The sequence below is a fragment of the Streptomyces sp. NPDC001549 genome, from assembly GCF_042894025.1.
Classification (GTDB): domain Bacteria; phylum Actinomycetota; class Actinomycetes; order Streptomycetales; family Streptomycetaceae; genus Streptomyces; species Streptomyces kutzneri.
The window spans coordinates 165328-220886 of the sequence record NZ_JBIAVJ010000010.1 but is presented as its reverse complement, the minus strand read 5'-3'; the positions used below and the strand labels follow the sequence as shown (position 1 = coordinate 220886).

The 55559-nt window shown below is 73.4% G+C and carries 42 protein-coding genes and 1 pseudogene (1 of these 43 running past the window's edge); 22 read left to right on the top strand and 21 right to left on the bottom strand.

Annotation, left to right across the window (positions count from 1 at the left end; translation table 11 throughout):
• Positions 1 to 163: 163 nt before the first annotated feature.
• The 4 genes from ACFY04_RS19135 to ACFY04_RS19120 form a co-directional block, all read right to left on the bottom strand.
• Positions 164 to 1945 carry an ABC transporter ATP-binding protein gene (locus tag ACFY04_RS19135; RefSeq protein ID WP_389118101.1) on the bottom strand — a complete coding sequence of 594 codons (1782 nt, stop codon included), beginning with the start codon at positions 1943 to 1945 and terminating at the stop codon, positions 164 to 166.
• A complete protein-coding gene (locus tag ACFY04_RS19130) occupies positions 1942 to 3837 on the bottom strand; it encodes an ABC transporter ATP-binding protein (RefSeq protein WP_389118099.1) in 1896 nt (631 codons plus the stop codon). The genes ACFY04_RS19135 and ACFY04_RS19130 overlap by 4 nt, the downstream gene beginning before the upstream one ends.
• Before the next feature lie 160 nt (positions 3838 to 3997).
• Positions 3998 to 6934, bottom strand: a complete 2937-nt coding sequence (locus ACFY04_RS19125; protein ID WP_389118097.1) for an FAD-binding and (Fe-S)-binding domain-containing protein — start codon at positions 6932 to 6934, stop codon at positions 3998 to 4000.
• 39 nt (positions 6935 to 6973) lie between these two features.
• Positions 6974 to 7432: a MarR family winged helix-turn-helix transcriptional regulator gene (locus ACFY04_RS19120; protein WP_389118096.1), complete on the bottom strand. Its 459-nt coding sequence runs from the start codon at positions 7430 to 7432 to the stop codon at positions 6974 to 6976.
• A 132-nt stretch (positions 7433 to 7564) separates the two neighbouring features.
• Between ACFY04_RS19120 and ACFY04_RS19115 the strand changes: the two genes are divergently transcribed.
• The 3 genes from ACFY04_RS19115 (at position 7565) to ACFY04_RS19105 (ending at position 11368) form a co-directional block, all read left to right on the top strand.
• On the top strand, positions 7565 to 9427 hold the full coding sequence (locus ACFY04_RS19115; RefSeq protein ID WP_389118095.1) for an ABC transporter ATP-binding protein: 1863 nt from the start codon (positions 7565 to 7567) through the stop codon (positions 9425 to 9427).
• A gap of 63 nt (positions 9428 to 9490) precedes the next feature.
• Positions 9491 to 10354: an endolytic transglycosylase MltG gene (gene mltG, locus ACFY04_RS19110; protein ID WP_389118094.1), complete on the top strand. Its 864-nt coding sequence runs from the start codon at positions 9491 to 9493 to the stop codon at positions 10352 to 10354.
• Positions 10355 to 10423: 69 nt separating this feature from the next.
• A complete protein-coding gene (locus ACFY04_RS19105) occupies positions 10424 to 11368 on the top strand; it encodes a hypothetical protein (protein WP_389118092.1) in 945 nt (314 codons plus the stop codon).
• Positions 11369 to 11383: 15 nt separating this feature from the next.
• On the opposite strand, the gene ACFY04_RS19100 is transcribed toward ACFY04_RS19105, so the two are convergent.
• The 7 genes and pseudogenes from ACFY04_RS19100 to ACFY04_RS19070 all read right to left on the bottom strand — a co-directional run bounded on the left by ACFY04_RS19100 (position 11384) and on the right by ACFY04_RS19070 (position 18080).
• Complete coding sequence (locus tag ACFY04_RS19100) at positions 11384 to 12499, bottom strand: FAD-dependent oxidoreductase (RefSeq protein ID WP_389118091.1); 1116 nt, start codon at positions 12497 to 12499, stop codon at positions 11384 to 11386.
• A gap of 48 nt (positions 12500 to 12547) precedes the next feature.
• On the bottom strand, positions 12548 to 13642 hold the full coding sequence (locus tag ACFY04_RS19095) for an LLM class flavin-dependent oxidoreductase (protein WP_389118089.1): 1095 nt from the start codon (positions 13640 to 13642) through the stop codon (positions 12548 to 12550).
• Positions 13642 to 14685 (bottom strand): ABC transporter substrate-binding protein, encoded by a 1044-nt coding sequence (locus ACFY04_RS19090; protein WP_389118087.1) that lies wholly within the window; start codon positions 14683 to 14685, stop codon positions 13642 to 13644. Before ACFY04_RS19090 ends, ACFY04_RS19095 begins: the two co-directional genes overlap by 1 nt.
• A gap of 37 nt (positions 14686 to 14722) precedes the next feature.
• Positions 14723 to 15448, bottom strand: a complete 726-nt coding sequence (locus tag ACFY04_RS19085) for an ABC transporter ATP-binding protein (RefSeq protein ID WP_389118086.1) — start codon at positions 15446 to 15448, stop codon at positions 14723 to 14725.
• Positions 15421 to 16298 (bottom strand): annotated as a pseudogene (locus ACFY04_RS19080) (ABC transporter permease). The gene ACFY04_RS19085 and the pseudogene ACFY04_RS19080 overlap by 28 nt, the downstream one beginning before the upstream one ends.
• A 167-nt stretch (positions 16299 to 16465) precedes the next feature.
• Complete coding sequence (locus ACFY04_RS19075) at positions 16466 to 16534, bottom strand: putative leader peptide (RefSeq protein ID WP_351286961.1); 69 nt, start codon at positions 16532 to 16534, stop codon at positions 16466 to 16468.
• A gap of 166 nt (positions 16535 to 16700) precedes the next feature.
• Positions 16701 to 18080, bottom strand: a complete 1380-nt coding sequence (locus ACFY04_RS19070) for a cytochrome P450 (protein WP_389118085.1) — start codon at positions 18078 to 18080, stop codon at positions 16701 to 16703.
• Between the two features lie 139 nt (positions 18081 to 18219).
• Here ACFY04_RS19070 and ACFY04_RS19065 point away from each other — a divergent pair, with 139 nt between their 5' ends.
• Positions 18220 to 18636, top strand: coding sequence for an SRPBCC family protein (locus tag ACFY04_RS19065; RefSeq protein ID WP_389118084.1), 417 nt, complete (start codon positions 18220 to 18222; stop codon positions 18634 to 18636).
• Positions 18636 to 19064 carry a MarR family winged helix-turn-helix transcriptional regulator gene (locus ACFY04_RS19060; protein WP_389118083.1) on the top strand — a complete coding sequence of 143 codons (429 nt, stop codon included), beginning with the start codon at positions 18636 to 18638 and terminating at the stop codon, positions 19062 to 19064. The genes ACFY04_RS19065 and ACFY04_RS19060 overlap by 1 nt, the downstream gene beginning before the upstream one ends.
• A 62-nt stretch (positions 19065 to 19126) precedes the next feature.
• On the opposite strand, the gene ACFY04_RS19055 is transcribed toward ACFY04_RS19060, so the two are convergent.
• The 3 genes from ACFY04_RS19055 to ACFY04_RS19045 are packed head-to-tail and all read right to left on the bottom strand — an operon-like array spanning position 19127 to position 21116.
• Entirely contained in the window at positions 19127 to 19804 is a 678-nt protein-coding gene (locus ACFY04_RS19055) for an HAD family hydrolase (protein WP_389118081.1), read from the bottom strand.
• A gap of 45 nt (positions 19805 to 19849) precedes the next feature.
• Positions 19850 to 20329, bottom strand: coding sequence for an Lrp/AsnC family transcriptional regulator (locus ACFY04_RS19050; RefSeq protein WP_389118079.1), 480 nt, complete (start codon positions 20327 to 20329; stop codon positions 19850 to 19852).
• A 37-nt stretch (positions 20330 to 20366) separates the two neighbouring features.
• Complete coding sequence (locus ACFY04_RS19045; protein WP_389118078.1) at positions 20367 to 21116, bottom strand: YoaK family protein; 750 nt, start codon at positions 21114 to 21116, stop codon at positions 20367 to 20369.
• A 70-nt stretch (positions 21117 to 21186) separates the two neighbouring features.
• On the opposite strand from ACFY04_RS19045, the gene ACFY04_RS19040 reads away from it, so the two are divergent.
• From ACFY04_RS19040 to ACFY04_RS19030, 3 genes are all read left to right on the top strand, one after another.
• Positions 21187 to 21780 (top strand): histidine phosphatase family protein, encoded by a 594-nt coding sequence (locus ACFY04_RS19040; RefSeq protein WP_389118076.1) that lies wholly within the window; start codon positions 21187 to 21189, stop codon positions 21778 to 21780.
• Between the two features lie 117 nt (positions 21781 to 21897).
• Positions 21898 to 23430, top strand: coding sequence for an APC family permease (locus ACFY04_RS19035; protein WP_389118074.1), 1533 nt, complete (start codon positions 21898 to 21900; stop codon positions 23428 to 23430).
• Between the two features lie 10 nt (positions 23431 to 23440).
• On the top strand, positions 23441 to 23866 hold the full coding sequence (locus ACFY04_RS19030) for a universal stress protein (protein ID WP_373042161.1): 426 nt from the start codon (positions 23441 to 23443) through the stop codon (positions 23864 to 23866).
• Positions 23867 to 23915: 49 nt separating this feature from the next.
• On the opposite strand, the gene ACFY04_RS19025 is transcribed toward ACFY04_RS19030, so the two are convergent.
• The 3 genes from ACFY04_RS19025 to ACFY04_RS19015 all read right to left on the bottom strand — a co-directional run bounded on the left by ACFY04_RS19025 (position 23916) and on the right by ACFY04_RS19015 (position 27501).
• Entirely contained in the window at positions 23916 to 25196 is a 1281-nt protein-coding gene (locus tag ACFY04_RS19025; RefSeq protein ID WP_389118072.1) for a cation:proton antiporter, read from the bottom strand.
• On the bottom strand, positions 25183 to 25815 hold the full coding sequence (locus ACFY04_RS19020) for a flavin reductase family protein (RefSeq protein ID WP_389118070.1): 633 nt from the start codon (positions 25813 to 25815) through the stop codon (positions 25183 to 25185). Before ACFY04_RS19020 ends, ACFY04_RS19025 begins: the two co-directional genes overlap by 14 nt.
• A gap of 84 nt (positions 25816 to 25899) precedes the next feature.
• Complete coding sequence (locus ACFY04_RS19015) at positions 25900 to 27501, bottom strand: tryptophan halogenase family protein (protein ID WP_389118069.1); 1602 nt, start codon at positions 27499 to 27501, stop codon at positions 25900 to 25902.
• Positions 27502 to 27675: 174 nt separating this feature from the next.
• On the opposite strand from ACFY04_RS19015, the gene ACFY04_RS19010 reads away from it, so the two are divergent.
• The 14 genes from ACFY04_RS19010 (at position 27676) to ACFY04_RS18945 (ending at position 52406) form a co-directional block, all read left to right on the top strand.
• Positions 27676 to 28686 carry a BTAD domain-containing putative transcriptional regulator gene (locus tag ACFY04_RS19010; RefSeq protein ID WP_389118067.1) on the top strand — a complete coding sequence of 337 codons (1011 nt, stop codon included), beginning with the start codon at positions 27676 to 27678 and terminating at the stop codon, positions 28684 to 28686.
• A 119-nt stretch (positions 28687 to 28805) separates the two neighbouring features.
• Positions 28806 to 30317, top strand: a complete 1512-nt coding sequence (locus tag ACFY04_RS19005; RefSeq protein ID WP_389118159.1) for an aldehyde dehydrogenase family protein — start codon at positions 28806 to 28808, stop codon at positions 30315 to 30317.
• A complete protein-coding gene (locus tag ACFY04_RS19000) occupies positions 30314 to 32233 on the top strand; it encodes a non-ribosomal peptide synthetase (protein ID WP_389118066.1) in 1920 nt (639 codons plus the stop codon). The genes ACFY04_RS19005 and ACFY04_RS19000 overlap by 4 nt, the downstream gene beginning before the upstream one ends.
• A gap of 3 nt (positions 32234 to 32236) precedes the next feature.
• The gene (locus tag ACFY04_RS18995) at positions 32237 to 33004 is read left to right on the top strand and encodes a thioesterase II family protein (RefSeq protein WP_389118064.1); all 768 of its coding nucleotides are present in this window, start codon (positions 32237 to 32239) and stop codon (positions 33002 to 33004) included.
• Positions 32967 to 33224 carry an MbtH family protein gene (locus tag ACFY04_RS18990; protein ID WP_389118158.1) on the top strand — a complete coding sequence of 86 codons (258 nt, stop codon included), beginning with the start codon at positions 32967 to 32969 and terminating at the stop codon, positions 33222 to 33224. Before ACFY04_RS18995 ends, ACFY04_RS18990 begins: the two co-directional genes overlap by 38 nt.
• A 1-nt stretch (position 33225) precedes the next feature.
• The gene (locus tag ACFY04_RS18985) at positions 33226 to 34440 is read left to right on the top strand and encodes a cytochrome P450 (protein WP_389118063.1); all 1215 of its coding nucleotides are present in this window, start codon (positions 33226 to 33228) and stop codon (positions 34438 to 34440) included.
• 15 nt (positions 34441 to 34455) lie between these two features.
• The gene (locus ACFY04_RS18980; RefSeq protein ID WP_389118062.1) at positions 34456 to 38394 is read left to right on the top strand and encodes an amino acid adenylation domain-containing protein; all 3939 of its coding nucleotides are present in this window, start codon (positions 34456 to 34458) and stop codon (positions 38392 to 38394) included.
• A 142-nt stretch (positions 38395 to 38536) separates the two neighbouring features.
• The gene (locus ACFY04_RS18975) at positions 38537 to 39613 is read left to right on the top strand and encodes a winged helix DNA-binding domain-containing protein (protein ID WP_389118060.1); all 1077 of its coding nucleotides are present in this window, start codon (positions 38537 to 38539) and stop codon (positions 39611 to 39613) included.
• 74 nt (positions 39614 to 39687) lie between these two features.
• A complete protein-coding gene (locus ACFY04_RS18970; protein ID WP_389118058.1) occupies positions 39688 to 40965 on the top strand; it encodes an MFS transporter in 1278 nt (425 codons plus the stop codon).
• Positions 40966 to 41225: 260 nt separating this feature from the next.
• Positions 41226 to 45305 carry an amino acid adenylation domain-containing protein gene (locus ACFY04_RS18965; RefSeq protein WP_389118056.1) on the top strand — a complete coding sequence of 1360 codons (4080 nt, stop codon included), beginning with the start codon at positions 41226 to 41228 and terminating at the stop codon, positions 45303 to 45305.
• Positions 45298 to 48654, top strand: a complete 3357-nt coding sequence (locus ACFY04_RS18960) for an amino acid adenylation domain-containing protein (protein ID WP_389118054.1) — start codon at positions 45298 to 45300, stop codon at positions 48652 to 48654. Before ACFY04_RS18965 ends, ACFY04_RS18960 begins: the two co-directional genes overlap by 8 nt.
• On the top strand, positions 48654 to 50060 hold the full coding sequence (locus tag ACFY04_RS18955) for a condensation domain-containing protein (protein ID WP_389118051.1): 1407 nt from the start codon (positions 48654 to 48656) through the stop codon (positions 50058 to 50060). Before ACFY04_RS18960 ends, ACFY04_RS18955 begins: the two co-directional genes overlap by 1 nt.
• Before the next feature lie 10 nt (positions 50061 to 50070).
• Positions 50071 to 51261 carry an acyl-CoA dehydrogenase family protein gene (locus ACFY04_RS18950; protein ID WP_389118049.1) on the top strand — a complete coding sequence of 397 codons (1191 nt, stop codon included), beginning with the start codon at positions 50071 to 50073 and terminating at the stop codon, positions 51259 to 51261.
• A complete protein-coding gene (locus tag ACFY04_RS18945; protein ID WP_389118046.1) occupies positions 51258 to 52406 on the top strand; it encodes an acyl-CoA dehydrogenase family protein in 1149 nt (382 codons plus the stop codon). Before ACFY04_RS18950 ends, ACFY04_RS18945 begins: the two co-directional genes overlap by 4 nt.
• A 64-nt stretch (positions 52407 to 52470) precedes the next feature.
• Here the strand turns inward: ACFY04_RS18945 and ACFY04_RS18940 are convergent, their stop codons facing one another.
• The 4 genes in view from ACFY04_RS18940 to glyA are tightly spaced (at most 26 nt apart) and all read right to left on the bottom strand, a layout consistent with a single transcriptional unit that may run on beyond the window.
• A complete protein-coding gene (locus tag ACFY04_RS18940) occupies positions 52471 to 53052 on the bottom strand; it encodes a GNAT family N-acetyltransferase (protein WP_389118044.1) in 582 nt (193 codons plus the stop codon).
• A 26-nt stretch (positions 53053 to 53078) separates the two neighbouring features.
• Positions 53079 to 54149 carry a threonine aldolase family protein gene (locus ACFY04_RS18935; RefSeq protein ID WP_389118043.1) on the bottom strand — a complete coding sequence of 357 codons (1071 nt, stop codon included), beginning with the start codon at positions 54147 to 54149 and terminating at the stop codon, positions 53079 to 53081.
• Positions 54146 to 54835, bottom strand: a complete 690-nt coding sequence (locus ACFY04_RS18930; protein ID WP_389118041.1) for a DUF2461 domain-containing protein — start codon at positions 54833 to 54835, stop codon at positions 54146 to 54148. The genes ACFY04_RS18935 and ACFY04_RS18930 overlap by 4 nt, the downstream gene beginning before the upstream one ends.
• On the bottom strand, positions 54832 to 55559 hold the 3' portion of the coding sequence (gene glyA / locus ACFY04_RS18925; RefSeq protein WP_389118038.1) for a serine hydroxymethyltransferase. The gene runs 673 nt beyond the window's last position; the window shows 728 of its 1401 coding nt (coding positions 674–1401); its start codon lies off the right edge, out of view; the stop codon is at positions 54832 to 54834. The genes ACFY04_RS18930 and glyA overlap by 4 nt, the downstream gene beginning before the upstream one ends.

The window sequence follows — 55559 nt, the reverse complement described above, 5'->3', positions numbered from 1 at the left end:
TTTCACGTGCCGGGGCGGGGCCCCCCCCCCGGGGCCGGGGGGCCCCCCCCCCCCCGGGGGGGGGGTGGGGGGGCCCCCCCCCCCCGGCGGGCGGGGGGGGGGGGGGGGCCCCGGCCCCCCCCCCCCGCCCCTCGCCCGGTGCTCCCGGACACGCGCTCCCGGATCAGCCGTGCCAGGACCGCCACAGGGCCGCGTACGCCCCGTCGGCCGCGACCAGCTCGTCGTGCGAGCCGAGTTCGCTGATCCGGCCGCCCTCGACCACCGCGATCACGTCCGCGTCGTGCGCGGTGTGCAGCCGGTGGGCGATGGCGATGACCGTACGGCCGTCCAGCACCCGGGCCAGCGAGCGCTCCAAGTGCCGTGCCGCGCGCGGGTCCAGCAGCGAGGTCGCCTCGTCCAGCACCAGGGTGTGCGGGTCGGCCAGCACCAGCCGGGCGAGCGCGACCTGCTGCGCCTGCGCCGGGGTCAGCGCCGTGCTGCCGGAACCGACCTCGGTGTCCAGACCGGCCTCCATGGCCCGCGCCCAGCCGTCGGCGTCCACCGCCGCCAGCGCCGCCCACAACTCGGTGTCACCGGCGCCCGCCCGCGCGAGGAGGAGATTGTCCCGCAGCGTGCCCACGAACACGTGGTGCTCCTGGTTGACCAGGGCCACGTGCTCGCGCACGCGCTCCGCGGGCATCTGCGACAGCCGCGCCCCGCCGAGGGTGACCTCGCCGGTCCGGGGCGCGTAGATGCCCGCGAGCAGCCGTCCCAGGGTGGACTTGCCCGCCCCCGAGGGGCCGACCAGCGCCATCCGGGTGCCCGGCGGCACGGACATCGACACCTGGTGCAGGACGTCCACACCCTCCCGGTAGCCGAAGTGGACCTCCTGGGCCCGCACGTCCCTGCCTTCGGGCGCCACCTTCGCGTCCCCCGCGTCCGGTTCGATCTCCCGTACGCCCACCAGGCGGCCGAGCGAGACCTGGGCGACCTGCAACTCGTCGTACCAGCGCAGGATCAGACCGATCGGATCGACCAGCATCTGCGCCAGGAGCGCGCCCGTGGTCAGCTGCCCGACCGACATCCAGCCCCGCATCACGCAGTAGCCGCCGATCAGCAGCACCGAGCCGAGGATCGTCACGAAGGTGACATTGATGACGGGGAAGAGGACCGTCCGCAGGAACAGCGTGTACCGCTCCCATGCGACCCACTGCGAGATCCGCCGCTCCGACAGCGCGATCCGCTCCGGCCCGAGGCGGTGCGCCTCGACCGTGCGTCCCGCGTCCACCGTCTCGGTGAGCACGGCCGAGACCGCCGCGTAGCCGGCTGCCTCCGAGCGGTACGCCGACGGCGCCCGCCGGAAGTACCAGCGGCAGCCGATCACCAGAACCGGCAGCGCCACCAGCGCGGCCAGCGCCAGCGGCGGCGCGGTCACCGCGAGCGCCCCGAACAGCAGCCCCGCCCACACCACACCGATGGCCAGCTGCGGTACGGCCTCGCGCATGGCGTTCGCGAGCCGGTCGATGTCGGTGGTGATCCGCGACAGCAGATCACCGGTACCGGCCCGCTCCAGCACGCCCGGCGGCAGACCCACCGACCGCACCAGGAAGTCCTCGCGCAGATCGGCCAGCATCTCCTCGCCGAGCATCGCCCCGCGCAGCCGGACCAACCGGGTGAAGAACGTCTGGACCGCCAGCGCCAGCGCGAACAGCAGCGCCACACGCTCCAGATGCAGCTCGCGCGCCCCTGCCGAGAGGTCGTCCACGATCCGGCCCAGCAGGTACGGGCCGACCATGGAGGCGATCACCGCGGCCGCGTTCACGCCCACCAGCGCCACGAAGGCCCGCCGGTGGCGCCGGAACAGGCCGCGCACATAGCCCCGTACGGTCGCAGACGTGCCCACGGGCAGGGTCGCGGCCGACTCGGGGGCCGCCGGATCGTATTCCGGCGGCGCCACGCCGATCATGCGGATTCCTCGATCTCTGTGAGTGCTTCTTCCAGCTCTGTCAGTTCCAGCCCGCCGAGCCGCTGCTCCTCGTCGGTCTCGCGGGTGACGACCGCCCGGTAGCGCGGCTCGCGCTGCAGCAGCTCGCGGTGGGTACCGACGGCCGCCACGGTGCCGCCGTCGATGAGCACGACCCGGTCCGCGCGGTCCAGCAGCAGCGGCGAGGACGCCAGTACCACCGTGGTCCGCCCGGCGCGCAGGGCCGCGATCCCGTCCGCGATGCGCGCCTCGGTGTGCGAGTCGACCGCGGAGGTCGGCTCGTCGAGCACGAGCACCTCCGGGTCGGTGGCCAGGGACCGCGCCAGCGCGAGCCGCTGGCGCTGGCCGCCCGACAGGGACCGGCCGCGCTCGGTGATCCGGGCGTCCATCGGGTCCTCGACCCCGTCCGGCGCCGACTGCAGCAGCGCGTCCAGGACGTCCGCGCACTGGGCCGCGCCCAGAGCCGCACCGGACTCGACCGCTCCGGAGGCCGGTACGTCGAACAGCTCCCGCAGGGTCCCGGACAGCAGCACCGGATCCTTGTCCTGTACGAGGACCAGGGCGCGCGCGGTGTCCAGTTCGAGCTCGTCCAGCGCGACTCCGCCGAGGAGCACGGACGGCGCCCCGGCCGCGTCGGCCCCGGAACCGGCCTCCTCGTCGGCCCCCGCGTCGGCGCGGGTGTCCGACGCCGGAGCCTCGTCCATGGGGTGGCCGCCCAGGCGTTCGGCGAGCCGCCCGGCCAGGTCCGGGTCCCCGCACACGACGGCGGTGAACCGCCCCGCGGGGGCCAGCAGCCCGGTCCGCGGGTCGTACAGGTCTCCGCCCGCGGCCGGTGCCTTCACCGGCTCGGTGCGCGCGGGACGCGAGGCGGCGGCGTCCGTCCGGGTCAGTGACAGCACCCGGGCGGCCCGCTGGGCGGAGGGACGCGAGAAGGAGTACGCCATGGCGATCTCCTGGAAGTGCCGCAGCGGGTAGAGCAGGGTCGCCACCGCGCTGAACGCGGCGACGAGCTCACCGACCGCGATGTGCCCGTCCGAGACGAGCGTGGCGCCGTACCAGACCACCGTGATCATCAGCGCACCCGGGAGGACCACCTGGATCGCGGAGATCAGCGCCCACATCCGGGCGCTGCGCACGGCTGCCTTGCGGACTTCCTGCGAGGCCTCGCGGTAGCGGCCGAGGAACAGCTCCTCACCGCCGATTCCGCGCAGCACGCGCAGGCCCGCGACGGTGTCGGAGGCCAGCTCGGTGGCCTTGCCCGCCTTCTCCCGCTGGATGTCGGCGCGCTTGGTGGCGCGCGGCAGCAGCGGCAGCGAGGCCAGGGCGATCAGCGGCACGCCGATGGCCACGACCACGCCGAGCTCGGGGGAGTAGAACAGCAGGCCGATGCAGACGAGGACGACGGAGAAGACGGCCGCGAGGAAACGCGAGACCGCCTCGACGAACCATCCGATCTTCTCCACGTCGCCCGTGGACACCGAGACCACTTCACCCGCGGCGACCCGCCGGGTGAGGGCGGAGCCCAGCTCGGCCGTCTTGCGCGCCAGGAGCTGCTGCACCCGTGCCGCGGCGGTGATCCAGTTGGTGACGGCCGTGCGGTGGAGCATGGCGTCGCCGACCGAGATGGCGCCGCCGATGACCAGGAGCAGCGCGCCGACGGGCAGCAGTCCGTTCGGCTCACGGCCGACGACCGCGTCGACGCCGAAGCCGACGGCGTACGGCAGCGCGGCGACACCGGTGAAGTGCAGCATCCCCCAGCACAGGCTCTTGAGCTGTCCGCCGAGTTGACCGCGCCCCAGCCACAGCAGGAACCGGGGGCCGGAACGAGCGTCGGGTACCCCTGGATCCGGATACGGAAGATCGCTGATCTGCATGACGCCCCATGACTGGTCGAGTGGTTCAAACCGTGCAAGGTTCGCCTTCAGGACCAGCGGCGGGCAATCGATTTTACGCGGGACGCAGGCTGCGGCCAGCAGGTTTACGGCCGCGGGCGACGACGTGACGCCTGGTCAAGGGGGTCGCACGCCCCGGCGCTCACGGGCGGGTGGCGTGCTCCAGTTCGAGCAGCGCCGAATAGTAGCTCCGCCCCGTTGCCCGGTCCATGCCCACCTCGCACATCCGGTTCGCCGACAGGTGCGCGTCGAAGGCCCGCGCGGTCACCTCCGCCGCCTCGCGCGCCGTCGCCGCGGCCGTCAGTTCCGGGTGCAGCATTCCCCGGTCGCCCGCGAAGGCGCAGCAGCCCGCGTCGTCGGGGACCACCACCTCCTCGGCGCACGCCTCGGCGACCGCCCGCAGCCGGTCCTCGTCGCCCAAGTGCCGCATCGAGCAGGTGGGGTGGAGTACGGCCGATCCCACCCTGCGCCGGACCTCCAGACGCGGCAGCAGCTCCTCGGCGGCCCACACGATCGAGTCGAGGATCCGCAGCTCCGCGTGGAGGGCCCGGTTCTCCGGCGTCAGGTACGGGACCACCTCGCGCGCGATGCCCAGGGTGCAGGAGGAGGCGTCCACGACCAGCGGCAGCAGTCCGCCGGCCGTCCAGCCCCAGGCCGCCTCGACGATCCGGTTGGCCATCACCCGGGTGCCGGCCTCGTAGCCCTTGGAGTGCCAGATCGTCGCGCAGCAGGTGCCGCCGACGTCGCCGGGGATCCAGACGGGCCGCCCGGCCCGCTCCGACACGGCCACGACGGCCTGGGGCAGGGAGGGTCCGGGCCGGCCCTCCGGGCCGCCGAAGATCCGGTTGACGCAGGCCGGGTAGTACACGGCCGCGGCGCCCACCCGCCCGGTCGGCGGCAGTCGCCGAGCGGTGGCGCCGGGGATCTGCGGTAGCCACCGCGGAACCAGGTCCGGACGTACGGCCTTGCGCGCGGCCCCGGTGACCGCCCCCAGCAGCCGGTCGCGGGCCCCGGAGGGCATCCGGCCGGCGGCGGCCACCGTCAGCCGGGCGGCGGACTCGGCGGCCCCGAACCGCCGGGCGGCCAGCGCGGCGGCGGCCTCCTCGCGCGGGCCGTGCCAGCGGTGGCGGAAGTCCTTCATCAGTGCCCCGGTGTCGATGCCCACCGGGCAGGCGAGCTTGCAGGTGGAGTCGCCCGCGCAGGTGTCCACCGCGTCGTAGCCGTAGGCGGCGAGCAGGCCGTCCAGCACGGGGGAGCCGGGCTGCTGGCGCATCATCTCGCGGCGCAGCACGATCCGCTGGCGCGGAGTGGTCGTCAGGTCCCCGCTGGGGCAGGTCGGTTCGCAGAATCCGCACTCGATACAGGGGTCGACCACCGCCTCCACCTGCGGAATGGTCTTCAGGCCGCGCAGATGGGCCCGTGGGTCGCGGTCGAGGAGGATGCGCGGGGCGAGCACCCACTCCGGGTCGACGAGCCGCTTGGTGCGCCACATCAGGGCGGCGGCCACCGGGCCCCATTCCAGCTCCAGGAAGGGGGCCATGTTGCGGCCCGTGGAGTGCTCGGCCTTCAGGGAACCGTCGAACCGCTCCACGGTGAGCCGGCAGAAGGCCTCCATGAAGGCCCCGTACCGCTCGACGTCGGCGGGGTCGGCGGCATCGAAGGCGAGCATGAAGTGCAGGTTGCCGTGGGCCGCGTGACCGGCGACGGCCGCGTCGAAACCGTGCTCCGCCTGGAGCGCGAGGAGCGCCTCGCAAGCCTCGGCCAGCCGGGACGGCGGCACCGCGAAGTCCTCGGTGATCAAGGTGGTGCCCCGGGCGCGGGCCCCGCCGACGGCGGTGACGAAGGCCCTGCGGGCCTGCCAGTAGCCGCCCACGGTCCTCGGGTCGCTGGTGAAGGCGTTGGTGACCGACGCCGCCGGGGCGACCAGACCGAGGCCGTCGAGGATGCGGGCGGCCCGCTGCGCGCAGGCGTCCCGGCCGGCCTTGTCCGGAGCCCGGAACTCAACGAGCAGGGCCGTCGTCTCCCGGGGCAGGTCCGCCCAGTCGGCGGGCACCCCCGCGACGCTGACGGAGGCGCGCAGGGTGTTGCCGTCCATCAGCTCGACGGCGACGGCGCCCGCCTCGTTGAACAGCGGCACGGCCGCGGCCGCCGCGGGCAGCGAGGGAAAGAACAGCAGGGCGGAGCAGAGTTCGCGGTCCAGCGGGAGGGTGTCGAAGACAACCTCGGAGATGAAGCCGAGGGTGCCCTCCGAGCCGACCATGAGCCCCCGCAGGATCTCGACGGGGGTGGTGCCGTCCAGGTAGGCGTCGAGGCGGTACCCGGTGGTGTTCTTGATCTCGTACTTGGCGCGGATCCGGGCGACGAGCGCGGGATCGGCCTCGATCTCCCGCTTGATCTCCATCAGCCCGTGGCACAGGGCCGGTTCGGCGCGTGACAGCTCCTCGTCGGCCAGCGGGTCGGCGGTGTCCACGACGGTGCCGCCGGGCAGGACGAAGGTGAGGGAGGAGAGCGTGCGGTAGGAGTTGCGGGTGGTACCCGCCGTCATGCCGGACGCGTTGTTGGCGACGACCCCGCCGAGGGTGCAGGCGACGGCGCTGGCCGGGTCGGGGCCGAGGATCCGGCCGTGCCGGGCGAGGGCCGCGTTCGCCCGGGCCACGGTGGTGCCGGGCCGGATCCGGGCCCGCCGGCCCTCCTCCAGCACCTCGATCCCGGCCCAGTGGCGGCGTACGTCGACCAGGATGTCCTCGCCCTGGGCCTGGCCGTTGAGCGAGGTCCCGGCGGCGCGGAAGACGACCTCGCGCTGCCGGCCGTGGGCGTACGAGAGCACCGCCGAGACGTCGTCGATGTCCTCGGCGATCACCACGACCTGGGGAACGAAGCGGTAGGGGGAGGCGTCGGAGGCGTAGCGGACCAGGTCGGAGACCTTCCACAGCACCTTCTCGGGGCCGAGCAGCTCGGTCAGCTCGGTGCGCAGCGGCTCGGGCGTGCCGCCGGCCCGGTGCCCGGGGAGCCGGTCGGGGGCGGGGCCGCTGATGCTGCGGGGGCGCAGAGCCCCCGGCCTCGGTTCCAGCAGCGGCATCTGCGACCCCTCGCGTCCTCGAGGCCACGGGTGGCCTAGTCAGCAGGTGCGCTCCGCCGGGGCGTCCGACAGGGCGTTCAGCAGACCGCCGAGCACTTCGCGCTGGTCGGCGGTCAATGGAGCCAGGATCTCCTCCGCCGCGTCGGTTCGCGCGTTGCGCAGACGGCGCAGCGTGGCGCGGCCGGTGTCGGTGAGCTCGATCCGGATGACGCGGCGGTTCGCGGGGTCGGGCGCGCGCCGTACGCACTCGGCCGCCTCCAGGCCGTCCACGAGGGTGGTCACCGCGCGCGGCACGACTTCCAGGCGGGCGGCGAGATCCGCCATCCGGGGTGCCTGCTCGCCCTCGTAGTGCGAGACGAGGCGCAGCAAACGACTCTGGGCGGGAGTGATCCCGAGCGGCACCATGTGGCGCTTCTGGATCCGGTGCAGCCTGCGCGTCAGGCGCAGGAGCTGTTCGGCGAGGAGGCGATCGGTGTCGGAGGCGGAGGCGGAGCTCATGCGGGAACGATATCAGGATGCCGTTCATTGTGAGTATAGGTAACAATGACCTATGCTCCAATGAGCCCGACTTCGCCGAAGGGGACGTCGCGAAGACCTTGACCCTGACTCCTGACCCCCGAGAGGGTGCCCATGCCGCACGACGAACCGAAGTGGATCCCATCGAAAGACCCCCTCGACCCCGCCCGTCCCGCCCCGGCGGAGCAGCCGCGTGAGCTGCGCCGCATCGTGGGGCTGTTCCGGCCCTACCGTGGCCGGCTCGCCGTCGTCGGCCTGCTGGTCGGCGCCTCCTCGCTGGTCGGCGTCGCCTCGCCTTTCATGCTCCGGGAGATACTCGACGTCGCGATCCCGCAGGGCCGCACCGGGCTGCTCAGCCTGCTCGCGCTCGGCATGATCCTCACCGCCGTCGTCACCAGCGTCTTCGGCGTGCTCCAGACCCTGATCTCCACCACCGTCGGCCAGCGCGTCATGCACGACCTGCGCGCCGCCGTATACGCGCAGCTCCAGCGGATGCCGCTGGCCTTCTTCACCCGGACCCGCACCGGAGAGGTGCAGTCCCGCATCGCCAACGACATCGGCGGTATGCAGGCGACCGTCACCTCCACCGCGACCTCGCTCGTTTCGAACCTGACGGCCGTGATCGCCTCCGTGGTCGCCATGCTCGCGCTCGACTGGCGGCTCACCCTCGTCTCGCTCCTCCTGCTCCCCGTCTTCGTGTGGATCAGCCGGCGGGTCGGCCGGGAGCGCAAGAAGATCACCATGAAGCGGCAGAAGCAGATGGCCGCCATGGCCGCGACGGTCACCGAGTCGCTCTCGGTGAGCGGCATTCTGCTCGGCCGCACCATGGGCCGCTCCGAGTCCCTCACCTCCGCCTTCTCCGCCGAGTCCGAGAAGCTCGTCGGCCTGGAGGTGCGCTCCAGCATGGCCGGGCGCTGGCGGATGTCCACCATCGGCATCGTTATGGCCGCGATGCCCGCCCTCATCTACTGGGCGGCCGGCATAGCCCTCCAGACGGGCGCCCCCTCGCTCTCCGTCGGCACCCTCGTCGCCTTCGTCACGCTCCAGCAGGGCCTGTTCCGGCCCGCCGTGAGCCTGCTGTCGACCGGCGTGCAGATACAGACCTCGCTCGCGCTGTTCGCCCGCATCTTCGAGTACCTCGACCTGCCGGTGGACATCACCGAGCGCGCGGACGCGGTGCGGCTGGACCGGGCCAAGGGCGAGGTCACCCTGGAGGACGTGCACTTCACGTACGACACCAAGAACGGTCCGACCCTCTCGGGGATCGACATCACCGTTCCGGCCGGTGGCTCCCTGGCCGTCGTCGGTCCGACCGGCTCCGGCAAGAGCACGCTCAGCTATCTGGTGCCCCGGCTCTACGACGTCACCGGCGGACGCGTCGCCCTCGACGGGGTGGACGTGCGCGACCTCGACTTCGACTCGCTGGCCCGCTCGATCGGCGTGGTCTCCCAGGAGACCTACCTCTTCCACGCCTCGGTCGCCGACAACCTGCGCTTCGCCAAACCGGACGCCACCGACGAGGAGATCGCCGAGGCGGCCCGCGCGGCCCAGATCCACGACCACATCGCCTCCCTGCCCGACGGGTACGACACCCTGGTCGGCGAGCGCGGCTACCGGTTCTCCGGTGGTGAGAAGCAGCGTCTGGCCATCGCCCGCACCATCCTGCGGGACCCGCCGGTGCTGATCCTCGACGAGGCCACCAGCGCCCTGGACACCCGTACCGAGCACGCCGTCCAGCGGGCCATCGACAATCTCTCCGCGGGTCGTACGACCATCACCATCGCGCACCGCCTCTCCACCGTCCGCGACGCCGACCAGATCGTGGTCCTGGACTCCGGGCGCATCGCCGAGCGCGGCACCCATGAGGAGCTGCTGAAGGCGGACGGCCGGTACGCGGCCCTGGTCCGCCGGGACCGGGACGCCGCGCTGGCGCCCGAGCCGCCCGAGGGCGTCCAGCTGGCTCCGGTAAATGTGTGACCGTATGACCGGCACACGGGCCGGGTGCCGGAAATGCCACGAATCGCGGGTTAGCGTTCCCGTATGCGCCATGAGTACCGGCCGCCGCAGCGCCGTTCCCGGCTGACCCGCCGGGGCCGGCTGGCGCTCTTCCTCGGCACACTGTTCGCCCTCGGCGCGGCAGTCCTGATCCCGATACTGCGCGGTGGCGAAGTGCCGGAGACGCCACGCCGGCTGCTGATCCCCGAGGGCTGGCGGGCCCCGCAGGTGTACGCCGCGGTCGACCGCGAGCTGAAGCTCCCGCCGGGCTCCACGAAGGCGGCGGTGGCCACCGCCGGGCTGGCCCTGCCCGCGGAGGCCAAGGGCAATCCGGAGGGCTACCTCTTCCCGGCGACGTACCCGGTGACCTCGAAGTCCACCCCGGCCACCCTCCTCACGCACATGGTGCGGACGGCGAACCAGAAGCTCGCCACCCAGGCCGTCGCCGACGGCGGCAAGGCCCACGGGATGACCCCGTACCAGACGGCCACCCTGGCCAGCATCATCGAGGCCGAGGCCGAGGGCCGCCCCGACATGGGCAAGGTCGCACGGGTGGTGCACAACCGGCTGGCGAAGTCGATGCCGCTCCAGATGGACTCCACCATCAACTACGCGCTGAACCGCAGCACCGTGGACACCAAGCTCGGCGACACCCGGATCGACAGCCCCTTCAACACCTACGTACGCCAGGGACTGCCACCCACGCCGATCGACAGCCCGGGACTGGAGGCGATGGCGGCCGCGGTCGCCCCGACGCCCGGCGACTGGCTGTTCTTCGTCACCGTCAAGCCGGGCGACACCCGCTTCTCGGCGACGTACGAGGAACACCGGAAGCACGTCGCGGAGTTCAACCGGATCCGCGCGGGCGCCGGCTCCCGCACAGGTCAGGCCGGTCCCGCCGGGAAATGAGGGGCGGTGGACCTCGCGACGGATCTACCATCGGCGGCCTGCCGAGTGCGTGGACCGAGGGGGCGAACCGTGCAATGGCCATGGAGAGCGAAGACGAAGACGAAGACTGAGGCGAAGGCCGAAGAGGGCGCGGAAGCGATCGACGGGCCGGCCTTCGACGCGGAGTCGATGGGCAAGCGCATCCAGGCGCGCAGGGACGCGGACGCGAGGGCCGCTGCGGCCGCCGAGCAGGCAGGGTACGAGCGGATGGTCGGACGCTGGGGCAGCAGAGTGGTCGAGTGGCGAGGCTGGCTGGCCCGTTCCCCCGTCGGAGTGGACCTGCTGCACTGGTGGTACGACGAGGCGGAACTGACCGCCCTGGTCGGTGAGGAACGGTACGTGGAACGCCTGGGAGAGCTGCTCTCGCAGGCATCGGCGCGCGACATCGCGGCGATGGGGCTCGGCTGCACCCGGCGTGTCGACCGGGCCTGCCGCTTCGCCGAGACCTGCAGCCAGGATCCCGTCGTACCGCCGGGCGGGAAACTCGCGAGCTATCGGCACGGGGGGATACCCGGGGCGTGCAGCGGCTTCATCGACTGCTGGTCCAAGCACGAGATCGACGTGACCTTCACCGACGGCGACGACCACCGGTCGGTGCTCCTGTTCCGCGACCATCCGGGCAAGGCCCGGCTCTGGGTGGACGGCGTGCGCGTGGGTGAGGACGAATGGCTGGACAAGGGCGGCATCTGGGTGGGGGAGCGCTTCTTCACCATCCAGATCGAGGGCCCGAAGGACCACCCGGAGCAGGGGCCCGGCGACATCGGCCGCCAGCTCTACAACATCGTGTCGCTTCTCATCCACGACGCGGGGCGGGGCACCACGCGCATCCTCGTCCCGGAAGCCACCGAGAGCTGGACCGATCCCGCTCTGGACGTGCGGGACGGGACGGGCCGGGTGTACCCGACCTGGGAGGCCCGCACGGCCGGCGGCACCCCGGACCGGATCATCCCCCTCGACGAACCGGACGCCGGCTGAGGGGCGCCGACGGGCTCAGGCCGCGGGGGCCGGGACCGGGACCGGGGCGCCGGCCCGTTCGCGGGTCAGGAGCCGGCGGATCTCGCGGACCGCGGCACCGCCCGCGCGGTTGGCGCCGATGGTCGACGCCGACGGGCCGTAGCCCACCAGGTGGATCCGCTCGTTGCGCACGGCCCGGGTCCCCTCGACCCGGATGCCTCCGCCCGGCTCGCGCAGGCGCAGCGGGGCGAGGTGGTCGACGGCCGCCCGGAAGCCGGTGGCCCACAGGATCACATCGGCGTCCACATGGCTCCCGTCGGCCCAGACGGCGCCCGTGGCGGTGATCCGGTCGAAGACGGGCCGCCGGGCCAGCACGCCCGAGGCCAGACCGGCCCGGACGGCGTCGTTCAGCGGGAGTCCCGTCACGCTGACCACGCTCTGCGGCGGCAGTCCCCGGCGCACGCGCTCGTTCACCAGGGCCACCGCGGCCCGGCCCTCGGCCTCGCCGAAGCTCCTGTCGCGGAAGACCGGGGGCCGCCGGGTCACCCAGGTGGTCCCCGCCGCCACCTCCGCGATCTCCAGCAGGTGCTGCACCGCCGAGGTGCCGCCGCCGACGACGATCACCCGCGCCCCCGCGAACTCCTGCGGCCCCGGATAGTTCGCGGTGTGCAGCTGCCGGCCGCGGAAGGCCTCCTGGCCCGGGTAGCGCGGCCAGAACGGCCGGTCCCAGGTGCCGGTGGCGTTGACCAGGGCCCGGGCCGACCAGATGCCGGCCGAGGTCTCCACGCGCAGCCGCCCCGCGTCCCCTTCGCGTACGGCGGACACGTCCACGGGTCGGCGTACGCACAGGTCGAAGCGGTCCTCGTAGGCGGCGAAGTACTCCCCGATGACCTGCGACGACGGCCGCAGAGGGTCGGCGCCCGTCAGCTCCATGCCCGGCAGGGCGTGCATGCCGTGGACCTTGCCGTACGTGAGCGAGGGCCAGCGGAACTGCCAGGCGCCGCCCGGGCGGGGCGCGTGGTCGAGGACCACGTGGCCGAGCCCCGCACGCGTCAGGTGGTAGGCGCTGGACAGGCCTGCCTGCCCGGCGCCGATGACCACCACGTCCACGTCGACCGGCCCGTCGACCGGTACGTCCACGCCCCGCGTCATGTTGTTCACGGTTCTACCAACTCGCGGCGGGCGCCGGATCTTCCCCGGCTACGGCGCCAGCAGGCCGCGCGCGGCCAGCTCCGGGGTCACCCCCTCGCCGAACCAGTACGCCTCCTCCAGGTGCGGGTAGCCCGACAGGACGAAGTTCTCGATCCCGAGCGCGTGGTACTCCTCGATCCGGTCCGCCACATCGCCGTGACTGCCGACCAGGGCCGTACCGGCACCGCCGCGGACCAGCCCGACCCCCGCCCACAGGTTCGGCGAGATCTCCAGCCCGTCCCGGGAGCCGCCGTGCAGAGCCAGCATCCGCTGCTGGCCCACCGACTCGCTCGTGCCCAGCAGGGACTGCGCGCGGGCGATGTCCGCGTCCGACAGGTCCCCGAGCAAGCGGTCCGCCGCGCCCCAGGCCTCCTTCGCCGAGTCGCGCGAGATGGTGTGCAGCCGGATGCCGAACCGGACCGTCCGCCCCCGCCCCTCCGCCAGCGAGCGGATCCAGTCGATCTTCTCTTTCACCTGCTGCGGCGGCTCGCCCCAGGTCAGGTACACATCGGCGTGCTCGGCTGCGACCGGCCCGGCCGCCGCCGAGGATCCGCCGAAGAAGATCTCCGGCAGCGGGTCCGGCGGCAGCGCGGTGAGCCCGCCGTCGATCCGGTAGTGCTCGCCCTGGAAGTCGTACGGCTCCCCGCGCCAGGCGCCGCGTACGACGGACAGGAACTCGGCGGTGCGCTCGTAGCGCCGGTCGTGGTCGAGGTGGTCGCCGAACCGCCGCTGCTCGGCCGAGTCGCCGCCCGTCACCACATTGAGCAGCAGCCGGCCGCGGGTGATCCGCTGGTAGGTCGCGGCCATCTGGGCGGCGAGCGTCGGCGAGATCACCCCGGGCCGGAAGGCCACCAGGAACTTCAGCCGCTCGGTGTGCTGCGAGAGCGCCACCGTCGTCAGCCAGGCGTCCTCGCACCAGGTGCCCGTCGGGGTCAGCACCGCCTCGAAGCCGAGCTGTTCGGCGGCCTTGGCGATCTGCGCGAGGTACTCGATGTCGGGCTCGCGCACCCCGGGTGCGGCAGTGTTGTGCGCGTAGGCGTGCCGGTCGACCAGGGTGCGGCCGTCGCCGCCGGTGGGCAGGAACCAGTGCAGGCGGACGGTCATCAGGAGTCCTTCCCGTACGTACGCGGGGCGGTGGTGGACGGCGGCAGGCCGCCGTTGAAGCGGGGGTCGACGAAGTCCTTGAAGGCGACCTTGCCCGGGATCAGCTTCAGGTCGGTGAAGGTGTCGGCGATCTTCTGCTCGGAGGCCACGGCCGCGTCGTCGACGGCGACCGGCACGCGGGTGCCGTTGCTGCGCCGGACCGCGTCGAGGGCGACCTCGTACGGCAGCCCCGCCTCCTTCGCCCAGACCTCGGCCCACTCCTCCGGGTGCTTGAACACCCAGTCCTGGGCGCGCTGCAGCCGCTTCAGGTAGTCGCCGACGGCCTTGCTCTTGCCCGCGTCCTCCAGGGCGGCCGGCGCCGCGACCTGGAAGCCGAGCCCGTTGACGAGCCCCTCGCCGGAGGTCAGGACCCGGGCTCCGGTGCGCAGCACCTGGGAGGTGTACGGGTCCCAGACCGCCCACGCGTCGACCGAGCCGCTGTTGAAGGCGGCCAGCGCGTCGGCCGGCTGGAGGAATCCGATCGTCACGTCGGCCGGCTTCAGGCCGGCCTGCTCCAGGCTCGCGATGAGCTGGAAGTGGGCCGAACTGCCCTGCGCCACCGCGATCTTCTTGCCGCGCAGATCGGCTGCGGACCGGAGCGCGGACCCCTTCGGCACGAGGATCGCCTCGCCGGCCGAGGAGCCGTGCGTGGCGGCCACCACGGTGATCTTCGACTTGGCGGCCGCGGCGAACACGGGCGGGGTGTTGCCCACGCCGCCGATGTCCACGGCCTTGGCGTTGACGGCCTCCAGCAGCGGCGGACCGGAGGTGAAGGTGGACCACTTGATGGTGTAGTCGAGGTTCTCCAGTTCCCCGGCGGCCTTCAGCAGCGACTCGTTGCCGCCCTTCTGGTCCCCGACGCTGAGCGTGACCCTGGCACCGCTCCCGGCTCCGCCCTCGGCGGTCGCCGCGCCGCTGTCGGCGGCGGAGCTGCCGCCGCAGGCGGTCAGGGCCAGGGACAGCGGGATCAGGGTGGCGAGCAGGGGCAGGGAATGGCGTCTCATGTCGTATCTCTTCGTTCTCTTGACGGGTGAAAGGTCTTCAGAAGACGCCGAGTTCGGCGAGCAGCCGGGTGCGGAGCGCCGCGAACCCCGGGTCGCCGACCGTGCGCGGCCGCTCCAGCGGAACCTGGGTGTCGTGGGCGATCCGCCCCTCGCTCATCACCAGGATCCGGTCGGCCAGCAGCACCGCCTCGTCGACGTCGTGCGTCACCAGCAGCACCGCGCAGCCGCGCCGCTGCCACAGCCTGGCCACCAGCTCCTGGGCCTTGATCCGGGTCAGCGCGTCCAAGGCGCCGAACGGCTCGTCCAGCAGCAGCAGATCCGGTTCGCGCACCAACGCCCGGGCCAGGGAGGCCCGCTGGGCCTCACCGCCGGACAGGGTCTTGGGCCAGGCGTCCGTACGGTGCTCCAGCCCGACCTCGGCCAGCGCCCGCTCGGCCCGCTCACGCTCGGGCCGGCCCGGCAGCCCGAGCAGGACGTTGCGCCAGACCCGCTTCCAGGGCATCAGCCGCGGCGCCTGGAAGGCCACCGCCCGCCGCTCCGGTACGAGCACCTCGCCCTCGATCTCCCGGTCCAGGCCCGCCAGGATCCGCAGCAGGGTGGACTTGCCGCAGCCGCTGCGCCCGAGGAGGACGGTGAACTCCCCTGCGCGCAGTGTCAGATCGAGCCCGTCGATGACGGCCCGCCCGTCGAAGGACCGGGTCAGCCCGGTGACCTCGACGGCAGCGGCGGTGGTGGCTACTGCCCCGTGAACGTCGGTCGCCATTGCAGCAGCAGCCTTTCGAGAGTACGGACGACGAGGTCGGCGGTCAGGCCGAGGAAGGCGTAGACGACGAGGCAGACGACGATCACGTCGGTACGGAAGAACTCGCGCGCCTGGTTCATCAGGAAGCCGATCCCGGCGTCCGCGTTGATGGACTCCCCGAAGACCAGGGCCAGCCAGGCGGTCGCGAGCGAGTACCGCAGACCGGTCATGAAGCCGGGGAGCGCACCGGGCAGCACGACGTGCCGCACCAGACCCCACCGCCCGAGCCCCAGCGCCCCGCCCGCCTCGATCAGTTGCTCGTCCACCCGCGGATCCCGGCGTACACGTTCAGGTACAGGTGGAAGGCGGTCCCGAGTGCGATCAGGGCGACCTTCGGCGCCTCGCCGATGCCCATCCAGATGATGAACAGCGGGATGAGACCCACCCAGGGCACCGTGCGGAGCATCTGCACGCTCGCGTCGATCAGGTCCTCGCCGAGCCGCGACAGCCCGGACAGCAGCGCGAGCACCGTGCCCGCCGTACCGCCGATCACCAGCCCGATCGCGACGCGCTGCAGGGACACGGCCATCGCCCCGGGCAGCGTGCCGTCCCCGATCAGATCCGCCCCGGCGGACGCGATGGTGGACGGCGGTGCGAGCGTATCGGCCGGCAACCACCCCAGTGTGCTGGCCAGTTGCCACAGCGCGAGCAGCAGCAGCGGGCCCGCGGTCCGGCGGATCCAGCGGGGTACGGGGCGACGCCGCGCGGAGGTCGCCACGACGGCCACGAGCTCGGGGGCGGCGGGCCGTGCGGAGGCCGGCGCGGAGGTCGGCGTGGGCGACAGGTCCGGCGGGGCATGGCTGATGCTGATGCTCATGGAGGCTCCACGAAAGGAGGGCGGCGAGGCAGGCGGCAGCGCGCACACCGACCGCCCTCGACCGGCACGGCCGGACGGGGCCGGGCGGGGGAGGGGTTCAGAAGTGTGCGGGCACGCCGGGGAAGAGCGCGGAGCGCTCGTGACAGATCAGGAAAAGGGCGTCAGCAGCCGCGGCGACACGCGGCGGAGGCCACCCGCAGCAGGTCGATGTGACCGCGCGTGGTGAGCATGGCTGAACGCAACATGCGGCGAAACCTAGCCACCTGGCCGGGGCGGGGTCAACGGCGTCTCGCCCACTGGACCTGCCGTCTCGAAGACCGGGAACACGGAACACACAACACGCCACACGTCACACGGAACACACCACACGGAACACACCACGCGGAAGACCGGGTCTCAGCGGGCGCCCCCGTCGTGCGGGCCGGCGGCGCGCAGGGTCGCCAGGACCGGTCCGGTCGGCTGCAGGGTGAGCCCCGGGAAGACCCCGGCCCGTCCGCTCCCGCTGTCCAGGTGGAACCGCTGTGCCAGCACGGCGAGTACGAGCGCTGCCTCCACCAGTGCGAACCGCGCTCCCAGGCAGGCCCGCGGGCCGCCGCCGAAGGGGAACCAGGCGTGTTCGGGCACCGGATGCGGGGCGTCCGCGTCCCACCGCTCGGGGCGGAAGGCCTCCGGGTCCGGGAACCACCGGGCATCGCGGTGCATCGACCAGGGACTGGTCCATACCGAGGTCCCGGCCGGTACCGCGCGCCCGCCCAGCGTCGCCCCCTCCGTGGCGACCGCCGAGATCAGCCAGATCGGCGGATAGATGCGCAGGGCCTCCTTGACCACCTGCCGGGTCCAGGGCAGCCGCGCGTAGTCGGCGTAGGCCGGCAGCCGTGCGCCGAGCACCCGGTCCAGCTCCTCCGTCAGCCGGGCCCGCGCCGTCGGCGCCCCCGACAGGAGCTGCCAGGCCCAGGTCAGGGTGGTCGAGGTGGTCTCGTGGCCGCCGATGTAGAGGGTGATCGACTCGTCCCGCAGCTCCTTGCGGGAGAGCGGCCCCCCGGTTTCGTCGCGGGCAGCGAGCAGCCGGCTCAGCAGGTCGTCCCGTTCCGCGCCGGCGCTCGATGCCGCCTCGTGCTCCCGTATGACGTGCGCGATCTCCCGGTCGAGCACCGCCACGGCCTCCCGCATCCGGCGCCGTCCGGGAGTGCGGACCCAGGGCGGCAGGAACAGCGTCAGCCCGCGGAACTCCGCCCCCAGTTCCCGCTGGGCGGTGGCCATGGCCGCACTGATGGGCGCCTCCCGGCCGGCGGCGTCGCTCCCGAACAGCGTGCGCACCGCGATCCGCTGGGTGAGCCCGGCCATCTCCCGGTGCACGTCGATCCGTTGGCCCGCACGCCAGCCGCCCGCCAGGGCGTCCGCGCACTCCACCATCGTGGCGGCGTACGAACGCACCTGGCGCGGCCGGACGGCGGGCTGCACCAGCGCCCGTTTGCGGCGCCAGTCGTCCCCGGTGGCGACGACCACCCCGTTGCCCAGCAACTGGCGGAAGGCCCAGCCCAGTTCCGTCGGCCGGAAGGTGGACTCGACGGCCGCGAGCAGTTCGCCGGCGTGCTCGGGCCGGGAGACCAGGATGTTGCGCTGCGGGCCGAGCGCCCAGGGCACCCAGTCCCCGTAGTCGTCGCGCAGGGACTCGAAGAAGGCCAGGGGATCACGGGCGAAGGCGGGCAGGTTGCCGAGCAGCGGCCATCGGCGCGGTCCGCCGCTCCGGGTGCCCGGGGTCAGGGTCGCGGTCACGCAGGCATGGTGACAGCCGCCCCCGCAGGCCGCCAGAGAGCGGACAGGGTCTCCTCGGCCGGGTCCGGGCCCGCGCCGTTGACGAATAGTCTGCGCGCAGATAATCTATGGATAGACGATCTAGCCGGGGAGACCACCCATGTGGGAGTACGAGCACAGCATCGAGACCGCCGCCGCACCCGAGGCGATCTGGCGGCTCTGGGCGGACGTGGAGAACTGGGGCGCCTGGAACGCCGAGATCGAGAAGATCGAGATCGGCGGCCCGTTCTCGGCCGGTACGGAGATCACGATGACGCCGCCCGGGGACGACCCGATCCTGCTGCGCATCGCCGAGGCGGTCGAAGGTGAACGGTTCGTCGACGAGGCGCGCTTCGGTGACATCCTGCTGCGGACCACCCACCGGATCGACCCGATCGGCCAGGACCGGATCCGGGTGGTGTACCGGATGGAGATCACCGGCAGCGGCGCCGACGAGGTCGGCCCGCAGATCGGCCCGGGCATCACCGCCGACTGGCCCGACACGATGGCTTCGCTGGCCGAGCTGGCGCTTCGCTGATGCCCCTCAGCCCCGGCGAGAGCCCCGGATTCCTGCTGTGGCACGCCACCCTGCGCTGGCAGCGCGACATCGCCACGGCCCTGGCCCCGCTCGACCTCACCCACGTGCAGTTCGTGCTGCTCGCCTGCACCTGGTGGCTCAACAGCCAGGGCGGGCACCCCAATCAGCTGGCCGTCGCCCGCCAGGCCGGTACCGACGTCAAGATGACCTCCCAGGTCCTGCGCACCCTGGAACACAAAGGGCTCGTCGAGCGTGAGGTCGACCCGGCCGACACCCGCGCCAAACGGCTGCGCGTCACCGACGCCGGCGCCGAGCTGGCCCCACGGGCGATCGCCGCCGTCGAGCAGGCCGACGCGCAGTTCTTCCGGCCGGTGCCCCTCGCCGACGCGGTGGCCCTGCTCGGCCGCCTGGCCCGTCCCGAAAGCTGAGATCCGCCCGCCGGGCCCGTGCGACAGCACCCGCGAGCGGATCCGTCCACCCGGGGGAGGGGCTACGCGGGCCGGCGTGCGGCCAGCCATTCGTACACCGCGTCCGCGCTGAACTCCGGATGGCCGCCCGGGAAGAGGAGCCCGGCGGACGCGAAGGCCGGGTCCCCCGCGATGTCCGGGGTGTACGGGACCGCCACGCAGGCCATGCCCGCGGCGTGCGCGGCCCGCGCCCCGGGCGCCGCGTCCTCGACGACCACGCAGTCGGCGGGCTCGGCGCCCAGCCGGCGGGCCGCTTCCAGGAACACGTCCGGAGCGGGCTTGCCGTGCGCGACCTCCTCGGCGGAGACCACCGTCGTCAGCAGCGCGTCCAGCCCGGTGCCCGCCAGCACCGCGTCGATCGCCTCCAGCGAGGAGCCGGAGGCCACCGCCATCGCCACGCCCTCGCTGTGCAGCCGCTCGACGAGCCCCCGCATTCGCGGGAAGACCTCGGTCCGGGTGCGGGCCAGCTCCAGGTAGGCGGCGTTCTGCTCGGCGAGCAGCTGCTCGACCGGTGCCCGGATCCCGTACCGGTTCCGCAGGATCTCCAAGGTCTCCCGCGTACCGATGCCGATGAAGCGGGAGTGCTGCTCCCACGTGAAATCGGGGACCCCGTGCCGCTCCAGGGTGCGGCGCCCGGACTCGTAGTAGTTCGGCTCGCTGTCCACGAGGGTGCCGTCGAGATCGAATATGACGGAAATCATCCGTGGCGCCCGTCCGGCCGGTCGTGTCCTGTCTCGACAATCCTGTCAGGTTTTGTTGGCATTTCTGCCCACGGATTCGACCAGCGGCAGCAGCCGGTGCGGAACCCGCTCGCGCAGCGCCACCTCCGTACGGGTGCGGACCACGCCCGGGAGCTGGATCAGCCGCTGGATCACGTCCTCCAGGTGCCCGTTGTCCCGGGCCGCCACCCGGGTCAGCAGGTCCCCGCCGCCGGTGATCGAGAAGGCCTCGATGATCTCGGGCACGGCGGCCAGCGCGTCCCCCACCTCGTCCAGATGCCCCTGGGTGACCTCGATGTGCACGAAGGCCAGCACCGGATGGCCCAGCGCGGCGGGGGAGAGCACCGGCCCGGTTCCGGTGATCACGCCCGTGCGTTCCAGCCGGTCCAGCCGTGCCTGCAGGGTGCCGCGCGCCACGCCGAGGATCCGGGCGTACTCGCGGACACTGGTGCGCGGCTGCTCGATCAGCAGACGCAGGATTCTGGTGTCGAGCTCGTCCACCGCCACGCCACGACTGTACCAATGGCCCCGTTCACCCCGATGGTTACCGGCCAGGTGCCAGGTCGGTGTGCAGCCCGGGCTGGCTCCGGTAGAGCAGGCCCACGACGAGCACCGTCGCGCCGGCCGGCAGCAGCAGCCAGCCCACGGTCCAGCCGGCCCGCAGCAGCAGCGCCCCGAGGAACCCGCCGGCGAACATGGCCAGGACGGAGAGACCACGCAGCCGCCAGCCGGCCGTCCCGAACCCGTAGGTGTTCTCCCGCCCCATGGCCGAAGCGCCCAGGAAGGCGGTCATGGACCGGGTGACCAGCGTCGTCGGCACGCCGGGCACGTTCGCCCGCATGATCGTGGTGTTGCGCAGCCCCATCGCCAGCGCCAGGACCGCCATCGCCGCCAGATGCCGCAGGGCCGGGGATCCGTACTGCGCGGCCAGCCCCCAGCCGATCCCCGCGGCGGTCAGGATCAGCCCCGCCTCGGCGATGAGGCCGATGACGAACCAGCGCCTCCCACGGACCTCGGTCACGGACTCCAGATGCGACCCGCACACCACCCCGACGACGAACGCGGCCAACGAGACCCCGGGCGCGAGCGTCTCCAGTCGCCCCGCCCCGGCCGCCCCGAAGGCCACGAACAGCACATTGCCCGTCTGCATCGCCGTGAAGGCCGGCCCGAGCGCCAGCAGGCTCACCGCTTCCACCAGCCCGGTCACCCCGGTCAGTACGACCATCAGCGCGGGCATGTGCGGGGGGAGCAGCGGCGAACCGGCCGTCCGCCCGGCCTCCCGGTTCTCGTCCATGACGCCCGACAGTGACACGCCCGCCCGGGTGCTCCGGCGCCGACATGCCGGAAGGCATAGGGTCCCAAGGATGAGTGACCTGTTGCTGGTGAGGCACGGCGAGACCGCCTGGAGCGCGAACGGGCGCCACACGGGACGCACCGACCTTCCGCTGACCGCGCGCGGGGTCGAGGAGGCCATCTCGCTGGCCCCCTTCTTCCGGGACCGGCAGCCGGCCCTCGTACTGACCAGCCCGCTGCGCCGGGCCGTCACCACCGCCGAGCTCGCCGGACTCACCGGCGGGGAGGCCGACCCCGACCTGTACGAATGGGACTACGGCGGCTACGAGGGAATCACCACCGCGGAGATCCAGAAGACCACCCCGGACTGGTCCCTGTGGACGCACGGCGTTCCGCCCGGCGACGCCGAGCACCCCGGCGAGAGCGCCGCCCAGGTGGGCGCCCGCGCCGACCGGGCCCTGGCCCGCGTCGCCCCCGTGCTCCGCGCGGACGGCGGCAACGTGGTGCTCGTCGCCCACGGCCACTTCCTGCGCGTCCTCACCGCCCGCTACCTGCGGCTGGAGCCCGAGCACGGCCGGCTGTTCCTGCTGCGCACCGGCACCGTCAGCGTGCTCTCCACGGAGCACGGACTCCCCGTGATCGCCGGCTGGAACACCCGCCCCTGACCGAAGCTCCGGCCGGGGCCCCAGCCCCGGATCCGACCCCGGCCCGGGCCCCGGACCCGGCCCCGACCGCGGCCGCCTCGCCTCGCGCGGCGGTGCCGTCTGCGTGACCATGCGTACATGGGTCACGACTCGTACACGGACGACGGCAGTGCGGGCGCCGGACCGGAGGGCTTGGACGCGAGGCTCAAGGCCAACGCGATCGGGTTCCTCGACGCGCTCGTCATCGGCCTGAACTCGACCTCGCCCGCCTACTCCCTGGCCGCCGTCCTCGGGCCGATCGTGGCGCTGGCCGGCATCTACGCGCCCGGCGTGATGCTCGCCTCCTTCGTCCCGATGCTGCTCATCGCCGCCGCCTTCTACTACCTCAACAAGGTCGACCAGGACTGCGGGACGACCTTCTCGTGGGTCACCCGGGCCATGGGCCCGTGGGCCGGATGGCTCGGTGGCTGGGCCATCGCCATGACCGGCGTCCTCGTCATCGGCTCGCTCGCGGACGTCGCCGTGAACTTCGGCCTGCTCGCCTTCGGACTCGACAGCTGGGCCGCCAACGCCTGGATCCGGCAGGGCCTCACCGTCGCGGTGATCCTCGCCATGACCGGTATCTGCGTCATCGGCACCGAGCTCTCGGCACACCTCCAGGACATCCTCATCCTCGCCCAGGTCTTCTTCCTGCTGGCGTTCGCCGTGGTCGCCATCTACCGCGTCTACGCCGACACCAGCACCCTGGACTCGATCGAGCCGTCCCTCAGCTGGCTCAACCCCTTCGGCGCCGGCGGTGCCGCCCTCACCGGCGGGCTGCTGCTCGGCGTGTTCATGTACTGGGGCTGGGAGTCCGCGGTCAACCTCACCGAGGAGGTGGAGAACTCCGCCACCGCGCCCGGCAGGGCGGGCATCTGGTCGACCGTGATCCTCCTGGTCACCTACCTGTCCGTGGGCTTCGCGGTCGTCGCCTACGCGGGCACCGTCTACCTCGCCGAGAACGCGGCCGAGGAGGAGGCCATCTTCGCGGTCCTCGCCCACGAGGTCATGGGCGGCTGGGACTGGGTGGTGCTCCTCGCCGTCTGCACCTCGGCGCTCGCCTCCACCCAGACCACGATCATCCCCGCCTCCCGCACCGCCCTGTCCATGGCCCGCCGGCACGCGCTGCCGCACCGGCTCGCGCACATCCACCCGCGGTTCCGCACCCCGGACGTGAGCACGTGGTGGGTGGCCGGCATCGCCATCGGCTGGTACCTCGTCGTCAACCAGATCAGCGAGAACGCGCTCCTGGACTCGCTCACCGCGCTCTCCCTGCTCATCGCCTTCTACTACGCGCTCACCGGCCTGGCCTGCGCCATCTACTACCGCCGTCACCTCTTCGAGAACCTGCACAACTTCCTGCTGATCGGACTCGGCCCGGTGATCGGTGCCGGGATGCTGACCTGGCTGCTGGTGGAGTCGATCGGCGACATGTCCAACCCGGAGAACTCCGCCAGCGGGGTCTCCTGGTTCGGGCTCGGTCCGCCGCTGGTCATCGGCCTCGGCATCGCGCTCGTGGGCGTGGCCGTCATGTGCTTCTGGCGAGTGCGGGACGGCAGGTTCTGGCAGGAGCGCCGCGGCGTCGTCGACCCGGAACTCGTCCATGCCGGGAAGCACCGGTCCACCTCCTAGGGAGCCCCCGATGTCCGTGGTCCTCGGATACGACGAATCACCCGGCGCGGAACGGGCCCTGCAGGTGGCGCTGGAGGTGGCCACCGCCTTCGGCGAGCCCCTCGTCCTCGTCTACGGCGCGGCCGCCCCGGGCGCCACCGGCGAGGAGTCCCGTGCCCACCGCGAAGCCGTCCGCCAGGCGGGCCGCAGCGCGCTGGCGCACGCCGTCGAGGAGGCCGACGCGGCCGGGGTGCCCTCCACGGTCGAGGTGGCCGACGAGAAACCCGCGCAGGCCCTGCTGGACGCCGCCGAGCGCCACCGGGCCCGCGTCATCATCGTCGGCAGCTGGGGCGACAGCCCGATGCGCGGAGCGCTGCTCGGCTCCACGCCGCACAAGCTCCTGCACCTGTCGCCGATCCCGGTGCTGTGCGTACCGACCGGGCCGGAGGGCGCCTGAACAGCCGTGGTGCGACTGGGGCGGACGCCCTCCGGTCCCGGCCCGCACGTCAGGGCCCGGAGAGGGCGTTCTCGGGCTCGGCCTGCGCCGGGGCGCGGCCGCTCACCTCCTTCCCGGCGCGCAGCCGGGTCAGCGCGGGGCTGGTGATCGCCGTCGTCACCAGGGCCATCAGCACCAGCATGGTGAACAGCTGCGGCCCGATGACGCCGAGTTCCAGACCGACGTTGAGCACCACCAGCTCGGTCAGCCCCCGGCAGTTCATCAGGGCGCCGATCGACAGGGCCTCCCGCCACGGTCTTCCGCACGCGCGTGCCGCGCCCGTCGCGCCGCCCCACTTGCCGAGGAAGGCGACGAAGAGGATCGCGGCCGTCCAGAGCCACAGCCCGGGCGAGGCCGTCAGGCCCCCGATGTCCGTACGCAGCCCCGTGTGCACGAAGAACAGCGGCAGCAGCACGGGCACCGTGAACGCGCGCAGCCGGGCCGCCGAGGCCTCGATGCGCTGCCCGGTGCGCGGGGTGATCACCCCGAACAGGAACGCCCCGAACAGCGCGTGCACGCCGATCAGGTCGGTGGCCAGCGCGGACAGGCTCAGCCCGCTGAAGAGCGCCACCAGCACCGCCGCGTCGCCGGCCCGGTCGGCGCGGGCCGACCAGCGGGCCAGCAGCGGCCTGACCGCGTACAGCATCACCAGCGTGAAGGCCACGGCGAGTCCGGCCGTGGTGACCGCCTCCATCGGGGACCCGGCCGTGGAGAGGGCCACCACCAGGGCCAGCAGGCACCACGCGACGACATCGTCCACGGCCGCGCAGGCCATGGCGAGCGCGCCGAGCGGAGTCCCGTACAGGCCCCGGTCGATGAGGATCCGGGCGAGGACCGGGAACGCGGTGATGGCCATGGCCACGGCCATGAACAGGGTGAACGGCATCCGGCCCACCCCCTCGGGGGCGAACCCGCCGTACATCGCGAGGGCGAGCAGTGCGCCCAGGGCCAGCGGCAGCAGCATGCCCGCCTGGCTCACCGCCACCGCGACCCGGGTGTGACCGCGCAGGCTCTTCAGGTCCAGCTCCAGCCCGACCAGGAACATGAAGGCGAGCAGCCCGAGCTGCCCGAGCACCGAGGTGTACGGGAGCACGGACGGCGGGAAGAGCGCGTGCTGGGCCTGCGGCCAGAGCCAGCCCAGCAGCGAGGGGCCCAGCAGGATGCCGGTGGCGATCTCGCCCACCACCGGGGGCTGGCCGAAGCGGCGGCAGACGGCGGCCCCCACCTGACTGGCCAGGATCACCACCGGAACGGCGATCAGCAGGGCGGGCAGCGGGTCAGCGGACGACACGGGTACCTCCTTCGGGCGCGGCGGGGCGCAGGGCGGCGGGCAGGCCGCGGTGCGGGGTCGGCTGTGCGGCGGGCTGGGGAGCCGCGGCAGCAGCGGACCAGGGGGCGTAGCGGCGCAGCCCGTAGAGCAGCGGCTGCCGGTCGTCGCGCACGGTCACCCGCCGGACCTCGGCGAAGACGGCCGTGTGGTCCCCGAAGCCGACGGTTCTGACCACGGCGCAGTCCGCGACGGCGTGGGCGTCCGCCGTCAGGTGCGGTCCGCCCGCACCCAGCGGCAGCCGCCACTCGACGCGGTCGAAGCGGTCGGGCGCCCCGGAGGCGAACAGGTCCGAGGTGCCGCGGGCCCGCTCGTGCAGCAGGTTGAGGGCGAAGTGGCCCTCGGTGAGCAGCACGGCGAGGGTCGGGCTCGCCGCCCGTATGCACACCACGAGCGTCGCCGGTTCGAGGGCGACGCTCGCGAGGGAGGTGCAGGTCAGGCCGTGCGGCACGGAATCGGAATCCAGTGTGGTGACGACGGACACCCCGGTGGGGAAGGCGGCCATGAAGGGACGGAGGTCCGCCGGCTGGCCCCCGGCCGACTCGTCCGGTGCGGCGGGCTGGGGCACGGAGCGGTGGGGCATGTCTGACTCCTGAGGTGGCTGAAGCAACTGCGGCCCGGCAGCCGGCGGGAGAGCCGTACTGCCGGGCCGTGGGAGCGGTGGGCCTTACGCGCCGTGCAGCTGGCGCAGGTAGTCGTAGGCACTGGGCAGCGTCTCCAGCAGGTTCTGCTGCTGGCGCTTGACCGTGTCGAAGAGGGGTTCGGCACTGGCCACCGAGTCCGGCCGGTGCGCCAGGGAGGGCAGCGGGGCGTCCGGCTCCAGGCCGAGGCCCGCGAAGATGCAGTAGTAGCTGCCGTTGGTCCAGAAGTTGCGGAATTCGGCCTCGAAGTTGCCGTAGTACGTCGACTCGTCGGTGATCGGCGAGTTGATGGGCAGGCCGGCCTTGTAGGCGGAGATCTTCTGCTGGATGTTGTCGGGGAGCGTCAGCTTCTTGTTGGCCTGCCAGAACGGCGTGTCGTTGCGCGGTGCGTAGAAGAAGTGCGCCTGGATGAAGTCGCGGGTGTCGTCGAACATCACCTCGATCTCGTGGTTGAAGCTGTTGATCAGACCGTCGTTGAAGGTCTTGTCCGGGAAGTGCTTGGCCAGCTGGTAGATCGCGGCGGTGATGAAGTAGATGCCCGTCGACTCCAGCGGCTCCAGGAAGCAGGAGGACAGGCCGATGCTCACGACATTCTTCACCCACGCGCGGCGGTTGCGGCCGACGCGGAAACGGATGTGGTTGAACTTCGTCACCTCGGGGTCCAGGCCCCACATGTCCGCGAACTCGCGGGTGGCGGTGTCCTGGTCGGTGAACTTGCTGGAGTACACGTAGCCGGTGCCGAAGCGCCCCAGCATGGGGATCTTCCAGGCCCAGCCGGACGACATGGCGATCGCCGAGGTGTACGGCTCCACACCGTTGGCCTCGTCGTCGTGCGGGACGGCCGTCGCCACCGCGCTGTCGCACAGCAGGTGGTCGCTCATGTCGATGAAGGGCTCCTCCATCGCCTGGTTGATCAGCAGGCCGCGGAAGCCCGAGCAGTCCACGAACAGGTCGGCGTCCAGGGCCAGTCCGCCCTTGGTGTGCAGCGTGGTCACGTAGCCGCGCTCGTCCTGCTCGACCCGCACCATCTCGTCCTGTACGTGGTTCACGCCCTGCTTCTCGGTGCTGAACCGGCGCAGGAAGTCGGCCACCAGCTGGGCGTCGAAGTGCCAGGCGTACCGGGTGGCCGGCCGGCCGTCGAGCCAGCGCGGGGCCTTCATCGCGTCCATCACGGGGGGCTCGCGGAAGCAGGCGTAGTCGAAGGGCTCGGTGGTGCGGCCCTCGTACTTGCGCTTGAACCAGTAGTGCGACAGCGGGGTCTGGTCGTAGTCGGGGAGCAGCCCGAAGGGGTGGTAGAAGTGGTCCGGACCGCCGCCCGGCAGCTCGCGGGCCGTCGACTCGCCCTGCCCGCCGGTCCGCCAGTTGACGAAGCGCACGGCCATCTTGAAGCTCGCGTTGCACTCCCGCATCCACTCGTCCTCGGCGATGCCCAGGTAGTCGAAGAAGGAGCGCTGCAGGTTGGGCACGGTGGCCTCGCCGACACCGATACGCGGGATCGTCGGCGCTTCGAGCACGGTGATGTCGACCGTTCCCTGCAGCGCCTTTCCGAGGTATGCGGCCGTCATCCAGCCGGCCGTGCCGCCGCCCAGGATGACGACCTTCTGAAGCCGGGTGTCGCTGCTGGTCATGAAACAGCCCTCATTTCGGATTCGGCGGTTCGGGTGGTCGTGCTCATCAGTGTCGAAAAACGCCCTATCACCGCTCTACACAGGCCGGATCCGGCCGTTGTAGGGCCCTTGTAGACCCCCCGGACACACTCCTCGCAGGCAGAGCGGCAGGCTGAAAACCACCGGGAGGACGCGATGACCACCGCAGCGGACGGGACGGCGGGGCCGGCGGTACGGGTCCGTTTCCTGGGCGACTTCGAGCTGACCGTCAACGGCGCCCCCGTCCAGCGCTGGCGGGCCGGAAAGGCCCGTGGCCTGTTCCAGTACCTCGTGGTCCACCGCGGCCAGATGCTCACCCGCGACCGGCTCTATGCCTCCCTGTGGCCCGGCGCCGACGCCGCCGCGGGCAGCTCCCTCAAGGTCGCCGCCCACGCACTGCGCCGGGTGCTCGACGCCCACCCCGACCGCCCCGGCGACTCCGGGATCCGGCTGGTCTACCGGGACTTCGGCTACGTCCTGCACATCACCGGGCTGTGGTCCGACCTCGACCGCTTCCAGGAACTGGTGCGCACCGGCCTGCGCGCCGCCGCGGCCGGGGACGCCCCGCTCGCCCGCACCCGGCTGCGGTCGGCGATCGGCCTCTACGGCGGCGAGTTCCTGCGCGGCGAGAGCGCCGACTGGGTCGTCGAACAGCGCGAGTACCTCAGGGCGCTCGCACTGCGGGCCCTGGGAGTGCTGCGCGCCGACGCCGAGGCCCGCGAGGACTTCGTGGAGCTGATCGAGGTCTGCAAGCGCACCCTGGAGATCGACCGCCATCACGAGGAGACCTACCGCGCGCTGATGGCCGCACACGGCCGGCGCGATGAACTGGCCTGCGTACGGCGCTGGTACGAGCTGTGTGTCCGCCGGCTGCGCGACGAGCTGGCCGTGGCACCCGGCCCCGAGACTCGGCGGCTGGCGAACACCCTGATCCCGATCGCGGCGCGCGCCGCCGCTCCCGCCCCCGTCTCCGCCGTGACCGGCGCCCCGCCCGCCACCGTCCGCGCGCTGCGCCCGGCGGCCCGCCGGGCGGGGACTCCCGCAGGGGCCCCCGCCTGGAGTCCGGACGCCCGTACGACCGCCCTGGCCCGCCCCGTGCGGCGGGCCAGGCCCGACAACCGGGCCGCGGCCGCCCTGGCCCGCGCGGCCGACCAGGCGACCGCGTGACACCGACCCAGCTGTTCAGCGAGCCCGTGATCCCGTGACCGAGTGAGGACCCCACCGTGACCGTGCTGACCGTGCCACAGGACTCCAGACCCGCCGGGGCCGAGCCCGCCGCGGCCCCCCTGCCGCCCCGTTACACCGACCAGTGGATCGGCGGCACCTGGGTCGCCTCCGACGCCGACGGCCGCCTGGTCGTCACCGATCCCGCCACCGAGCGCGCCCTGGCCACCGTGCCGGCGGGTACCGCCCGGGACGCCGACCTCGCCGCGCGCGCCGCCGCGGCCGCCTTCCCGCGCTGGGCCGCCACCCCGGTGCGCGCACGCACGGCCCTGCTGCGCCGGGTCGTCGAGGCCATGGAGGTCCGGGCCGACCGCTTCGCCGAGACCATCACCGCCGAGGTCGGGGCGCCCGCCCGGATGGCCCGCCAGACCCATGTCGGGCTCTCCCTCGGCATGGCGGCGCACTGCGTCGAGACCGCCGCCTCCTACGCCTTCGAGGAGCGGGTCGGCCATTCGCTCGTCGTGCGCGAGGCCGCCGGAGTGGCCGCGTGCATCACTCCGTGGAACACCCCGCTGCTGCTCACCGTGCAGAAGATCCTCCCGGCGCTCGCGGCCGGCTGCACGGTCGTGCACAAGCCGAGCGAGATCACCCCGCTGCACGCCCGGCTGCTCGCCGAGGCGATCGCCGAGGCCGATCTGCCGCCCGGCGTCTTCAACATGGTGGTCGGCACCGGCGCCGCCGTCGGCACCGCCCTCGTCACCCACCCGCTGATCGACGTGGTCTCGCTGACCGGTTCCACCCGGGCCGGCCGCGAGGTCTCCGCGCTCGGCGCCGACACCGTCAAGCGCGTCCACCTCGAACTCGGCGGGAAGAACGCGAGCCTCGTCCTCGACGACGCCGACCTGGCCGCGTCCGTGGCCGCCACCGTCGACCAGATGCTCTTCAACACCGGCCAGACCTGCCTGCAGTGGAGCCGGCTGCTGGTACCGAGGGACCGTCAGGACGAGGCCGTACAGCTCGCCGGCGAGGCCATGGCCGGGTACGTGACCGGCGACCCGCGCGACCCCGCGACCGACCTCGGCCCCCTGGTCTCCGCCGCCGCGCACGCCCGCGTCACCGGCCACATCCGCCGCGGCATCGACGAGGGCGCCGGCCGGCTGGTCCGCGGCGGCCCCGACCGGCCCGCCGGCCTGGACACCGGCTACTACGTCCAGCCGACGGTCTTCGCCGACGTGGACCCGCTGAGCACGATCGGCCAGGAGGAGATCTTCGGGCCGGTGCTCTCGGTCATCCCCTACGACGACGAGGACCAGGCGGTCCGGATCGTCAACGGGACCCGCTACGGGCTGCACGGCGCGGTCTGGTCCGGCGACGGCGCCCGCGCCGAACGGGTGGCCCGGCGCTTCCGCTCCGGCCTGGTCGACGTGAACGGCGGCCAGTTCAACCCGGCCGCCCCGTTCGGCGGGTTCAAACAGTCCGGGATCGGTCGCGAATGCGGCGCCGCCGGACTGGAGGCCTTCCTGGAGACCAAGTCGATGCAGCTCCCGCAGGGCACGGGAGGCCAGGTGGTCGGCCCGCGCCTGCGGGCCACCGCGGCCGCCCGCCCGGCGGACACCGAGAGGAACGACGGATGACCGACCGGCACGCCGAGTCCGCCGGGGCCACCGCCCCGGGCGTACCGGCCGACGACACACCGCCCCGCGCGGCGCGGGCCGAATCGGGCTCGGCCGGACCGGGCTCGGCCGGACCGGCCCACGGCGTACTCCCGCCGCTGTTCGCCCGCCTGGAGCGGTGGACCCGCGAACAGCCGAACGAGACCGCCGTCAAGGCCTTCGACGGCTCCCTCACCTACGCGGCGCTCACTGCGCGCACCGCCCGGTACGCCACCGCGCTCGCCGGGGCCGGAGTCGGCCCGGAGACCTCCGTCGGGCTGCTGCTCGGCCGGTCCCGGGAGAGCGTGCCCGCCCTGCTCGCCGTCTGGAGCCTCGGCGCGACCGCCGTCCCCCTGGACCCCGCGCATCCCGTCGAGCGCCTCGGCCGCGTCCTGCGCGACGCCGGGGCCGCCGTCCTGGTCGCCACCGAGGTACCCACCGGCCTGGAGCCCGGCGGGATCACCCTGCTGGCCCCCGCCGACGTCCGCCGCAGCGCCCCCGGCGCGCTCGCGGTGTCCGTACCCGCCCCCGACGGCTGCTCGTACCTCATCTACACCTCCGGAACCACCGGCCGCCCCAAGGGGGTCGAGGTCACCTACCGGGGCCTGGACACCTTCGTGGAGGCCCTCGGCGGCCTCGGCCTGCCCCCCGGCGGGCTCGGCCTCAACGCCGTCTCGCCCGCCTTCGACGGCTGGCTCTGGTGCACCCTGCTCTACCTGACGCACGGCCAGGGGGTCGCCCTCACCGACCTCTCCCTGGACGGTCTGCGCCAGGCCGCCGCCGAGGGCCGCGAGCCCCTGCCCGCCGGCCTGCGCACCGTCTCCCTCACCCCGTCGCTGCTCGCCGCCCACGGCGCCGGGATCGACTCCGCCGAGGTGGTCGTGGTCGCCGGGGAGGCCTGCCCGGCCGCCCTGGCCGAGCGGTTCGCCCGCGGCCGCCGGCTGCTCAACGTGTACGGGCCGACGGAGGTGACCATCGCCGCGACCTGGGCCGACAGCCGACGAGGGGACGACGTGACCACCATCGGACGACCGCTGCCCGGCTACCGCGCGTACGTCCTGGACGAGGAGCTCCGCCCGGTGCCCGCCGGCACCGAGGGCGAGCTCTACCTCGGCGGCCCCGCCGTCGCGCGCGGCTACCGGGGCCGCCCCGGCCTCACCGCGAGCCGCTTCCTGCCCGATCCCTTCCAGGGCGGCGGCACCCGCATGTACCGCACCGGCGACGTGGTGATCCGGCGGCCCGGCGGCGAACTGGAGTACCGGGGCCGCCGCGACGACCAGGTGAAGATCCGCGGCCACCGCATCGAACTGGGCGAGGTGGAGCGGATCGCCGCCGAACTCCCCGAGGTCGTCGCCGCCGCCTGCTGCCCGCTCGCCTCGGGGCAGACCCTCGGCCTCGCCGTGGTCGCGGCCCCCGGCGCCGACCCGGCGGGCCTCGCCGACCTGGTCGTGGAACGCTGCCGCAAGCAGCTGCCCGCGGCCGCGGTGCCCAGCACCGTACGGGTGCTCGACCGGATCCCGACCCTCAGCACCGGAAAGGCCGACCGCGAGGCGCTGGCCACGGCCCTGACGGCGCCGGAACGGACGCCCGACGCACCGGTGGTGACCCCGGGCGCCGGTCCGACCACGAGCGAGCGCATCGTGATGGCCGTCTGGGCCGACGTGCTCGCCACCGAGGTTCCCGGCCCCGACGCGGACTTCTTCGAGCTGGGCGGCCACTCCCTGGCCGCCGCCCGCGCGGTGTCGGAACTGCGCCGCGTCACCGGCCTGCGCGTCGGCCTCGGCGCGCTGCTGGCCGAGCCGACGGCCAGGCACTTCGCCGCCGAACTCGACCGGCTCTCCGCCGAGCGGGAGGCCTCCGCCGCCGGCCCGGCCACCGACCCCGCCGAAGGGGCCTGAGCCATGGGCGCCTGGATCTCCACCTGGACGGACGGCCCCGCCGGCCAGGCCCTGCCCGTGCTGCTGTGCCTGCCCCCCGCCGGGGCCGGCTGCCAGCAGTTCCGCTCCTGGCAGCCCGAACTGGCCGGCACCGCCCAGGTGTACGGCGTACAGCTGCCGGGCCGGGAGAACCGCTGGCGGGACCCGATGCCGGACACCTTCGACGAGGCCGTCGAGGCCATCGCCGCGGAACTGCGGGACATCGTCGCCGCCGGCCGGCCGCTGATCGTCTTCGGCCACAGCTTCGGCGGCCTCCTCGGCTACGAGGTCTCCCGCCGGGTCGCCCCGCGGGCCCTGGTGGTCAGCGGCTGCCGGGCCCCCGGCCACTGGGACGGCGCCGGCCGCGGCATCGTCGACGACGGCGAGGAGCTGGACAAGCTCTTCGACACGGCCGGGCTCGACCCCGAACTGCTCGACGAGGACACCCGCGCCCTGATGGTCGCCATGCTCCGCAAGGACGCCCAGCTGTCCCTGAGCTACGTCCACAAGCCGGGCGTCCGCCTCGGCATGCCCGTCCACGCCTGGGGGGCCGACGGCGACGAGACCGTCAGCTCCGCCGACCTGGACGGCTGGGCCGCGATCACCACCGCCGCCTTCACCCGGCACACCACCACGGGCGGCCACCACGCCGTACTGCGCCGCCCGCGGCCCGTACTGGACCACCTGACCACCCTGCTGCGGGCCGAGGGCGCCGATTCGCCGGCCCCCGCCCCCACCGCGACCGGCGCCTGAGCGCCCGACCGTCCCCACCCGCCCGAGTCCGGAGGACACCGTGCCCACCACCCACCAGGTCCTCGTGAACCACGAGGGGCAGTACGCGCTGTACCCCGCCACACGCGAGGCCCCCGACGGCTGGACGCCGGCCGGGTTCGACGGCACCGAGGACGAATGCGCCGGCTTCGTCGACGCCCAATGGCCCGACACCCGTCCGCTCAGCCTGCGAGGAGCCTGAGATGGAGATCGACCTGCTCGACCCGGGCCCCTTCGGCCGCAACGACTTCTGGCCCGCCTTCACCTGGCTGCGCGCCCACTCGCCCGTCCACTGGCACCCCGAGCCCGGCAGTGACGACGGGGGCTTCTGGGCGCTGACCCGCCACCGCGACATCATGAAGGTCTACGCCGACAGCGACACCTTCAGCTCGGCCCGCGGCATGCGGCTGGGCAGCGCCCCGGCGGCCGTCGCCGCCGTCGCCCAGCGCATGCTCATCGTCTCCGACGTCCCCCACCACACCCGGCTCAAGCGGGCCCTCCACCAGGCCTTCGGACCGCAGCAGATGCCGCGCCTGGAGGCGATGGTCGAGAAGGTGGTCGGCGAACTGGTGACCGAGGCCGCCGAACACGACGAACTGGACTTCATCGACCTGGCCAAGCAACTGCCCAACCGGGTCGTCTGCGCCATGATGGGCATCCCGCGCGCCGACTGGGCCTGGATCGGCGCCCTGACCACCGACGCCTTCGACTCCCCGGACGACGAGGTACGCACCAACGCGCACTCGGAGATCTTCCTCTACTTCATCGAGCTGCTCGCCGAGCGCCGGGTCCGCCCCGGCGACGACCTGGTCAGCCAGATCGCCCACGACACCCTCGTGGACGAGGGCGACGGCACCGAACGGCCGCTCAGCGACCACGAGATCGTCTTCAACCTCAACGGGGTCCTCTCCGGGGCCAACGAGACCACCCGCTACTCGGCCGCCGGCGCGGTCCACATGTTCGCCGAACACCCCGACCAGTGGCGGCTGCTGCGCGGCCTCGGCCCCGGCGGCATCGCCCCCGCCGTCGAGGAGATCCTGCGCTGGACCACCCCCGGGGTGCACGCCCTGCGCACCGCCGTCCGCGACACCGAGATCAACGGGATCCCGGTGGCCGAGGGCGCCCGGGTCACGCTGTGGAACGTCTCGGCCAACCGCGACGAGGACGTCTTCGCCGACCCGCACGCCTTCCGGGTCGACCGCCGCCCCAACCGGCACGTCGCCTTCGGGCACGGCCGCCACCTGTGCCTCGGCGCCCGGCTCGCCCGCTTCGAACTCGGCGCCCTGCTCACCGAGATGCTCGGCGTGCTGGACGGCTTCGAACTGGCCGGACCCGTCACCTTCAACTCCTCCAACTTCACCTGGGGGATCAACAGTCTCCCCGTGCGGCTGCTGCGCAGCCGAGCCTTCGCGAAGTAAGAAAGGGCCCGCACTGTGACCACCGCACTCGTCGACTTCAACCGTTCGGACGCCGCCTTCCCCGCCACCGGGTATCCGCAGCTCCTCGCCGAACAGGCCGCCCGCACCCCCCGGGCCACCGCCCTCGCGCAGGGCGACCGCAGCTGGACCTACGCCGAACTGGAGGCCGTCACCAACCGGCTGGCGCACGCGCTGATCGCCCGCGGAGCCGCCGCCGGGACCCGGATCGGCCTCTGCTACCCCCGTGGCGCCGACTACGTCATCGGCTCCCTCGCCATCCTCAAGACGGGCGCCGCGATCGTCGCCCTCGACCCGGTCAACCCCGACGACCGGCTCGCGGCGATGATCGCCGACGCGGCCCCGCTGCTCGTCCTCACCCCGGCCGGCCTCGCCCGCCGGATACCGCAGGACGTCCCGCATGCCGAGGTCGGCACCGCCGGACAGGACCTCCCGGACACCGCGCCCGCCGTCGTGACCGGGCCCGACACCGTCAGCCACCTCATCTACACCTCCGGCTCCACCGGCACCCCCAAGGCCGTCCTGGAGCGGCACGGTGCGCTCACCAACCTCGTGCACTGGACCACCCGCGCCTACGGGGTCCGGCCCGGCGACCGCGCCTCCTGGATGTCCACCCCCGGCTTCGCCGTCCAGATCATGGAGTGGCTCGCCTACCTGCCCGCCGGCGCGGCGATCCACATCCCCGAGGCCGGGCAGGCACAGACCCCGGAGCAGATCCGCGACTGGCTCGTCGGCGAGGGCATCACCCACACCATGCTGGTGGCCGCCCTGGCCGAGCCCGCCTGGGGCCTGGACTGGCCCGCGGACACCGCGCTGCGGATCCTGGTGACCACCGCCGAGCGCGTCCACAGCTGGCCGCCCGCCGACACCCCCTTCCGGGTCGTGATGACCTACGGCACCACCGAGACCACCAACGTCCTGTCCTGCCTCGACCTCGGGGCCGGGGTCGACTTCACCAGCCAGGCCACCTCCGAGGAGGTCCGCGCCACCCGCCAGGTCCCGGTCGGCGTGCCCATCGCCAACCTCCGCGTCCACCTCCTGGACGAGGACGGCAGCCCGGTGCCCGAGGGCGAGGTCGGCCGCCTGCACGTCTCCGGCGCCGGGGTCGCGGCCGGCTACCACGGCCGCCCCGAGCTCACCGCCGCGAAGTTCCACCCCAACTTCCTCCCCGACGACCCGCACCCGGTGCTCTACGACACCGGCGACCTCGCCCGCCGCCGCGAGGACGGCGCCGTAGAACTCCTCGGCCGCTCCGACTCCCAGGTGAAGATCCGCGGCTTCCGCGTGGAGCTCGGCGAGGTCGAGACGCACATCGCCCGCCTCGACGGCATCGCCGAGGCCGTCGTCGTCACCCAGGAGCGCGGTCCCGGGGACAAGCGGCTCATCGCCTACGTGTCCCCGGCCGGCGCGGCCGAACCGGACTCCGCCGCCGTGCGCGCCGATGTCGCCCGTACCCTGCCCTACTACATGGTCCCCGCCACCGTCGTCGTGCTGCCCGCCCTCCCGCGCCTGCCCAACGGCAAGGTCGACCGGCGCAGCCTGCCCGAGCCCCCGGAGGGCCGCGACGCGGTCGGCGCCGGCTACGAGGCCCCCCGCAACGAGGTCGAGGACGGGCTCAGCCGGCTGTGGGCCGAGGCGTTCCGCACCGACGGCGTCGGCATCCACGACAACTTCTTCGAGCTGGGCGGGCATTCGCTGCTCGCCTTCCAGCTGATCGACGAGATCCGCCGCCGCTACAGCGTCGAGCTCAGCCTCTCCGACCTCTCCACCTGCCCCACCGTCGCCGAGCTCGCCACCCTCGTCACCACCGAACGCACGGGCGGCCGCGGCTCCTTCGGCGGACTTCCCGCGATCGTCCCGGACCCCGCCGCGCGCTTCGAGCCCTTCCCGCTCACCGAGAGCCAGCAGGCCCTGTGGATCGGCCGCGGCGGGCTCGTGGAACTGGGCAACGTCGGCTGCCACGGCTACTTCGAGTGGGAGAGCGAGCAACTCGACGTGGCCCGCTTCGAGGGCGCCTGGCGCCGGCTCGTCGAACGCCACGACGCCCTGCGCACCCGCGTCCTGCCCGACGGCACCCAGCAGGTCTTCGAGGAGATCCCGGCCTACGAGATCCCCGTCACCGACCTCGGCGGCCTCGACGAGGAGTCCCGCCGGGGCGAACTGGACGCGCTGCGCGAGCGGCTGTCCCACCAGGTCCTCGACGCCGACGCCTGGCCGCTGTTCGACGTACGGATCAGCCTGCTCGGCGGCGGCCGGGCCCGGATCCACCTCTGCCTGGACTTCCTCGTCGCCGACGCCTGGAGCTACTTCCAGGTCCTCATCCCGGACCTGGTCACCTACTACGTGGAACCCGGCGCGGAACTCGCCCCGCTGGAGCTGACCTTCCGCGACTACGTCCTCGCCGTCGGGAACTCGCTGCGCGACAGCGAGCTCTACCGACGCTCCGAGTGGTACTGGCGCGACCGCCTCGCCACCCTTCCGCCCGCCCCCGAACTGCCCGGGCGCCCGGCCGACGCCCCCGAGCTGCCGGTCCGCTTCGAGCGCCGCAGCCACGTCGTCGCCCCCGAGCGGTGGAGCCGGATCCAGGAGCGCGCGCACGCCCGCGAGGTGACCCCCTCCGGAGTGCTGGCCGCCGCCTACGCCGAGATCCTCGGCCGGGCCGCCGGACAGGCCCGGTTCACCATCAACTTCCCGCTGTTCAACCGCCTTCCGCTGCACCCGCAGGTCAACTCGCTGCTCGCGGACACCACGACCACCCTGCTGCTGGCCGTCGAACAGACGGAGACCACGTTCGCCGGACGGGCCCAGGCCGTCCAGCGCCGGCTCTGGGCCGACCTGGAGCACCGCTACTTCAGCGGGGTGCAGGTGCTGCGCGAGCTGACCAAGCTCCGCGGCTCCCTCGCCCCGGCCATGCCCGTGGTGATGACCAGCCTGGCCGGCCACCCGCCGCAGTACGAGGAGACCGAGCTGGGCGCCCCGGTCTACGGCATCTCCCAGACCCCGCAGGTCTCCCTCGACTTCCAGGTCTTCGAGAAGCCCGACGGCCTCACCTTCAACTGGGACTTCCTGCCCGCCGTCTACCCGGACGGACTGATCGACTCGATGTTCGAGGAGTTCACCTCCCTGCTGGACGCCCTCGCCGAGGACGAGGTCTGGGAGCGCCACTCCCCGCCGCCCGGCGAGGAGAGCGCCGCCCCCGTCACGACCGAGGAGCGCGACACCGGCGACGCCTGGGAGCGGTACTGGGCCGGGATCCGGCGCACCGGACGCGGTGGCGACGTCATCTGGGACGCCGACAGCGGCGAGGAGTTCCACTGGCTGCTGGACCAGGCACAGCGCCACTTCCGCAGCGGCCTGCCGGTCATCGACCTGGGCTGCGGCAACGGCCGCTACAGCCGCGAACTCGCCCCGCACCACCCGTCGGTCATCGGCGTCGACGTCTCGGTCAGCGCCATCGACCACGCCAAGCGCGAGGCCGAGGGCGTGCCGAACGTCGACTACCTGGCGATCGACATGACCGACGCCGAGCAGGCCGCCGTCCTGGGGGAGGGGCCGTACAACATCTTCGTCCGGGGCGTCTTCCACGTCCTGGACAGCGAGGCCCGGGCCCGGCTCGCCGCCGTCGCCGGCCGGCTGCTGGGCAGTGAGGGCACGCTGATCGTGCACGAGCCCGACTACTCCAGCAACTCCTTCGGCTACCTCGGCTTCGTCGGAGGCAAGCGAGGCCGCGCCGAGGACCTGGTCGGCCCGCTGGAGGCGGCCGGTGTCCGGCACTCGCACCGCTTCACCCGGCCCGAACTGGCCGAGGCGTTCGGCGCGGACGGGTGGGAGGTCGTCGAGGACGAGGCGATAGAACTGCACGCGATCGACCCCCGCTCGGACTCCGACGCTCTGCGGCTGCCCGGCTACTACGCGGTGCTGCGCCGCAAGGGCTGACGGCCGCACGCTCCGGTCCGGCTCTGCGCCGGGCGGCTCCTCGGCCGCCCGGCGCAGGGCCTCGGCGTCGTTCGGAGCTGCGGTCGTCCCACCCGCGAGGAAGAAGATGCGGCCTCGGCCGCTCGGCTGAAAGACTGGACACGTGGAACGACGTACGACCGACCGGCTGCTCAGGGCGCGCGCACAGGCGATCGGGGGCGAGGTCCGGGAGGAATCGGTCGCCGCCGTCCTCGACCGGGTGCTGGCCGTGCAGGCGCAGGACCTGCCCGCGGCGGAGCTCGGGCTCCGCGTGCGGTCCCGCGGGCTGACCCAGGACGCGGTGCGCCGCGCCACCGACACCGAACGCAGCGCCGTCCGCGGCTGGTTCATGCGCGGCACCCTCCAGCTGGTGCCAGCCGCCGACGCCCGCTGGCTGCTGGCCCTCTTCGGCCCGGTCTACCTCGCGCTCGCCGCCCGGCGGCTGCGCGAACTGGGCCTCGACGAGTCCCTGTGCACGCGCTCGGAACGCCTCATCACCGAAGCGATCGACGGCGAGGGGCCGTTGACCCGCGCCCAGCTCACCGACCGGCTCACCACCCTCGGGGTGGAGCCGAAGGGGCAGTCAGCCTTCCACCTGATCCGCCGGGCCGCCCTGACCGGCCGCATCTGCCACGGACCGCAGCGTGACGGCGAGGCCACCTTCGTCCTCCTCGACGACTGGCTGCCCGCCACCGGACCCCTGCCCTTCACCGGGGCCGCCGCCGAGCGCGAACTCGCGCGCCGCTACCGCGCGGCCTACGGCCCCTCCGACGCCCTGGACTTCGTCCACTGGTCGGGGCTCAAGGCCACCACGGGCAAGAACGCGTGGGCCGCCGTACGGGAGACCGGGTCCGAGCCGGTGCCCACCCCGGGCGAGCCCGACGTACGCCTGCTGCCGGCCTACGACAACTACCTCGTCGGCTACCGCAGCCGGGACCTGTCCGTGCCCGCCGCACACGAACGCCGGGTGTGGCCCGGCGGCGGGCAGATCCGCGCCACCGTGCTGGTCGACGGCCTGGCCGTCGGCACCTGGTCCGGAGGCCGCCGCGGGGCCCCGGTGACGGTCGAACCCTTCCCCGGGGCCGAGCCCCGCACCCCCGCCGTGGCGGCCGGAATCGCCCGCGAGAGCGCCGATGTCCGACGCTTCTCCAGCGGATCTCATCGCCTCTCTACAAACGGTCTACAGTCCCCGGATTCATAACCGGCCGCTAACTCGGGGTCCATAGCGTCAGTGCCGTCCGACAATTCCGTACCCAATCAGAAAAGGGCGTCGACATGGCACTCGGTCGGCATTCCGATTTCAATCGCCTGTGGTTCGGGCAGACCGTCAGCAACTTCGGCGACAAGATCTCCCTCCTGGCACTCCCGACCCTCGCGGTCGTGGTCCTGGACGGCGGAGCCATGGAGGTCGGCGTGCTGGGCGCGCTGCGCTTCCTCCCCTTCCTGCTGCTCGCCCCGATCGCCGGGCTGGTGGCCGACCGGGTCTCGCGGCGCACGGTGATGATCGTCGCCGACCTGGGCCGGTTCCTGGCCCTCGGCACGATTCCGCTTGCATTCGCCCTCGATTCCGTCAGCATGACCCACGTCTACGTCGTGGCCGCTCTCACCGGTGTCCTCACCACCTTCTTCGAGGTCTCGTACCAGTCCTGGCTGCCCCAGCTCATCGGTACCGAGAACCTCATCGAGGGCAATACCAAACTGCAGATCAGCCGGAGCGTCGCGGAAGCGGTCGGGGCCGGCGCCGGCGGCGCCCTCATCCAGCTGCTCGGCGCCGCACGCGCCATCACCGCCGACGCGTTCACCTTCCTCGTGTCGCTGGTCGCCCTCCTCGTCATCCGCCACCGGGACGTCCGCGAGCGGACCGAGGAGCGCAAGGCCTCCGCGAAGGCGGAGATGAAGGAGGGCATGAAGACCCTCTTCGGCAACCCGGTCCTGCGCGGCCTGTTCACCGCCAACGTCGTGGTCAACCTCGGTGCCGCGATGGGCGACGCCCTGCTGATCGTCTACGCGTACAAGGTCCTGGACCTGAGCCCCGGCCAGGTCGGTGTCGCCTTCGCCGTCATGTCGGTCTTCGTCATCGTCGGCGCGGTGCTCTCCGAGGTGGTCTCCAAGAGCCTCTCGGTGGGCCGCCTCCTGGTCATCACCGCGGTCGTGCTCGGCGCCGGCTACATCCTGGTTCCGACGGGCGGCGCGATCGGCGGCTTCGTCGGACTGATCGTGGTCCAGGCCGTCATCGGCTTCGTCTCCCCGATGTTCGACATCCACGTCCTCAGCCTCGTGCAGGGCGTCACCCCGAACGAGCAGATGGGCCGCGTCAGCGGCACCGCCCTCTCCGCGGTCTACGGCGCCCTGTCGCTGGGCTACTTCGCGGGCGGCGCCCTCGGCGAAGGGGTCGGCCTCACCGCAGGCCTCGCGGTGGCCGGTGCCGTGACCATCGTCGGCGGTCTGACCCTGCTGACCGGTCCGGTGGCCAAGATCAAGGAAATGCCCACCGGCGACAACGCCGAGTCGCCTGCCGGCGAGGCCGCGGAGGCCTCACGGATCACCGCCTGACCGGTGCGGACCATCGGGAGCGGGTGCCATGCCGATCGGCATCCGCTCCCGCCGGGCTCCGCCCCGAATCCGCGCCACCGGACGGTACGCGGGTGCGGCGCCGTGGCTGACATTGCCGCAGCCGCAGCCGCGGCCAGCAGGTGTACCGGGGGCCTGCGCCCCCATCCGCATTCCGGACCCGCGGAACCCACACGTCCGCGCCGCGTTCCTGCGGCGCGCCCTGCCGCACGCCCACTCCCGAAGACGCACGGAGGCTCAAGGTGAGCGAGTCCCTCGCCGAACGCATAGCCGCACTGCCGAAGTCCCGCCGGGCACTGTTCCAGGCCCTGACCGGCCGAGGCGGCGGGCGCGCCGCCGTACGGGAGGACCCTGAGCCGGCACCCCGCGACCCCGCGGAACCGCCCGTGCTCTCCTTCGCGCAGCGCCGCCTCTGGTTCATCGACCAGCTGCAGCCCGGCAGCCCCGCCTACAACGTGCCGGTCGCCACCCGCATCCGCGGCCCGCTCGACGTCCCCGCCCTGCACGCGGCGCTCCAGGACATCGTGGACCGCCACGAGGTGCTGCGGACCGTCTACACCTACCAGGAGGGCGCCACCGAGGCCGTACCCCGGGTGGTGGACGGCTACCGGCTGCCCCTGCCGCTGACCGAACTGCCCGACGAGGAGGCGGCCCGGCCGTTCTACGACGCCGACGCGGGCGCCCCCTTCGACCTGGCCGGCGCCGTCCCGCTGCGGGCCCGGCTCGGCCGGATCGGCGCCGAGGATCACGTCCTCGTCCTCAACCTGCACCACATCGTCACCGACGGCTGGTCCATGCGGGTCCTCTACACCGAACTGGAGCGCGCCTACGCCGCCCGCACCGGGGCGCCCGCCGAGGCAGCGGCCCCGCTCGCCCTCCAGTACGCCGACTTCGCCACCTGGCAGCGCCGCCGCGTCAGCGGGGACCGGCTGGAGAGCCTCACCTCCTTCTGGCGCGAGGAGCTGGGCGGCGCCACCCCCGTGGACCTGCCCACCGACCGGCCCAGACCGCCCGTCTTCGGCCACGCCGGCGCCTCCCGCTACATCGACCTCCCGCCCCGGCTCATCGCCCGGCTGCGGGAGTTCGGCAAGTCCGAGGGCGCCACCCTCTACATGACGATGCTGGCCGGCTTCGCCGCCACCCTGCGCCGCTGGACCGGCCAGGAGGACATCGTCGTCGGCACCTCCGTCTCCGGCCGTGACCACCCCGCCTTCGGCGAGCTCATCGGCTTCTTCGTCAACACCCTGCCGCTGCGCATCAGAACCGGCGGGGACCCCGGCTTCGCCGAACTGGTCCGCGCCACCCGCCACACCACGCTCCAGGCGTACGCGCACCAGGAACTGCCCTTCGACCTGATCGTCGACGCCCTCGGACTGCCCCGTGACCCCAGCCGGCCGCCGCTCACCTCCGTGATGTTCCTCCTCGACGAGACCCCGGACACCGCGCCGGGCCTCGCGGGCGTCGCCACCGAGCCCATCGACTTCTCCTCGCACGCCACCAAGTACGACCTCATGATCAGCGTCCACGACACCGGCACCGCCGTCCGCGCCCTCGTGGAGTACCCCACCGCCCTGTTCGACGCAGCGACCGTGGACCGGCTGCTCGGCCACTTCCTCACCACCCTCGAAGGGGCCGTCGACCGCCCCGACGCCCCGCTGTCCGCCCTGCCGCTGCTCACCGACGCCGAGCGCCGGGCCGCCCTGGACGGCTGGAACGCCACCCGCGCCCCCTTCCCCCAGGACGCCTGCCTGCACGAGCTGTTCGAGCAGCACGCCGACCGGCGGCCCGACGCGCCCGCCGTGATCCTCGGCGGACTCGGCGGCTGGAACGTCACCTACCGGGAACTGGAGGAGCGCGCCAACCGGCTCGCGCACCGGCTCGTCGAAGCCGGCGCGGGCCCCGACCGGACCGTGGCCCTGTGCCTGCGCCGCGGCCCCGGACTGGTCACCGCGATCCTCGCCGTCCTCAAGGCCGGCGGGGCCTACGTCCCCCTCGACCCGGACTACCCGGCCGAGCGCCTGGCCCTGCTGCTGCGGGATTCCGCGCCGCCCATCGTCGTCTCCGACGCGGAGCTGATCGGCCGGCTGCCCGTCCCGGCCGGCACCGCCCGGGTGCTGCTCGACACCGACCGGGCCGCGCTCGCCGAGCTGCCCGCGACCCGCCCGGCCGTCCCCGTCACCTCCCGGGACCTGGCCTACGTCATCTTCACCTCGGGCTCCACCGGCACCCCCAAGGGCATCGCCCTGGAACACCGGGGTGTCGTCAACAACATCCTCGACCTCAACCGCTCGTACGGCATCGGGCCCGGCGACTCGGTCCTCGCCCTGTCCTCGCCCAGCTTCGACATGAGCGTCTACGAGACCCTCGGCATCCTGGCCGCGGGCGGCACGCTCGTCCTGCCCGACCCGGCCGCAGCCAAGGACCCGGCGCACTGGGCCGACCTCGTCGAGCGGCACGGTGTCACCGTCTGGAACTCCGCCCCCGCCCTCCTCGGCCTCCTGGCCGACCAGCTCGAACACGCCGGGGGACCCCGGCTGCCGAAGCTGCGCACCGCGTTCCTCGGCGGTGACTGGATCCCCGTCACCCAGCCCGACCGGATCCGGGCCTTCGCGCCCGGCCTGTCCTTCGTGGCGCTCGGCGGGGCGACCGAAGCCTCCATCCACTCGGTGGAGTTCCCCGTGGGCCGGGTCGATCCGCAGTGGACGAAGCTCCCGTACGGGCGGCCCATGGCCAACCAGCTGACCTACATCCTCGACGCGAAGGACCGCCTCGTCCCCGTCGGCGTACCCGGCGAACTCCACCTCGGCGGCGTCGGACTGGCCCGCGGCTACCTGAACCGGCCCGAGCTCACCGAGGAGAAGTTCGTCCGGGTCGAACTGGAGCCCGGCCGCACCGAACGCCTCTACCGCACCGGCGACCTGGCCCGCTACGGCGCCGACGGCACCATCGAACTCCTCGGCCGCACCGACTTCCGGATCAAGCTCAACGGGCTCCGCATCGAGCCCGGTGAGGTGGAGAGCGCGCTGCGCGAGCGCCCCGGGGTCCGCGAGGCCGTCGTGGCCGCCCGCCGCACCGCCGGCTCCGACCGGCTCGTCGGCTACGTGGTGCCCGAGGAGGGCGCCGGCCTGGACCCCGCCGCCCTGCGCACCGCCCTCGCCGCCGTCCTGCCCCCGCACTGCGTCCCCGCCGAACTGGTCCTGCTGGAGCGACTGCCGCTGAGCCCCAACGGCAAGGTCGACCGGGGCGCCCTGCCCGACCCGCGCCCCACCGCCGCCCCGGACCGGCCCGCCGCGGAGCCCGCGGACGGGGACCCTGTCGCCCTGCGCATCGCCGCCGTCTGGGCCGAGGTGCTCGGCGTGGCCGAAGTGGCCCCCGGTGACGACTTCTTCGCCCTCGGCGGGGACTCCTTCGCCGCCGTGCGCGCGGTCCGCGCCGTCGCCACCGCCCTGCCGGACGGCGCGGCCGCCGACCTGCGCGTCGTCGACCTCTTCAGCAACCCGACCCCGGCCGGCCTGGCCGCCCGTACCGCCGGACTCGGCGCAGCCGGAACGCAGGCGCACAGCCTGCTGCACCGGCTCACCCCCGAACGCCCGGCCGGCACCACCGCGCTGACCCTCGTCTGCTTCCCGCACGGCGGCGGCGACGCCATCGCCTACCAGCCGCTCGCCGCCCAGCTCCCGCCGCACATCGAGCTCCTGGCCGTCTCCCCGCCCGGACACGACCCGCTGCGCCCCGGCCCGATGCTCCCGGTCCCCGAGTTCGCGGAACGCGCCGCCGAGGAGATCGCCCGCACCGTGCGGGGGCCGTACGCCGTCTACGGCCACTGTGCCGGAGTCGTCACCGCGCTGGAGACCACCCACGTACTGGAACGGATGGGGCAGCGCCCGATCGCCCTGGACCTCGCCGCGGCCCTCCCCGAGGAGGACCCCGAGTACGCCCTGGAGATGGAACGCGTCTCCGGCGACGACGACCTCGTCGCGTACCTGACCACCATGGACGGCTTCGACGGCGTCCTCGACGACAGCGACCTCACCGCGGTCCTGCGGATGGTCCGCCACGACATGACCGAGGCCGCCCGCTTCTTCGCCCGCACCCCGGGCGGCTACGACCGCCCCCTGGCCACCCCGCTCACCTGCATCATCGGCGACGCCGACGACGCGACCGAGGGCTACGAGAACGGCTACCGCGCCTGGGGCCGGTACGCGGCCGACGTACGCCTCGCCGTGATCCCCGGGGGCCGCCACTACTTCGCCAAGCACCTGCCCGACCGGCTCGCCGCTCTCCTCGCCGACCTGCACCGCAACGGAGGAACCCATGTCTGATCTCGCCGAACGGCTCGGCCGTCTGCCCCAGGGACAGCGCTCCCGGCTGCTGGGACGGATGCGCAACCAGATGACGGCCGGCGTGGGCCGCCGCATCGAACTGAAGCGCGCCGACCACGGGCCGCGGTCCCGCTCCTCCTTCCAGCAGGAGCAGATGTGGTTCGTCGACAAGCTCGGCGCCGGCAAGGCCCGCAACAACATAGCCCTGGCCATAGGCCTGGGCGGCCCCCTCGACCGGGCCGCCCTGCACGAGGCGCTCAACGCCGTCGTCGCCCGCCACCAGGTGCTGCACAGCAAACTCGTCGAGATCGACGGAGTCCCCTGGCAGGAACCCGTCCCCTCCTTCGTGCTCGGCGTCCAGAGCACCGACCTGTCGGGCAGCGAGGACGCGGACCGCGAACTCGCCGAGCTCACCGCGAGCTGCGCCGCCGCCCCCTTCGACCTGGCCGCCGGCCCGCCCGTCCGCGCCCACCTCGTACGCCTCGCCGAGGACCGCCACGTCCTGCTCTGGGTCGTCCACCACATCGCCTGGGACCCGGGCTCGACCCGGATCTTCACCGGGGAACTGACCTCCAGCTACGCGGCGGCCGCCGCGGGCAAGCGCCCCGAGGCCCCCCGGCTCGCCGTCGAGTACGCCGACTTCGCGGCCTGGCAGCGGGCCAAGCTGGAGAACGACGAGCACGGCCGGGCGCTCGCCGCCAAGTGGCGCCAGATCCTGGCCGGCGCCGTCGCCACCGAGGTCCTGCCCGACCACCCGCGCGGCCCCGAGACCCGCGGCGACGGCCGCGGTCTGAAGCTGACCCTGGACCAGAAGCTGCTGGACCGCCTCACCGAGCTCGCCGACGCCAACAGCACCACCGTCTTCACCACCCTGCTCGCCGCCTTCAACGCGCTGCTGCGGCACTGGACCCGCACCGAGGACGTCGTCGTGGGCACGGCGAGCGCCTCCCGGCCGCACCCCGACCTGGAGCAGGTCATCGGCTGCTTCGTCCAGATGATCACCCTGCGGACCGAGGTCACCGACCAGCTCACCTTCCGCGAGCTGGTCACCCGCACCGCGTCCTCCGTCATGGACTCCTTCACCAACAGCGAGCTGCCCTTCGAGCAGGTGGTCGAGGCCGTCCGCCCGGTGCGCGACCCGCTGCGCCACCCGCTCTTCCAGATCGAGTTCACCTCGCTGGGCCGCTGGGGCACCCACCGGGCGCAGGCCGCGGACGTCGAGTTCACCATGGACCAACTGCACGACGGCGCCGCGAAGTTCGACATGAGCTTCCTGGTCGGCGAGAACGACGGCCTGGAACTCTCCCTCGAATACAACACCTCCCTCTACCGGCACGGCACGGCGAGCGCGCTGCTCGCCGCCTTCCGCCAGGTCCTGGAGCAGGTCGCCGAGAACCCCGACCTCCAGGTGGGCGACATCAGCCTGGTCGAGGAGCCGGCCGCCTCCCGGCACGCCCGCGAACTGTCCCGCGGCGGCCCCGTCGACGAGGCCGCCTGGACCACCACCCTGGACCGCGCGTTCCGCGAGCGGGCCACCATCCACCCCGACGCCGTCGCCGTCCGCCACGGCTCCACCCGGCTCGACTACGCCGCCCTCGACCGCTGGTCCGAGGCCATCGCCCACCGGCTGCGCGACCGCGGCGTCCGCCACGGTGACCCCGTCGCGGTGTGCGTGTCCCGCGGCCCGGCCGCCGTCGCCGGAGTCCTCGGCGTGCTCAAGGCGGGCGCCCACTACATCCCGGTCGACCCGGCCGCCCCGGCCGAGCGGACCCGTACGGTCCTCGCCGACGCCAAGGTCCGGCACGCCCTCGTCGACGAAGCCGCGCAGCTGCCCGTACCGCTGGAGCTGGTGAACACCGGAACGGCGGCCCCGGTCCGGGAGGTCCCCTCCCTCGCGCCGACCGCCACCCCCGGGGACCTGGCCTACGTGCTCTACACCTCGGGCAGCAGCGGAACCCCCAAGGGCGTCATGATCGAGCACCGCTCGGTCACCCACTTCTCCCGCACCATCGCCAAGGCCTACGAGATCCGGGCCGAGGACCGGGTGCTGCAGTTCGCCCCGCTCACCTTCGACGTCTCCGTCTTCGAGATCTTCACCACCCTGCTGGCGGGCGGCTCGCTCGTCATCGCCACCGACGACGAGCGCCGCGACCCGGCCCTGCTCCAGACCCGGATGCGCGAGGACGCGGTCACCGTCGCGGAACTCCCGCCCGCCCTCCTGCCGCTGCTCGACCAGGCCGGCCTGCCCGACCTGCGACTGGTTTCCGTGGGCGGCGAGGCCTTTCCCGGCCGGCTGGTCGCCGAATGGACCACGGGGGAGCGGAGGTTCGTCAACGGGTACGGCCCCACCGAGGCGACCGTCGCCGTCACGCTCATGGACTGCACCGGCAGCTACGACCGCAACCCGCCGATCGGCCGCCCCATGCCCGGCCACCAGGCGTTCGTCCTCGACCAGCGGCTGCGGCCGGTCCCGCCCGGCGTACCCGGCGAACTCTGCGTCTCCGGCCCCGGCGTCGCCCGCGGCTACCTGGGCCGCCCCGACCTCACCGCCGACCGCTTCGCCGACAACCCCTACGCGGACGGCCCCGAGACGGCCCGCCTCTACCGCACCGGCGACCTGGTCCGCTGGCTGCCCGGCGGCAACCTGGACTTCCTCGGCCGCACCGACCGCCAGCTCAAGGTGCGCGGCCACCGCATCGAGCCCGGCGAGGTCGAGGCCGTGCTCACCGGACACCCCTCCGTGCAGCAGGCCGTCGTGGTCGCCCAGCCCGCCGCGGGCGGCGAGCGCATGCTGGCCGCCTACGTCACCGTCGAACAGGTGGGCTCGTACGCCTCCGAGGTCGCCGACGCCGAGGGCCTGCGCGCCTACGCGGCCGGCCGGCTGCCCGGCTACATGGTGCCGGTCGTCGTCGTCCTGGACGAACTGCCCCTCACCCCGCACGGCAAGGTCGACACCGCCGCACTGCCCCTGCCCACCGAGCAGACGGGCGAGGGCGGCACCCCGCCGCGCGACGCCGTCGAGGAGCAGATCTGCCGGGACATCCTCACCCCGCTGCTCGAATGGCAGAACCCGGACGTGGAGGGCGACTTCTTCGCCCTGGGCGGCAGCTCCCTGCAGGCCACCATCGTGGTCTCCCGGGTCCGCGCCCTCTTCGGCATCGACATCGCCCTCGCCGACTTCTTCGGCCGCCCGACCGTCGCGGGACTGGCCGAACTGGTCCGCGCCGCCAAGGCCGAGGCCGCCGGCGAACAGGACCGGCTGCTCGCGGTCTTCGAGCAGATCGAGAACATGAGCGACGAGGAGGCCGCCGCCCTCCTCGGTTCCCTCCAGCACCCGGACGGTCTCTGATGGCCGACCCGGCCGGGCTCGAAGGAGCGCTCGCCGCGCTCCCCGAGGCGAAGCGCGAACTCGCCCGCCTGATGCTGGCCGCCCGGCAGCCCCTACCCGCCCACCCGGCCCCGCGCTCCGGCGCGGGGCCGGTCCCGCCCACCGCCCTCCAGTCCCGGCTGTGGCGCCGCGAGCGCACGCATCCGGCCGCCGCCACCGGCTCGCACGCCCTGCGGCTGACCGGCCCCCTCGACCCGCGGCGGCTCACCGAGGCCCTCACCGGAGTTCTGCGCCGCCACGAGGCGCTGCGCACCCGGCTCACCGTCTCCACCACCGGCCAGCCGAGGCTCCACGTGGACGAGGAACCGGTGCTGCGGCTCACGCGGGCCGACCTCTCCGGCTTCACCCCGCAGGCCGCCGCCGAACGCGTGGCCCTGCAGAGCGCCGAGAGCGCCTCCACCGTCCTCGACCTGGAGAGCGGCCGCACCAGCGCGTTCCGGCTGCTGCGGCTCGCCCCCGACGAGCACGTCCTGATCCTCGCCTCCCACCTCGCGGTCTTCGACGGCTGGTCCTCCGGGGTCTTCCTCGCGGACCTGGCCGCCGGTTATCGCGAGGGCTCGGCGGGACCGGGCGGGTCGGCCCCGCCCGAACTCCAGTTCCCCGACTACGCCGACTGGCAGCACCGGTGGCTCGCCGGACCCGACGGCTCCGCCGAACTCGCCCGCCGCCGGACGGTGTTCGCCGCCGACCCGCCCGCACCCCGGGCGCCCGCCGGGTTCGAACGCGGCCATCTGCCCGTACGGCTCGCCCGCGGGCCGGTCGACGCCGGGCTGGAGCTGGGCGCGGCCGAGGGGGCCACCCCGTTCATGACCCTGCTCGCCGCGCTGGCCGTCGTACTGGCCCGCCGGGACGGCCGTACCTCCCTGGTGATCGGCACCCCGGCGGCCGGCCGCTTCGCCGGACCGCTCGAAGGCGCCGTCGGGCAGTTCACCACCGTGGTACCGATCCGGCTCGACCTCGCGGGCGGCCCCGCATTCCGCGAACTGCTGCACCGCACCCGGGCCGCGGTGGCCCAAGCCCTCGCCCACCAACGCCTGCCCGTGGACGTCCTGTTCGGCGACGGAACGCCCCCGCCGTACAACGTCCTGTTCGCCCTCCACAACTACCCGTCCGTCCCCCTGGACCTGCCGGGCATCGAGGTCGCCCAGCTGCCCGGCCCCCCCGCCCGCCACCTGGAGCTCTACAGCCCCGACCCGGCCGCCGCCCTCGCCTGCATCGGCCTCGTGGAACGGGACGGCGAGATCGGCGGCACCGCCGAGTACAACCGCCACGCGGCCACGCCCGAAGACGTGCGAGGGCTGCTCACCGGAATCGAGGACGTGCTGGACCGGGCCGTCGCCGCGCCCGCATCCCCGCTCATCACCTAGGGAGTTGCCCGTGCTCACCACCGAGTTCTACCGCGCGCCCGCGGACTGCGGGCTCGTACGGAGCGGAGCCGACGTGCCCCGCACCCCCATGCGGGCCCTGCGCGAGGACATCCACGACATCCTGGTCTCGGCCCCCGTGGCCGAGGCCCGGCGCACCCGCGACCCCCGGCCCATCCACCGGGCCCTGGGCGAGTGGGGCCTCCTCGCGCCCCAGTGGCCCGAGGAGTACGGCGGCCGCGGGATCAGCCAGGTCGCGGCCGCCGTGCTGGTCGAGGAACTGGCCATGCACGACGTCCCCGATCTGCTGCACACCCTCACCGTGCAGATCGTCGGATCCACCCTGCTCAATGTCGCGAGCCCGGCGATGAAGGCCCGGCACCTGCCGGGGTTCGCGGCCGGCACCGCCTTCGGCTGCGTGCTGTTCAGCGAACCCCAGGCCGGCTCCGACCTCAACATCCTCTCCACCCGCGCCGTTTCCGACGGCAAGGGCGGCTACAAGCTGTACGGCACCAAGGTCCACTCGCTCTTCGCCCGGCTCGCCGACTACGGGCTGTGCCTGGCCCGCGGCGAGGACGACGCCTTCAGCCTGTTCCTCGTCCCGCTGGCCCAGCCCGGGGTCACCATCCGGCAGATCCCCGGCATGGGCGACGACGCCTTCCACGAGGTCACCCTCGACGGCGTGGCCGTGACCGCGGACGACGTGGTCGGCGAGAACGGCCAGGGCTGGGCGATCGTCGTCAAGACGCTCGCCTTCGAGCGCACCGGGCTCGACTACTACGTCAAGGCGCTGCGCTGGTACCGGGCCGCCGTGGAACGGCTGGAGGTCCACACCGACCGGCTGGAGGCCGGCCAGCACGACCAGATCGGCCTGGCCAAACTCAACGCCCGGCTGCTCGCGGCGGGCACGCTCGTCCGCCGTGTCCTCACCCGCCTCGACCGGGGCGAACTCAACGAGGACGAGGCCGCCGCCGCCAAGTGGTACACCACCGAGCTCGCCGCCGAGGTGGCCTGGTGGGCCGCGGAACTCGACGGCGACCGCAGCATGACCCTCGACGACCCCGAGGTCGACGGGGTGGCACACCCACTCGATGCGGCGTTGCGCGAAGCCCCTGGGATGCGGATATCGGGCGGCACCGCCGAAATGATGCTGGAGACGCTGGCCCGGCTGCGTCTCGACTCAGGGGCGGAGGTACGGCCGTGACATCACAGGCGGTCAACGGGAACGGCACGGGCGGCCAGGGGACGGCGGCGGCGCCCGAACGCTGGCGGGAGCGGGAGGACGAGGACTCGCTCTTCCGGCAGCTCCGGCTCACCGTGCGCCAGGGCCTGGAGGTCGACGGGGACACCCCCGCCGGTGCCTGGGAGGCGCTGACCCAGGTCGGCGCGTGGGAGTTCGCCCTGCCCATCGGCCACGACGGCCTCGACCTCGGACAGGCGGTCATCGCCATGGTGTGCGAGGAGGCGGGCAATGCCATGCAGCCCCTCCCGCTGACCGACACCCTCCTCGCCCTGGACCTGATCTCCGGCCTCGGCCCGCTGGCCCCCGAAGCCGCCGAGAGCCTCCTGGACCAGGTACGCACCGGGGAACTCGAACTCGCCGTACCGGGCCGGCTGCCCGATCCGCGCGGCACCGTACCGCCGGGCATCACCTGGAAGCCGGACCCGGACACCGGCGCCGTCGTCCTCACCGGAACCGGTGGCCCCTTCGCCGCCGGCGTCGGCCCGGGCGCCCTGCTGGTCCTGGCCGGCGGCCCCGACGGCCCGTGCGTGGCGCTCGTACGCCTGCCCACCGAGGGCGTCCGGATCCGCCCGCTGCGCGACCACGGCGGGGGAGCCGTCGCCAGTGCCGTCTTCGACGAGGTACGGCTGCCTGCCGAGGCGGTGCTGCTGCGCGGCCTCGCCGCCGAACAGGCCCTCGCCCGCGTGGGGCTGCGCGCCGCCGTCCACCAGGCCTCGCTGCTGGCCGGGATCACGGCGGCCGCCCTGACCGCGGTCGTCTCCCGGATCCGCGGCCGGCAGCAGTTCGGCCAGGCCCTGGTCAAACACCAGGGCCCCCGGCTGCGCGTGGCAGGCCTGCTGGCCCGCCTCGACGCCGTGCGCTGGGCCGTGGGGGACGCGGCCCGGGACCTCGACGAGGACCGGCTCACCGCGGGGGAGGCCGCCGGACTGATCGCCCTCACGGCGGAGACCACCCTCGACGTGACCCGTGACGCGGTCCATCTGCACGGCGCCTCGGGCCTGGTCCGGGACGGCCTGGTGGCGGGCTGCTACCGGCGCGCGGCCTGGGAGGCCATGCGCTGCGGGCGTCCCGCCCACCTCTGGGACATCGCGGCGCACACACCCTGACCGGCGTCCACGAAGGAAGGGGCCCCCGCACCGCGGGAGCCCCTTCCGCTTACAGCCAGGACCGTCAGACCAGGTCGCGGCGCATGACCCAGCGATGCCGCTTGTCGCTCTTGGCCTCGGTGCGGTGGATCCGGCGGAAGCCCGCCCGCTCGAACATGTCCATCGTCCCGACATAGGCGAGGGTCGGATTCACCCGGCCGCCCTCCGGGTCCACCGGATACCCCTCGACGGCCGGCGCACCGTGGGCGCGCGCGTGCTCGACGGCCCCCTCCAGCAGGCCCGAGGCGACCCCCTTGCCGCGGAAGTCCTTGCGCACGACGAAGCAGGTCACCGACCACACGGGCAGATCGTCCACCGGTGTGATCGTCTTCGAGGAGGTCAGCCGGTCGAGCTGCCGGCGCGGGGCCACGTTGCACCAGCCGGCCACCTCGCCGTCCAGGAACCCGAGGACCCCGGGCGGCGGATCGGCCTTCTCCATCAGGCCCCGCAGGTGCTCGCCCCGCTCGTCCGCCGTGAGCCGCCCGTAGTCGCCGGTGGACAGCCGCCACGCCATGCACCAGCACGTGTGCGCGCTCTTCTTCGGCTGGAGCACCTGGCGGATGTCGTCCCACAGATCCGCCGTGGCGGGCCGTACTTCTAAACTCATGCTGCTACTTCGCTCTCTTCCGCTTCTTACGGGCGTCCCGCGGCCGCGGTGTCCCGCGCCCCGGTGACGACATCGGTCATCACGGCGACCAGCACCTCAAGGGCCCGCCGGCACGCCTTGTGTCCTGCGTCCAGATGAGTGACCAGCCGGACCGTCTCCGGGCCGGGCGCGGTCACCAGTACTCCTTCCTGCGCGGCCCGGGCGACGACCTCGTCGGCGCCGGGAACCTCGATGAGGACGATGTTGGTCTCCGGCGGGCGCACGGTGAACCCCGCGTCCCGCACCCCCGCCGCCAGCAGCGCGGCGTTGGCGTGATCCTCGGCGATCCGCTCCACGTGGTGGTCCAGGGCGTACAGTCCCGCAGCCGCCAGGATGCCCGACTGGCGCATGCCGCCGCCCAGACCGTGCCGCAACTTCCGGGCCCGCGGCAGCCTTTCGGCCGACAGCAGGAGCACCGACCCGACGGGCGCGCCCAGGCCCTTCGACAGGCACACGGACAGCGAGTCGGCCGTCCGCCCGTACTGGTGCGCCGAAGTGCCCGTCGCGGCCATCGCGTTCCAGATCCGGGCCCCGTCCATGTGGACCGCCAGGCCCGCGCCGGACGTCAGCTCCCGTACGGCGCGCAGCGTGTCCAGCGGGTGGACCGTACCGCCGGCCCGGGTGTGGGTCTGCTCCACCTCCACCGCACGGGTGCCGAGCGTGTACGGGTTCCCCCGCCGGACCACCCCGGCCAGCAGCTCCGCGGTGATCACCCCCCGCTCGGCCGTCACCGTGCGCGTCTGGATCCCGCCGTAGCGGGCCGGGGATGCCTCCTCGTGCGCCAGGATGTGCGCCTCGGCGTCGCACACCAGCTCCTCGCCGGGACCGGCGAGGAGCTGGACGGCGATCTGGTTGGCCATCACCCCGGACGGGGTGAACAGGGCCCCGGAGAAGCCGAAGAGCCCGGCGAGCCGGTCCTCCAGCGCGCGTACGGTCGGGTCCTCCCCGAACAGGTCGTCGCCGACCTCGGCCGCGGCCATCGCGGCCCGCATCCCGGGACCCGGCCGGGTCACCGTGTCGCTGCGCAGATCGACGCTCTCGAAACTCCCGATGGTCATGACGGTACGTCAACTCCTCGCTCGCGGGGCTGTGGGGTGAGTTCGCGGGCCGCCACCCAGTCCAGAAGCGGGCGCACCAGCCGCCAGGTCTCCCGCACCAGCTCCCCGGCGCGCGCCGTGTGCAGCCCGGCGTCCGGACCGTGGCGGCGCCCCGCGTCGATCTTGCGGTGGCGCAGCAGCCCCAGCCGCGGGTGGTCCGCGGGGACCCCCCGCGGCCGGGACTTGAGCCGGTCGCCGCCCAGGGTGAACCCCTGGTCCTCCAGTCGGCCCGCGATCGCGGCCAGCTCCGCGCCGCCGCCCTCCTCCTCGACGGCGGCGCGGTACCGGGCGACCTCGGCCCCGGCGTAGGGGTACCAGCGGCCGGAGGCGTAGAGGCCGTGCCGGTCCAGGTGCACCCAGAGGCCCAGGCAGGGCAGCAGATCCAGATAGGCGCCCTGGTAGGTCTTGTACGGGGACTTGTCGTGGGACATCCGGGTGTCCCGGACCGGGCCGAGCACCCGCACCTCGCCCGATCCGGTCGACTCCTTGAAATACGTGCCCAGTTCGGCGGCCAGCTCGTCCATCGGCGCACGTACGTCACGCTCGTACCGCTCGCGGTGGCGCAGCCGCCACGCCTCCTTGCTGTTGTCGGCCGCGAGGTCCTCGTACAGGCGCAGTGCCGAGGGCGGGAAGCCGCTGAAGGTCACGGCAGATACCCCGGCAGGGGGTGGGCGGCGCACAGCTCGGACACCCGGGTGCGCACCCGGTCGCGCAGCGCGTCCGGCAGTACGCCGCCCTGCGCGCGCAGCGCCGTGAGGACGTCGGCGACCAGGTCGGCGCACTCGGCGGCCACCGTGTGGTCCATCCCGCGCGCGGCCAGCGTGTTGGTGCCGAGCCGCAGTCCGCCGGTCACCCGGACCGGTGTGGTGTCCCCGGGGACCCGGTTGCGGTTGACGATGATCCCGCAGGACTCCAGGGCCTGCTCGGCGACGTCCCCGGTGACCCCGGTGTCCCGCAGGTCGAGCAGCACCATATGGGTGTCCGTGCCGCCGGTGACCAGCCGGAACCCCCGGTCCAGGAGCCGTTCCGCGATCGCCTGCGCGCCGTCGGCGAGCCGCTTGGCGACCTCGGCGAAGTCCGGGCTCGCCACGAAGTCCAGGGCGCGCGCCTTGGCCGCCACCGACGCCAGGTCGGGGGTGCCCTGGGTGAAGGGGAACACGGCGCGGCGCAGGGTAGCGGCCAGGGTGCCGCGCTCCGGTCCGGCCTTGCGGGCCTCCCGGCCGAGCAGGATCAGCCCGCCGCGCGGCCCGTACAGCTGCTTGTAGGTGCTGGTGGTGGTCACGTGGGCGTGGTCCACGGGGCTCTGGTGGAGACCGGCCGCGACCAGTCCCGCGATGTGCGAGATGTCGGCCAGCAGATAGGCGTTGGCCT

Bases quoted from the DNA above. Each gene is read 5' to 3' on its own strand.
- ACFY04_RS18935 (WP_389118043.1), bottom strand. From the start codon at position 54,149: ATGACCATCGGGAGTTTCGAGAGCGTCGATCTGCGCAGCGACACGGTG.
- ACFY04_RS18960 (WP_389118054.1), top strand. From the start codon at position 45,298: ATGTCTGATCTCGCCGAACGGCTCGGCCGTCTGCCCCAGGGACAGCGC.
- ACFY04_RS19095 (WP_389118089.1), bottom strand. From the start codon at position 13,642: ATGACCGTCCGCCTGCACTGGTTCCTGCCCACCGGCGGCGACGGCCGC.
- ACFY04_RS19040 (WP_389118076.1), top strand. From the start codon at position 21,187: ATGAGTGACCTGTTGCTGGTGAGGCACGGCGAGACCGCCTGGAGCGCG.
- ACFY04_RS19085 (WP_389118086.1), bottom strand. From the start codon at position 15,448: ATGGCGACCGACGTTCACGGGGCAGTAGCCACCACCGCCGCTGCCGTC.
- ACFY04_RS19045 (WP_389118078.1), bottom strand. From the start codon at position 21,116: ATGGACGAGAACCGGGAGGCCGGGCGGACGGCCGGTTCGCCGCTGCTC.
- ACFY04_RS18995 (WP_389118064.1), top strand. From the start codon at position 32,237: ATGGGCGCCTGGATCTCCACCTGGACGGACGGCCCCGCCGGCCAGGCC.
- ACFY04_RS18940 (WP_389118044.1), bottom strand. From the start codon at position 53,052: ATGAGTTTAGAAGTACGGCCCGCCACGGCGGATCTGTGGGACGACATC.
- ACFY04_RS19015 (WP_389118069.1), bottom strand. From the start codon at position 27,501: ATGACCAGCAGCGACACCCGGCTTCAGAAGGTCGTCATCCTGGGCGGC.
- ACFY04_RS18955 (WP_389118051.1), top strand. From the start codon at position 48,654: ATGGCCGACCCGGCCGGGCTCGAAGGAGCGCTCGCCGCGCTCCCCGAG.
- ACFY04_RS19020 (WP_389118070.1), bottom strand. From the start codon at position 25,815: ATGCCCCACCGCTCCGTGCCCCAGCCCGCCGCACCGGACGAGTCGGCC.
- ACFY04_RS19035 (WP_389118074.1), top strand. From the start codon at position 21,898: ATGGGTCACGACTCGTACACGGACGACGGCAGTGCGGGCGCCGGACCG.
- ACFY04_RS19055 (WP_389118081.1), bottom strand. From the start codon at position 19,804: ATGATTTCCGTCATATTCGATCTCGACGGCACCCTCGTGGACAGCGAG.
- ACFY04_RS19030 (WP_373042161.1), top strand. From the start codon at position 23,441: ATGTCCGTGGTCCTCGGATACGACGAATCACCCGGCGCGGAACGGGCC.
- ACFY04_RS19065 (WP_389118084.1), top strand. From the start codon at position 18,220: ATGTGGGAGTACGAGCACAGCATCGAGACCGCCGCCGCACCCGAGGCG.
- mltG (WP_389118094.1), top strand. From the start codon at position 9,491: ATGCGCCATGAGTACCGGCCGCCGCAGCGCCGTTCCCGGCTGACCCGC.
- ACFY04_RS19120 (WP_389118096.1), bottom strand. From the start codon at position 7,432: ATGAGCTCCGCCTCCGCCTCCGACACCGATCGCCTCCTCGCCGAACAG.
- ACFY04_RS19115 (WP_389118095.1), top strand. From the start codon at position 7,565: ATGCCGCACGACGAACCGAAGTGGATCCCATCGAAAGACCCCCTCGAC.
- ACFY04_RS18970 (WP_389118058.1), top strand. From the start codon at position 39,688: ATGGCACTCGGTCGGCATTCCGATTTCAATCGCCTGTGGTTCGGGCAG.
- ACFY04_RS19010 (WP_389118067.1), top strand. From the start codon at position 27,676: ATGACCACCGCAGCGGACGGGACGGCGGGGCCGGCGGTACGGGTCCGT.
- ACFY04_RS19060 (WP_389118083.1), top strand. From the start codon at position 18,636: ATGCCCCTCAGCCCCGGCGAGAGCCCCGGATTCCTGCTGTGGCACGCC.
- ACFY04_RS19100 (WP_389118091.1), bottom strand. From the start codon at position 12,499: ATGACGCGGGGCGTGGACGTACCGGTCGACGGGCCGGTCGACGTGGAC.
- ACFY04_RS19090 (WP_389118087.1), bottom strand. From the start codon at position 14,685: ATGAGACGCCATTCCCTGCCCCTGCTCGCCACCCTGATCCCGCTGTCC.
- ACFY04_RS19130 (WP_389118099.1), bottom strand. From the start codon at position 3,837: ATGCAGATCAGCGATCTTCCGTATCCGGATCCAGGGGTACCCGACGCT.
- ACFY04_RS18985 (WP_389118063.1), top strand. From the start codon at position 33,226: ATGGAGATCGACCTGCTCGACCCGGGCCCCTTCGGCCGCAACGACTTC.
- ACFY04_RS19135 (WP_389118101.1), bottom strand. From the start codon at position 1,945: ATGATCGGCGTGGCGCCGCCGGAATACGATCCGGCGGCCCCCGAGTCG.
- ACFY04_RS19125 (WP_389118097.1), bottom strand. From the start codon at position 6,934: ATGCCGCTGCTGGAACCGAGGCCGGGGGCTCTGCGCCCCCGCAGCATC.
- ACFY04_RS19000 (WP_389118066.1), top strand. From the start codon at position 30,314: ATGACCGACCGGCACGCCGAGTCCGCCGGGGCCACCGCCCCGGGCGTA.